Origin of the sequence: Yokenella regensburgei ATCC 49455, from assembly GCF_000735455.1 — a bacterium.
Classification (GTDB): domain Bacteria; phylum Pseudomonadota; class Gammaproteobacteria; order Enterobacterales; family Enterobacteriaceae; genus Yokenella; species Yokenella regensburgei.
Genome location: NZ_JMPS01000042.1, coordinates 57,672 through 113,673 on the forward strand (window position 1 = coordinate 57,672; position 56,002 = coordinate 113,673).

62 protein-coding genes and 1 pseudogene (1 of these 63 running past the window's edge) are annotated in these 56,002 nt (G+C 53.8%); 39 read left to right on the top strand and 24 right to left on the bottom strand.

What is annotated here, in order from left to right; all coding sequences use genetic code 11:
* Positions 1-716, bottom strand: partial view of a 3-hydroxybutyrate dehydrogenase gene (locus tag GYRE_RS12745; protein ID WP_038255719.1) — the 5' portion only. The gene continues 70 nt to the left of window position 1, outside the view; only the first 716 of its 786 coding nucleotides appear in the window; it begins with the start codon at positions 714-716; its stop codon lies off the left edge, out of view.
* Between the two features lie 177 nt (positions 717-893).
* Positions 894-1,454: a YagK/YfjJ domain-containing protein gene (locus GYRE_RS12750; RefSeq protein WP_038255722.1), complete on the bottom strand. Its 561-nt coding sequence runs from the start codon at positions 1,452-1,454 to the stop codon at positions 894-896.
* Positions 1,455-1,651: 197 nt separating this feature from the next.
* Between GYRE_RS12750 and GYRE_RS12755 the strand changes: the two genes are divergently transcribed.
* A complete protein-coding gene (locus tag GYRE_RS12755) occupies positions 1,652-3,244 on the top strand; it encodes a YfjI family protein (protein WP_038255724.1) in 1,593 nt (530 codons plus the stop codon).
* A gap of 601 nt (positions 3,245-3,845) precedes the next feature.
* On the opposite strand, the gene GYRE_RS12760 is transcribed toward GYRE_RS12755, so the two are convergent.
* A complete protein-coding gene (locus GYRE_RS12760; protein WP_038255726.1) occupies positions 3,846-4,061 on the bottom strand; it encodes a helix-turn-helix transcriptional regulator in 216 nt (71 codons plus the stop codon).
* Between the two features lie 121 nt (positions 4,062-4,182).
* Complete coding sequence (locus GYRE_RS12765; RefSeq protein ID WP_038255728.1) at positions 4,183-4,800, bottom strand: inovirus Gp2 family protein; 618 nt, start codon at positions 4,798-4,800, stop codon at positions 4,183-4,185.
* A gap of 844 nt (positions 4,801-5,644) precedes the next feature.
* On the opposite strand from GYRE_RS12765, the gene GYRE_RS12770 reads away from it, so the two are divergent.
* From GYRE_RS12770 to GYRE_RS25310, 20 genes and pseudogenes are all read left to right on the top strand, one after another.
* Positions 5,645-5,941, top strand: a complete 297-nt coding sequence (locus GYRE_RS12770) for a phage tail tape measure protein (RefSeq protein WP_038255732.1) — start codon at positions 5,645-5,647, stop codon at positions 5,939-5,941.
* 300 nt (positions 5,942-6,241) lie between these two features.
* Positions 6,242-6,967, top strand: a complete 726-nt coding sequence (locus GYRE_RS12775; protein ID WP_038255734.1) for a helix-turn-helix transcriptional regulator — start codon at positions 6,242-6,244, stop codon at positions 6,965-6,967.
* A complete protein-coding gene (locus GYRE_RS25010; protein ID WP_245939504.1) occupies positions 6,964-7,470 on the top strand; it encodes a hypothetical protein in 507 nt (168 codons plus the stop codon). The genes GYRE_RS12775 and GYRE_RS25010 overlap by 4 nt, the downstream gene beginning before the upstream one ends.
* 45 nt (positions 7,471-7,515) lie before the next feature.
* On the top strand, positions 7,516-7,815 hold the full coding sequence (locus tag GYRE_RS12785) for a hypothetical protein (protein WP_051860963.1): 300 nt from the start codon (positions 7,516-7,518) through the stop codon (positions 7,813-7,815).
* 12 nt (positions 7,816-7,827) lie between these two features.
* Complete coding sequence (locus GYRE_RS12790; protein WP_038255736.1) at positions 7,828-8,139, top strand: hypothetical protein; 312 nt, start codon at positions 7,828-7,830, stop codon at positions 8,137-8,139.
* Between the two features lie 46 nt (positions 8,140-8,185).
* Positions 8,186-8,656, top strand: coding sequence for a hypothetical protein (locus tag GYRE_RS12795; protein ID WP_038255738.1), 471 nt, complete (start codon positions 8,186-8,188; stop codon positions 8,654-8,656).
* A 58-nt stretch (positions 8,657-8,714) separates the two neighbouring features.
* A complete protein-coding gene (locus GYRE_RS12800) occupies positions 8,715-9,227 on the top strand; it encodes a DUF4234 domain-containing protein (protein WP_038255740.1) in 513 nt (170 codons plus the stop codon).
* 82 nt (positions 9,228-9,309) lie between these two features.
* Positions 9,310-9,534 (top strand): hypothetical protein, encoded by a 225-nt coding sequence (locus tag GYRE_RS12805; protein ID WP_038255742.1) that lies wholly within the window; start codon positions 9,310-9,312, stop codon positions 9,532-9,534.
* Positions 9,535-9,591: 57 nt separating this feature from the next.
* Positions 9,592-9,825 carry a DUF905 domain-containing protein gene (locus GYRE_RS12810; RefSeq protein WP_025203175.1) on the top strand — a complete coding sequence of 78 codons (234 nt, stop codon included), beginning with the start codon at positions 9,592-9,594 and terminating at the stop codon, positions 9,823-9,825.
* A gap of 91 nt (positions 9,826-9,916) precedes the next feature.
* Entirely contained in the window at positions 9,917-10,735 is an 819-nt protein-coding gene (locus GYRE_RS12815) for a DUF932 domain-containing protein (RefSeq protein WP_038255744.1), read from the top strand.
* Positions 10,735-10,989, top strand: a complete 255-nt coding sequence (locus GYRE_RS23800; RefSeq protein ID WP_072009073.1) for a hypothetical protein — start codon at positions 10,735-10,737, stop codon at positions 10,987-10,989. The genes GYRE_RS12815 and GYRE_RS23800 overlap by 1 nt, the downstream gene beginning before the upstream one ends.
* A 16-nt stretch (positions 10,990-11,005) precedes the next feature.
* The gene (locus GYRE_RS12820) at positions 11,006-11,485 is read left to right on the top strand and encodes an antirestriction protein (RefSeq protein WP_038255747.1); all 480 of its coding nucleotides are present in this window, start codon (positions 11,006-11,008) and stop codon (positions 11,483-11,485) included.
* 11 nt (positions 11,486-11,496) lie between these two features.
* A complete protein-coding gene (radC, locus tag GYRE_RS12825; RefSeq protein WP_038255749.1) occupies positions 11,497-11,976 on the top strand; it encodes a RadC family protein in 480 nt (159 codons plus the stop codon).
* A 20-nt stretch (positions 11,977-11,996) separates the two neighbouring features.
* A complete protein-coding gene (locus GYRE_RS12830; protein WP_038255751.1) occupies positions 11,997-12,218 on the top strand; it encodes a DUF987 domain-containing protein in 222 nt (73 codons plus the stop codon).
* Positions 12,219-12,233: 15 nt separating this feature from the next.
* On the top strand, positions 12,234-12,878 hold the full coding sequence (locus GYRE_RS12835) for a hypothetical protein (RefSeq protein ID WP_038255753.1): 645 nt from the start codon (positions 12,234-12,236) through the stop codon (positions 12,876-12,878).
* 50 nt (positions 12,879-12,928) lie between these two features.
* Positions 12,929-13,285, top strand: a complete 357-nt coding sequence (locus GYRE_RS12840; RefSeq protein WP_038255755.1) for a type IV toxin-antitoxin system YeeU family antitoxin — start codon at positions 12,929-12,931, stop codon at positions 13,283-13,285.
* Between the two features lie 51 nt (positions 13,286-13,336).
* Positions 13,337-13,711, top strand: a complete 375-nt coding sequence (locus GYRE_RS12845) for a TA system toxin CbtA family protein (protein ID WP_038255756.1) — start codon at positions 13,337-13,339, stop codon at positions 13,709-13,711.
* Positions 13,712-13,807: 96 nt separating this feature from the next.
* A complete protein-coding gene (locus GYRE_RS12850; protein ID WP_038255758.1) occupies positions 13,808-14,185 on the top strand; it encodes a TA system toxin CbtA family protein in 378 nt (125 codons plus the stop codon).
* Entirely contained in the window at positions 14,182-14,673 is a 492-nt protein-coding gene (locus tag GYRE_RS12855; RefSeq protein ID WP_038255759.1) for a DUF5983 family protein, read from the top strand. Before GYRE_RS12850 ends, GYRE_RS12855 begins: the two co-directional genes overlap by 4 nt.
* Before the next feature lie 29 nt (positions 14,674-14,702).
* A pseudogene (locus GYRE_RS25310) lies at positions 14,703-14,792 on the top strand (hypothetical protein); the annotation flags it as partial.
* A 176-nt stretch (positions 14,793-14,968) separates the two neighbouring features.
* Here GYRE_RS25310 and GYRE_RS12860 read toward each other — a convergent pair.
* Complete coding sequence (locus GYRE_RS12860; RefSeq protein ID WP_038255760.1) at positions 14,969-15,940, bottom strand: glycosyltransferase; 972 nt, start codon at positions 15,938-15,940, stop codon at positions 14,969-14,971.
* A gap of 468 nt (positions 15,941-16,408) precedes the next feature.
* On the opposite strand from GYRE_RS12860, the gene GYRE_RS12865 reads away from it, so the two are divergent.
* The 3 genes from GYRE_RS12865 (at position 16,409) to GYRE_RS12875 (ending at position 17,912) form a co-directional block, all read left to right on the top strand.
* Positions 16,409-17,239 (top strand): DUF4942 domain-containing protein, encoded by an 831-nt coding sequence (locus GYRE_RS12865; protein WP_112471487.1) that lies wholly within the window; start codon positions 16,409-16,411, stop codon positions 17,237-17,239.
* Between the two features lie 92 nt (positions 17,240-17,331).
* Positions 17,332-17,595 (top strand): type II toxin-antitoxin system ParD family antitoxin, encoded by a 264-nt coding sequence (locus tag GYRE_RS12870; RefSeq protein ID WP_038255763.1) that lies wholly within the window; start codon positions 17,332-17,334, stop codon positions 17,593-17,595.
* Positions 17,592-17,912, top strand: coding sequence for a type II toxin-antitoxin system RelE/ParE family toxin (locus GYRE_RS12875; protein ID WP_038255764.1), 321 nt, complete (start codon positions 17,592-17,594; stop codon positions 17,910-17,912). Before GYRE_RS12870 ends, GYRE_RS12875 begins: the two co-directional genes overlap by 4 nt.
* 282 nt (positions 17,913-18,194) lie before the next feature.
* Here GYRE_RS12875 and aguB read toward each other — a convergent pair whose 3' ends face one another.
* Entirely contained in the window at positions 18,195-19,097 is a 903-nt protein-coding gene (gene aguB, locus GYRE_RS12880; RefSeq protein ID WP_038255766.1) for an N-carbamoylputrescine amidase, read from the bottom strand.
* Entirely contained in the window at positions 19,094-20,509 is a 1,416-nt protein-coding gene (locus GYRE_RS12885) for an APC family permease (RefSeq protein ID WP_038255768.1), read from the bottom strand. The genes aguB and GYRE_RS12885 overlap by 4 nt, the downstream gene beginning before the upstream one ends.
* 200 nt (positions 20,510-20,709) lie before the next feature.
* Between GYRE_RS12885 and GYRE_RS12890 the strand changes: the two genes are divergently transcribed.
* From GYRE_RS12890 to GYRE_RS12915, 6 genes are all read left to right on the top strand, one after another.
* The gene (locus GYRE_RS12890; RefSeq protein WP_038255770.1) at positions 20,710-22,170 is read left to right on the top strand and encodes a sigma-54 interaction domain-containing protein; all 1,461 of its coding nucleotides are present in this window, start codon (positions 20,710-20,712) and stop codon (positions 22,168-22,170) included.
* Positions 22,171-22,299: 129 nt separating this feature from the next.
* Positions 22,300-23,217, top strand: a complete 918-nt coding sequence (locus tag GYRE_RS12895; protein ID WP_051860965.1) for a cation diffusion facilitator family transporter — start codon at positions 22,300-22,302, stop codon at positions 23,215-23,217.
* Between the two features lie 165 nt (positions 23,218-23,382).
* Positions 23,383-24,723 carry an MFS transporter gene (locus GYRE_RS12900; RefSeq protein ID WP_006818303.1) on the top strand — a complete coding sequence of 447 codons (1,341 nt, stop codon included), beginning with the start codon at positions 23,383-23,385 and terminating at the stop codon, positions 24,721-24,723.
* A gap of 250 nt (positions 24,724-24,973) precedes the next feature.
* Complete coding sequence (gene xapA, locus GYRE_RS12905) at positions 24,974-25,807, top strand: xanthosine phosphorylase (protein ID WP_038255772.1); 834 nt, start codon at positions 24,974-24,976, stop codon at positions 25,805-25,807.
* A 46-nt stretch (positions 25,808-25,853) separates the two neighbouring features.
* On the top strand, positions 25,854-27,059 hold the full coding sequence (gene tsgA, locus GYRE_RS12910; RefSeq protein ID WP_038255774.1) for an MFS transporter TsgA: 1,206 nt from the start codon (positions 25,854-25,856) through the stop codon (positions 27,057-27,059).
* Positions 27,060-27,083: 24 nt separating this feature from the next.
* Positions 27,084-28,022: a LysR family transcriptional regulator gene (locus GYRE_RS12915; protein ID WP_050812342.1), complete on the top strand. Its 939-nt coding sequence runs from the start codon at positions 27,084-27,086 to the stop codon at positions 28,020-28,022.
* Positions 28,023-28,041: 19 nt separating this feature from the next.
* Here the strand turns inward: GYRE_RS12915 and gss are convergent, their stop codons facing one another.
* A complete protein-coding gene (gene gss, locus GYRE_RS12920) occupies positions 28,042-29,913 on the bottom strand; it encodes a bifunctional glutathionylspermidine amidase/synthase (protein WP_006818299.1) in 1,872 nt (623 codons plus the stop codon).
* 202 nt (positions 29,914-30,115) lie between these two features.
* Here gss and GYRE_RS12925 point away from each other — a divergent pair, with 202 nt between their 5' ends.
* A complete protein-coding gene (locus GYRE_RS12925) occupies positions 30,116-31,000 on the top strand; it encodes an endonuclease/exonuclease/phosphatase family protein (RefSeq protein ID WP_038255777.1) in 885 nt (294 codons plus the stop codon).
* A gap of 118 nt (positions 31,001-31,118) precedes the next feature.
* Positions 31,119-31,985 carry a glutathione-dependent disulfide-bond oxidoreductase gene (gene yghU, locus GYRE_RS12930; protein WP_006818297.1) on the top strand — a complete coding sequence of 289 codons (867 nt, stop codon included), beginning with the start codon at positions 31,119-31,121 and terminating at the stop codon, positions 31,983-31,985.
* Between the two features lie 28 nt (positions 31,986-32,013).
* On the opposite strand, the gene GYRE_RS12935 is transcribed toward yghU, so the two are convergent.
* On the bottom strand, positions 32,014-32,301 hold the full coding sequence (locus GYRE_RS12935) for a DUF2623 family protein (protein ID WP_038255849.1): 288 nt from the start codon (positions 32,299-32,301) through the stop codon (positions 32,014-32,016).
* Positions 32,302-32,473: 172 nt separating this feature from the next.
* Between GYRE_RS12935 and GYRE_RS12940 the strand changes: the two genes are divergently transcribed.
* A complete protein-coding gene (locus tag GYRE_RS12940) occupies positions 32,474-33,514 on the top strand; it encodes an aldo/keto reductase (protein WP_038255779.1) in 1,041 nt (346 codons plus the stop codon).
* Between the two features lie 40 nt (positions 33,515-33,554).
* Here GYRE_RS12940 and GYRE_RS12945 read toward each other — a convergent pair whose 3' ends face one another.
* From GYRE_RS12945 to GYRE_RS12960, 4 genes are all read right to left on the bottom strand, one after another.
* A complete protein-coding gene (locus tag GYRE_RS12945; protein WP_038255781.1) occupies positions 33,555-34,721 on the bottom strand; it encodes a MalY/PatB family protein in 1,167 nt (388 codons plus the stop codon).
* Between the two features lie 12 nt (positions 34,722-34,733).
* Entirely contained in the window at positions 34,734-36,185 is a 1,452-nt protein-coding gene (nhaC, locus tag GYRE_RS12950; protein ID WP_006818293.1) for a Na+/H+ antiporter NhaC, read from the bottom strand.
* A 116-nt stretch (positions 36,186-36,301) separates the two neighbouring features.
* On the bottom strand, positions 36,302-37,333 hold the full coding sequence (locus tag GYRE_RS12955) for a LacI family DNA-binding transcriptional regulator (protein ID WP_038255783.1): 1,032 nt from the start codon (positions 37,331-37,333) through the stop codon (positions 36,302-36,304).
* Between the two features lie 90 nt (positions 37,334-37,423).
* Entirely contained in the window at positions 37,424-37,927 is a 504-nt protein-coding gene (locus tag GYRE_RS12960; protein ID WP_038255785.1) for an ESA_00282 family adhesion-associated protein, read from the bottom strand.
* Positions 37,928-38,020: 93 nt separating this feature from the next.
* Here GYRE_RS12960 and GYRE_RS12965 point away from each other — a divergent pair, with 93 nt between their 5' ends.
* Both GYRE_RS12965 and GYRE_RS12970 read left to right on the top strand, forming a co-directional pair.
* Positions 38,021-38,425 (top strand): hypothetical protein, encoded by a 405-nt coding sequence (locus GYRE_RS12965; protein ID WP_038255787.1) that lies wholly within the window; start codon positions 38,021-38,023, stop codon positions 38,423-38,425.
* 5 nt (positions 38,426-38,430) lie between these two features.
* Positions 38,431-38,850: a hypothetical protein gene (locus tag GYRE_RS12970; protein ID WP_006818289.1), complete on the top strand. Its 420-nt coding sequence runs from the start codon at positions 38,431-38,433 to the stop codon at positions 38,848-38,850.
* Positions 38,851-38,894: 44 nt separating this feature from the next.
* Here GYRE_RS12970 and exbD read toward each other — a convergent pair whose 3' ends face one another.
* Complete coding sequence (gene exbD, locus GYRE_RS12975) at positions 38,895-39,320, bottom strand: TonB system transport protein ExbD (protein WP_006818288.1); 426 nt, start codon at positions 39,318-39,320, stop codon at positions 38,895-38,897.
* 6 nt (positions 39,321-39,326) lie between these two features.
* Positions 39,327-40,061, bottom strand: coding sequence for a tol-pal system-associated acyl-CoA thioesterase (gene exbB, locus GYRE_RS12980; RefSeq protein WP_038255789.1), 735 nt, complete (start codon positions 40,059-40,061; stop codon positions 39,327-39,329).
* A gap of 249 nt (positions 40,062-40,310) precedes the next feature.
* On the opposite strand from exbB, the gene metC reads away from it, so the two are divergent.
* Both metC and yghB read left to right on the top strand, forming a co-directional pair.
* Positions 40,311-41,498 (top strand): cystathionine beta-lyase, encoded by a 1,188-nt coding sequence (gene metC / locus GYRE_RS12985; RefSeq protein ID WP_038255791.1) that lies wholly within the window; start codon positions 40,311-40,313, stop codon positions 41,496-41,498.
* Positions 41,499-41,642: 144 nt separating this feature from the next.
* The gene (gene yghB / locus GYRE_RS12990; protein ID WP_006818284.1) at positions 41,643-42,302 is read left to right on the top strand and encodes a DedA family general envelope maintenance protein YghB; all 660 of its coding nucleotides are present in this window, start codon (positions 41,643-41,645) and stop codon (positions 42,300-42,302) included.
* 29 nt (positions 42,303-42,331) lie between these two features.
* On the opposite strand, the gene GYRE_RS12995 is transcribed toward yghB, so the two are convergent.
* The gene (locus GYRE_RS12995) at positions 42,332-43,231 is read right to left on the bottom strand and encodes an AraC family transcriptional regulator (RefSeq protein ID WP_006818283.1); all 900 of its coding nucleotides are present in this window, start codon (positions 43,229-43,231) and stop codon (positions 42,332-42,334) included.
* A gap of 195 nt (positions 43,232-43,426) precedes the next feature.
* On the opposite strand from GYRE_RS12995, the gene yqhD reads away from it, so the two are divergent.
* Together yqhD and dkgA are read left to right on the top strand one after the other, a co-directional pair.
* Entirely contained in the window at positions 43,427-44,590 is a 1,164-nt protein-coding gene (gene yqhD / locus GYRE_RS13000) for an alcohol dehydrogenase (protein WP_038255793.1), read from the top strand.
* Positions 44,591-44,693: 103 nt separating this feature from the next.
* Positions 44,694-45,521, top strand: coding sequence for a 2,5-didehydrogluconate reductase DkgA (gene dkgA, locus GYRE_RS13005; protein ID WP_038255795.1), 828 nt, complete (start codon positions 44,694-44,696; stop codon positions 45,519-45,521).
* 54 nt (positions 45,522-45,575) lie between these two features.
* Here dkgA and GYRE_RS13010 read toward each other — a convergent pair whose 3' ends face one another.
* From GYRE_RS13010 to GYRE_RS13045, 8 genes are all read right to left on the bottom strand, one after another.
* Entirely contained in the window at positions 45,576-47,750 is a 2,175-nt protein-coding gene (locus tag GYRE_RS13010) for a YgiQ family radical SAM protein (protein ID WP_006818280.1), read from the bottom strand.
* Positions 47,751-47,909: 159 nt separating this feature from the next.
* Positions 47,910-48,623, bottom strand: a complete 714-nt coding sequence (locus GYRE_RS13015) for a fimbrial protein (protein WP_038255797.1) — start codon at positions 48,621-48,623, stop codon at positions 47,910-47,912.
* A gap of 261 nt (positions 48,624-48,884) precedes the next feature.
* Positions 48,885-49,655 (bottom strand): fimbrial protein, encoded by a 771-nt coding sequence (locus tag GYRE_RS13020; protein WP_038255799.1) that lies wholly within the window; start codon positions 49,653-49,655, stop codon positions 48,885-48,887.
* Between the two features lie 231 nt (positions 49,656-49,886).
* On the bottom strand, positions 49,887-51,299 hold the full coding sequence (gene ftsP, locus GYRE_RS13025; protein ID WP_038255801.1) for a cell division protein FtsP: 1,413 nt from the start codon (positions 51,297-51,299) through the stop codon (positions 49,887-49,889).
* A gap of 52 nt (positions 51,300-51,351) precedes the next feature.
* Entirely contained in the window at positions 51,352-52,089 is a 738-nt protein-coding gene (gene plsC / locus GYRE_RS13030) for a 1-acylglycerol-3-phosphate O-acyltransferase (protein ID WP_006818278.1), read from the bottom strand.
* 76 nt (positions 52,090-52,165) lie between these two features.
* Positions 52,166-54,424, bottom strand: coding sequence for a DNA topoisomerase IV subunit A (gene parC, locus GYRE_RS13035; RefSeq protein ID WP_038255803.1), 2,259 nt, complete (start codon positions 54,422-54,424; stop codon positions 52,166-52,168).
* Positions 54,425-54,567: 143 nt separating this feature from the next.
* A complete protein-coding gene (locus GYRE_RS13040) occupies positions 54,568-55,434 on the bottom strand; it encodes an AraC family transcriptional regulator (RefSeq protein ID WP_038255805.1) in 867 nt (288 codons plus the stop codon).
* Between the two features lie 67 nt (positions 55,435-55,501).
* A complete protein-coding gene (locus GYRE_RS13045; RefSeq protein ID WP_006818275.1) occupies positions 55,502-55,903 on the bottom strand; it encodes a YgiW/YdeI family stress tolerance OB fold protein in 402 nt (133 codons plus the stop codon).
* Positions 55,904-56,002 lie beyond the last annotated feature (99 nt).

The following is a 56,002-nucleotide window of genomic DNA, read 5'->3' on the forward strand; positions in this document are numbered from 1 at the left end:
AGAAAACGTACTGTTTCGGCAATATCCGCCTCCGATGTAAACTGCCCGTCAACGGTTTCCGCCAGCATAATATTTTTGACGACATCCTCTTCGCTGATACCCAGCTCACGGGCCTGCTCAGGGATCTGCTTTTTAACCAGCGGCGTATCAACAAAGCCCGGGCAAACTACATGCGAGCGAACGTGATGAACAGCCCCCTCCTTCGCGACCACCTTAGCCAGCCCCATCAGCCCATGTTTGGCGGTCACATACGCCGCCTTCAGCCGGGAGGCTTCATGGGAATGCACAGAGCCAATATAAATGACCGTCCCCCCTTGCGGGTTTTTGTACATATGTTTCAGTGCTGCCCGGGTGGTCAGAAATGCCCCGTCAAGATGAACAGCCATCATCTTCCGCCAGTCAGCAAACGGGTATTCATCCAGGGGACTGACAATCTGGATCCCGGCATTAGATACCAGAATATCAAGACTGCCATAACGATTCACCAGCGCGTCGGTTCCCGCCTGAGTCTGCTGCTCGTCCGAGACATCCATGCCAACGGCAATCGCTTCACCGCCAGCCAGTTGTATTTCCCGGACCACCTCTTCGGCTGAGGCCAGACTGAGGTCAGCAATACCGACCGATGCCCCTTCGGAAGCCATCAATAACGCAACCTCTCTGCCAAGGCCACTTCCAGCCCCGGTAATCAGTGCTGTTTTACCCGATAAACTTTTCATGCTTTTCCCCGTTAATCGTCTTGTATCACCACGGTGGTGTCATGAACGAATGTATAAACGGCAACGGACATGAGGAAAATGAAAAATGGGCATAGTTCTGATGCACTACAGGCATTAAATATGGGGTAAAAATCGGCAGATATCGCATACGGTGACTAGCGCGCGCACTCAACAACATTAACCCGTGACACCCGTTCTCGCTGTCTCTACAGGTGCCTGCATCGCCAGTACCTGTGCTTTCAACTGGTTAAAGGGCGTCGTGAAGGTTCCCCGGTCAATACGGCTGAGAATAATTGGCGTGATACTCGTTACGCCGTTACGATCTGTGCCAGTAACCGTCAGCCATGCGTCGCTGAGCATTTCGCTTACCGCCTGCTGAACATTCTCAATAAGTTGTACGTCGCGTATAGCCCCCAGCGTATCGTGATTGAGCAGTAGCACCATTTTGCACTGTGCCGCACTGGACGACTCCCACACCCAGCGTAACAGCGTCGGCGGTGTACTCCTGCGCTCCTGTTGGCGCTCCCATGAATATTCGCCAATCCGCTGCCAGACTTCGGTGTGAAAACGCAGAATCAATGACCGGTGATCGGCCATGCTGTCACGGTACGGCAATCCCAGTGTAAAGCTGAACGCCGCCAGTCGCGGGTAATGGTCTACGGCCTGTTGTAAAAACGCGCGTGTATTCGCCTTATCCGAAGCGTTACCGGCGGTTGGCACGGGTGAATAGTAATTCATAATGTATTGTTCTCAACGTTATGCCAGCAAGGGGCAGAGGAGTAATTTACAGAGGTGTGGAAGATTTAAATGACCGGGTATGGCTGGTTAGAAGCGGTCCCGCATCTCAGGACAAATGCTCACTCACTCGCTTTTGGTGGACGATTTGCTTTATCCTGTTGAAGATAAAACCCTGATTAGCCGTGTGAGCGATAATAATGAATAACGTCAATAATTACCCTGTTGAGGCGTTTCCGCCTTTTTTACGCGATGCAATAACCGCGTTTCATGAAGACACACAAATCCCTGTTGAGATGATCGGCAGTACAGTTCTGGCGGCTTTTGCTCTGGCCCTGCAACCTCTGATTGACGTTGCCTCTCCTTTCGGAAATAAAAAGCCGGAACCCTGCTCCCTGTATTTTCTGGTACTGGCAAAATCGGGCGAAGGAAAGAGTCCGGTTCGCGAATGCATCATGGAACCCTTCGAGAGTTTTGCGGCAGAGATGCATGCTGAATATGAAGCCCTGTTTGATATTTATAAAAAAGACTATGCTATCTGGTCTTCAAAAGAAAAAGCACTCAACCGTAGTTTTCAGAAAGCCGCTAAACATGGCGGAGACAGTGACATTGAGGAATTATTGCTTCGCGAACACCAGGCCGCAGAGCCAACAAAACCCAGAGCATTTGAAATGTTCTATGAAGATGCCACACCCGAGGGGATTATTCAGGGGTTAAAAGAATACCCTTACGCCGGGGTATTCGCTGATGAAGCGATTACCTTTTTTACCGGCCACCTGAAAAACAATCTGGGCCTGATTAACAAAATCTGGAAAAATGAACCCCTTTCGCTCTCCCGGAAAAAAGACGGTAATATCCGACTCAATGCATACCTGACCTTTTTACTCATGGTGCAACCTGAGATATTTGACGAGTATTTAGAGAAGCATGGCAGGCGGGCTGTTTCCAGTGGATTTCTGGCCCGGTTTCTTTTTACGCATACGGCGAGCACTATCGGACAACGGAAAATAAACTTACATCAGGAGAAATCGAAAAGTGCTTTTGAGTCCCTTCACAGAGGTTTTAACCGTATCCTTCAGGAGCAAAAGAAACACTTTTATGATAATACAGATACTAAAAAGACGTTAGCACTGTCTGACAATGCTAAAAGGTTATTTGAAGATAAGATAAGTCACTATCAGTCACTCATTGGTGAGAATCAGCCCCTGGAGCATATCGCGGAATTTGTATCTAAAGCAGGCAGTCATGCAATACGCATTGCTGCGTTATTTAGCTTCAGTTCAAAAGAAGGTATCCCTGAAAGTACACTGCAGGATGCCTTTGCTCTTACTGAATGGCATCTTAACCAGGCCGACAGGTATTTTTACGTGCTGAGCGAACAGTATCAGTTACAGCAGGATGTGTATGAGTTATTTGACTGGATAAAAAACAGATTTAATAACCCAAAAGGAAAAATGAAAGGTGTCGTCAATCAGTTTGGTGGCATTCAGGATGTGGACCTTAATCCGTGGCAGCCTTTTTCGAAAAATGAACTGGAGACTCACGGCCCGGCAAGACTGCGAAAAATTGAACGTTTAACGCCGGTACTGAATCAGCTTATCCAGCTTGGGCTGATTGTCACTATATGCTACCCACCACAACGTGCACTTTATATCGCGGTAGCTCAAGAAGGTGCATATAATTATATTTACCCACTTAACCCTTTCTTCACGACCTTTAATCTTGTTGACTACAAAAATAATGCCACACCACCACTGAGTGGTTATGATCCTACCAGACTGCAATGGCAATGATTGTTGCGATTATGTTACATAATGACGTAAGGGTAGTATGCGCGGTCAATCTGGCAGACGCGGCATCACTTACCGTCAGAAGTCAGTCTCAAAAGAGATTAGACTTCTCTCTTATACATGCTAAAGCTGCTAAAATTTACTTTTTTAGCAGCCTTAGCTGCATGGCAAGAAAAATGACACGATAAAATAGTACGAACTTCACTCAATGGTAAACTGTGATAATTCCAGTCCGCCTTGCCTTCAGTGCTCGTACACTATGTCGAAATGTTAAATAATTGTTAATTTAAATCACAAAAAGATCATTAACTTGCCCAGTATCGTTTCCCAGTGTTATTACACATTTGATTATTTAACTCACATTCATTTCAGGGTTAACATTCATCGTCACTTATTTTCTCTTCCAGTTTATTCCATTCAAAATAGTACGAGTGAGAGGCCTATGTAGTACATATAAAATCGCCACACAGGCTCTCATTATAAACTAAATCACCAGAATTATTAATGTATGCGTTTCTGCTTAACTTTAATGGCGAGGATAACAGACAGGGTTATTTAAAGATTTAAACACCGCGGGGGAACTTACAGGAGGCTTAATAACGTACTATGCGCGGGATTCAGCAATACGTTTCTGTACCCAAGCTTCCACCTCACTCTGTAACCAGCGGGAGCTACGCCCCAGTTTAATCGGTTTAGGAAACTCACCCAGTGAAATCAGTTTATAAAACCATTTATCACTCAGCCCGGTGAATTCAGTGATGAAGACCATATCGACCATTTTATCACTCAGCAGGCCTGTAGTATTATTCAGCATTGTCATGACGTATCTCTCTGTCTTAAGGGAATGGAAGACAGAGGCGCCGGGATATACTGATTTATCCTTATCCAGGCACTCTGTCATAACATATCCCCTGACAGTAAAAAAATACTGACCGGGTTAATCAGTACTGACTACACCCGAAACTACGCTGACCGTCTGAATAGTCTTTGCTGTATTCCTTAGCCAGATAATTAATACGGGTCGTCACCGCTTCGTACTCTGTGGTAAATGCAGCACTATTTTTACTCAGGTGGTAATAACAGTTAGCAGGAAACTCCACCAGTGAGTAGTACTGCTCATCGTTTAGCCCCAGCGTACGTACCCAGGCCTCCATAATCATCAGTGCCAGATTATGCGAATACTCCCCATTCACTGACCGGTAATTTCCCGGATACGGATAAGCCTCACGATTGAGGAATAACACCACGTGGTAATGTTTCTTACCTGTACGGCTGAATTCACGAGCCCAGATATGACGAACCCGACAGGGATGGATACGTTTGCCGGCATTCTTTCTTTTCAGTAAATCAGCTTCGATCTGTGCTTTCAGGGAGACAATGAATCGGGTGATTAATGATGAGTCTGAATTATACGAGTCTGTATCGAATTCAGGTAAGCGTAAATCCACTCGTAACACCAACACCCTCGAGTATTCATTAAGCGTTTTATTCAGTGTATCCTGAATACGTTTAACATAGTTTCGATTCAGTGGGTAATGGCTGTGTGTATTGAAACTCATGGGTAATGTCCTTACGTTAGTTGTTCAATAAGATACAAGGCTGGAGTAATAAATTACTTTCATGAAGTACCGGGTATAGGAAAGATGTACGGGGTAATTGATTTACAGATATGATTTCTGTAGTCACTTTACTCACACAGAGTGTGTATAACGATGGGAGCTACCCTGAATTGCATTCTCTCATGATTGCAATGCCATTCCAGTTACATGTTTCTAATTCTGTGTAGCGATACTATTTCAATAACATTCATTTAATGCGTTTTATTGATACTCATCTGATACACTTTATAGATACTCTTCTAATACATTTTATATATACCCTTCTATATAGTTATATTACCAAACCGACATCAGAAATCCTCTTTAACTACTAAAATACAATAAAAGAAGAAAACCATAAAAACATCAACTAGTTCATTAAATAACTATTGATTTTTACTCTCAAGTTAGTGTTAAATTTACATATAAATAAACACACCAAAACAACCTAAAAATAATGTTTTAGTTCTGTTTTATCTGCATCCTTCAGCCAGCATTGAAAATTTACATTCAAAAAAATTTCAGACCTATATTACCGATGTGAGAACGGCAGCAGAAATGCTGCCGTGTTGTTATTTCACTCACGGAGGTTAATGTGTCAGATAAGAGCTGTCGGGGTGCGGATACCCTGACGTTACCATTATTCCCTCTCCCCGATGAACCCTCCTGCAGAATACCTGCGTATATGCCTCTCCTGCTCCAGTTCCACCCTGTTTCCTGCTCTAGTATCAGGTTCATATTCATACACGGCCCGCCTGTTCATTCAGGCAGCTATTTATTGCTACCAGTAACCAGGAGAGAAAAAATGCATTGTCCGAATTGTGGATCGCCCGACATCCGGCTGCGCGGTGTGGGTAAAAAGACAGGTGGGGTGATTGGTGCCACTGCCGGGGGACTGGCCGGTCTTGAAGGGGCCTCAGCCGGTGCGCTGACTGGCTCTGCCGTCCCCGTAGTTGGTACGCTGGCCGGAGGACTCATTGGTTTTCTGTCCGGCGCCTGTGCTGGCGCAGTGGCGGGGTCTGTTGCCGGTGAAAAGCTGGACGGGACGATATTTGACGAATATGGCTGCATACACTGCGAACATACCTTCAATGTGCCTTAACGCTCAGCGGTATCAACCTTAAGCATCACCGGGCGCTGTGGCCCGGTGTTTTCTGAACCCGCACGGCATCATTTCTCCTTCCACCGCAACCTGCAAAGACGACAGGATGTGTCGTTAAAACATCGTATTCCTTGTCTTAATATCCTCATATTCCTTTTCTTACAGCCACTTAACAAAAGCGTGTTGCTGTCATGATTTTTATCCGACCTGCAAGAAAGCGACGACATAACGTGGCAAACCGGTACGGCATAATTTTCCACAACGTACAGGAGCATGCGGAGAGCCTGAGGTAATTTCACCATGAAAGAACAACACGATCGCTATGATCGGCTGGCCGTCAGGCTGTCGATCATCATCAGTCGGCTACTGGCAGGCCATGCCATGGAACTGAAAACGCTGGCTGATGAATTTGGTGTCTCAGAACGCACGCTGCAACGGGATTTCCAGCAGCGCCTGATCCACCTGGGTATTGAGTATGCCGGCGGGACTTACCGCCTTGCCCGGCGACCTCTCCGTCCGCATTCTCCGGATACATTCACCTTCATCCACAATACGGGGATTTCAGGGATTATACCCACCCAGAACAGAAAGCTCATTCGGCTGCTCACCAGCACGTCGGGGATATCGCCCTGTCTTATCGGGCATGGCGGCTTACCGTCGGCAGTCACACAGTCAGCGTCATTTTTACTGCTGGCAGAAGCCATTCGCGATCACCACACCGTCACGCTGCAGGTTAACGGACGCACTCATGAAACCGTAGCACCACACCGTCTGATCTTCCAGAGCAAAAACTGGTTTCTGGTCACCACTCGTACCAGAACACTCCAGGTTTTCAGGATGGAAGAAATTAATGCCGTCACGGTCCTGGAAACCTCCTTTCGCAACAAGCCTGAGCTTGATGCCCTGACGGCCAGCGAAGAGTTTATCTCCGCGCTGCCTCACTTTCGCTTCATCAGTAACGTTATCCATTCCTTCCGGGGAGTGTTCCCGGAAGCCACCTCCGGACTAAAAGGAGCCCGGCTATGAAACACCCCACAGCCCTGCTGTTATTAAGCGTCGGACTGACGCTGGCATCGCTGCCGAACGCGAATGCCGGTACGCCCGATGCCTTTCGCGACGCGCATTATCAGCGCTGCGCAAAGCCCGTCTTTTATGCACAGGCCCTGAATCACAAAAAGGAGGTCGAAATCTGCATCGTTACCCCGTCGGTATCGTATTCATTCGGTAAGACTGGCGCTGAGCATAAGGAGATGGATATTACCGTTCCGGCTCAGGCGACGGGCTACGCGTACCAGAGCAACCAGGTTATCAGCCTGCAGGAATTTAGCGTCCGCAACGGGGATACCACCTACGAGGTCTCTGCCGGTTCGGATGATGACGGCAAACCTTTTGCCGCGCTCGATGTGTATCGGGGCAACCCCGATACCGGAAAGCATCTGGCGACCATTTCGCTTGACCCGGATACCGTGGTTAACGACATCAGCCACGGATTGCAGGATGAAGGCATCCCCCAACAGGATGGCCTTTAACCCGTTTTATCAAACTCAACCCTCTGTTTATTCAAGGATATAGCAATGAACATCTCCCTTGCTGGCGGTTCACTCCGTTCGGCACGTTATTTTTCCGCGATCTGCCTGGTGTTATCGACAGTGGTACTCAGTGGCTGCGGTGATGCGAAATCCAAAGCCGAAAGCGAGTTTATCCGGGGCTGTAAATCCGGTGGTGGTACTACCGCCGTCTGCGGATGTATCTGGGATGACCTCAAAACGAAATACACGCACGGGGAGCTGGAGAAAATGAACCAGCAGTACGGTTATGTCCCCCCGCGCTTCATGGACAACATGCTGAGTGCCGCTCAGCAGTGCAGAAAATAAGGAAATCTGAACATGGCGCTTGTCATTAAATATTTCGCGATTGCCTTCGCCATCGCGCTTGTGGTCGTGCTGTTTAACGTGTTCGGGAGTACCGGCGAGATACGCAGTTTTGGTCAGGGAATGGGGTATCTGTTCTGGATGACCCTGGGGCCCGGAGCCGGTATGACTGCAGGCGCGGCGTTGCATCTGTGGCTGATGCCGGATGCGATATACACCCGCGAAGGAATGACCGGATTACTCAAGGCCCGTCTGTTCTGGCTTGTGGGTCCCCAGTGTATCGGCTGGCTGGCAGGGCTTATCGCCGTGGGCAAACAACTCATGTAACACGGCTGACCCTAAACAACATTTTTGACTCAGAAGGAAAAACACCATGCGATTCATGCACGCCATCCTGCCAGCAGGATTACTGACCTTTGCCATCACGGCACACGCGGTCCCCAATATGTGGAGCAGTGGCTTCGGTATGGGCGTCACCGAGTACATTATCACCAGCCCGGAAAACGTCATGCTGAATCTCAACTGCACCGGCAACCCTGACGACCAGAACATCCTGCAGCATCACGTCATGCTCACCCTGCCTGACGGCAGCGGTGCCGATTCGCAGGATGAGAAAACCGCCATCACCGTCGTCACCGATGACCAGCCATTCCCGCTGCCGTCATCTCTGGGCTGGCGTAACGGCGACAACGCCTGGCTCTCATTCATTGATGCCATCAGAAAGGCAACCTCGTTTGAGATTTACGTCAACGACAAAAAGGTGGGGCATTTTTCCCCTTCTGCCGGAAATGTCCACAAGGTTCTGGCTGATATGCCCGAATGCACGACACTCACCGCCGGGTAACTCCCCTTCAGCATGATTTCCCCCTGTTTACAGCAAAATCAATCAAGGACAATACGATATGACCGACATCTCGACACTCAGCCAGCGACTGGCAACACCAACGCTCACTTTTGTGCTGCTCACCATCGCCACCTGCGGCATCTGGCCGTTACTGTGGCTGTATAAAAAACAGGACATTATCAGCGACACCACCGGGTATCCGGTGAGCAGCGATATCTTCGTTATCTGGCTGGCCGTCTGTTTTGGTCTCAGTCGACAGTTTGGGGTAATGGCCTCACCGGACCTGGCGGGTTACGACACGGGTAGTGACACGCTGCTGGTACTGAGCGCCATACTGTCGTTCGCCACCGGCGTGATGTATATCGTCTGGGCCTTTAAGGCCAGAGCCGCACTGCGCCACTATGCGCTGAACACCTTCCGCTTCGACCTCAGAATGAATGCGTTCTACACCGTCGCCTTTAACGTCTTCTACATTACGTACTGTATCAACGACATGCCGCAGGCGCTGGCGAAACACCGGATTATTCACGGTCAGGCCCCCGTGCCGCCAGAATCACCGTCACCGCAGTAACACCGCTCCTCGCTTATTTACCCGGCTGGGGCATCCCTGAATGCCCCTCATCCGTCCGGCTTCCCCCATGAGATTTAACCCAATGACATTACTGAAAATGGTGCTCAACGCCCTGCGTCAGGTGCTGACGTGGTGCGCCAGCAGCCGGGCACAGCAGTTTGTCGAAGACCACTTCCGCAAAGAAGGTTACGACGAAGACAGCATCTATATTGCCAGACAGACGGCAGCCCTGCTGGCAGGTGCCTTAATCGCAGCGCTGATGGAGCAGATACTGCAGCTTATCGCCACACCTGGAGCCTCCCGTTGATGCCCTGCTCACTGAGCGGGGCGTTTGTTTTTGTGCCAGATATCAGAGGAGTTCACCATACAGGACACTGACAATACGCCGTTACCACCCGGTCCGTTCACCCGAGAGCAGGCAACAGCCGTCGCCACGCTGTACACCAACGTAGCCATTGAAGACGACCAGGGTACGCACTTTCGGCTGGTCATTCGCGACAGCGGAGGGCAGTTGTTCTGGCGGGCGTGGAATTTTGAAGCAAATGCAGGAGAGTGGCTGAACCGCTATCTGCTCAGCCACGGTATACCCAAAAATTGACTCATCACCAGCAACCACACCAGCAGGCCATGCTCCCGCAGGAGCATGGCTTTTTTGTTTATGCCGTTAAAGCAACCATAAGGAATTAACAATGCGATTAGCCAGCCGCTTCGGGCGGACAAATCAGATACGCCGTGACCGTCCCTTAACCCGTGAAGAACTCATGCAGCATGTCCCCAGCGTCTTCAGTGAAGACAAACACGACTCCCGCTCTGACCGATACAGCTATATCCCTACCATTACCCTGCTAGAGAACCTGCAGCGTGAAGGCTTTGAACCCTTCTTCGCCTGCCAGTCACGCGTACGCGACCCTGACCGCCGGGAACACACCAAACACCTTCTGCGTCTTCGTCGGGCGGGCCAGATAAACGGTCAGCATGTACCTGAAATTATTATTCTTAATTCGCATGGAGGCGAGTCCAGCTTTCAGCTTTTGCCGGGATACTTCCGAAGCGTCTGTACCAATTCGCTCGTCTGTGGACAATCCTTTGGTGAAATCAGGGTTCCTCACCGGGGCAATGTGGCGGAGAAGGTCATTGAAGGCGCTTACGAGGTGTTGGGCGTCTTTGACCGGGTGGAAGAGAAGCGCGATGCGATGGAGTCGCTGCGGTTACCCCCACCAGCACAACACGCCCTGGCGAACGCTGCACTGACGTACCGCTTTGGCGAAGAACACCAGCCTGTAACCGCCACGCAGATACTGACACCCCGACGCTATGAAGACCGCAAGGACGATCTGTGGTCGGTCTTCAATCGTTGCCAGGAAAACCTGCTGAAAGGTGGTCTGCCCGGACGTACCGCGAAGGGCAAACGCAGCCACACCCGTGCGGTTAACGGGATTGATGGCGACGTTAAGCTCAACAGGGCGCTCTGGGTGATGGCCGAAGAGCTGCACCAGGCCCTGATCTGATGCAGCATGTTACAGACGATGCCCGTCAGGCGGACGTTTATCCGCTTTCCCTGAATGAGGCTCCGGGCTGCCGCTCCCTCTCTGATGACGACCTGTGCGCCTGGTGCACACATCTTCTCTACCGACCCGGAGAACTCAGCCTCTGCCAGTTAAGCCTCGCCGACACTATATGGCCCGCCTGTTGTGATGAGAACGGCGATGCGCAGTCCTGCCCGTCGCTCCTGCTAAACCTGTATCCCCCACCCGAGAAATAAACAAGGAAAAACGACTATGACCGACATTATCAACCTTAACGACACCCTCCCGTTACAACCCCAACCTGCCGGTGCCGGTTCTGCACCCGCACTGACCGCCAGCCTCGTACCCGACGAGCAGCGCATCGGCTTCTGGCCGCAGCACTTCGGCTGCATACCGCAGTGGATAATCCTCGAACCGACCGTGTTCGCCTGGATGGACCGCTTCTGTGAGGACTACAGCGGCGGCATCTGGCAGTTTTACACGCTGAGCAACGGCGGCGCCTTTATGGCACCAGAAGCGGATAACGATGAACAATGGTCGTTGTTCAACACCCTGAACGGTAACGGTGGTGAACTCAGCGCTGAAGCCGCAGGGATTGCCGTCTGTCTGATGACTTACAGCCACCACGCCATGCGCACCGAATGCGACGCCATGACGGAGCACTATTACCGCCTGCGGGACTACGCACTCAGTCACCCCGAATGCAGCGCCATCATGCACATCATCGACTGAGGTAAGCCGCTATGGAACAACAGTTACCGCTGTTTGCCCGTGAACTGGCCCCTGCCGACCAGCAGACGGTCAGAGAAGCATTAACCCTGCTGGAATGCCAGTTACGCGAGCCCGGCGCGTCATTTACGTCCAGCAATGCCGTCCGGGACTGGCTGCGCCTGCAGCTTGCCGCACAGGAGCGCGAAGAATTTACCGCACTCTTCCTTGATAACCAGCATCGCCTGATAGCTCACGAAACGCTCTTCACCGGCACGATTAACCATACGCAGGTCCATCCGCGTGAGGTGGTGAAATCCGGTCTGAAACATAATTGTGCCGCTGTCATTGTGGCCCATTGCCACCCGTCAGGGCTTGCCGAACCCAGCCAGGCCGATCGTCAGGTTACCACGCGTATTCAGCAGGCGCTGGACCTGGTGGATATTCGTCTGCTGGATCACCTGGTGGTGGGCGGTATGGAGATCACCTCGTTTGCTGAAAAAGGCTGGCTGTAGCACAACAGGAAAATAACCCGATGAAAATTATCAGTAAGCGCCAGGCGATGGCGATATATCGCCAGCATCCGCAGTCCCGGTTGTTTCGCTTCTGCACGGGTAAATACAAATGGTCCGGCAGCGTCTGCCACTACGCTGGTCGTGAGGTCCAGGATATCAGCGGTGTACTCGCGGTCTTCGCAGAACGCCGTCAGGACCGCAGCGGGCCGTATGTCGTATTGCGCAGCGTCACGCTGAACTGAGTAAGGAAAATACCCGTGAGCAGAATTATCTCCACTACCGTATATACGCTGGATGAACTCTCCGACGCGGCCCGTGAAAACGCCCGCAACTGGTATCGCGAACATGCGCTGAATGATGACTGGTATCAGAACGTGTTTGACGAGTTCACCGGCATCTGCAATATCCTGGGCGTGGATATTAAGCTGTACAGGATCCCTCTGCTGTCTGGCGGCAGCCGTCAGCACCACTGCATCTGGTTCAGCGGTTTTTGCCATCAGGGCAGCGGCGCGGCTTTCGAGGGTGATTATGCTTACCAACCGCAGGCCGTATACCGGATCAGGGAACATTATCCTGAAGACGCTGACCTTCACCATATCGCCGATTTACTGCAGACCATCCAGTTGCACAACAGCGGCGAGCTTCGCGCCACGATCCGTCATCACGGCCAGCATATCCATGAATCCTGTATGACCGTCACGGTCGAACGCCACAGCCCCTCCGGGCAGGACATGACCACAGACAGTGAAGCCGCGATAACCGAAGCCATCCGGGTGCTGGCCCGCTGGTTATACGACTGGCTGGAAAGCGAATACGGCTGGCAGACATCCCCCGCCATTGTTGACAACGACATCATCGACGGTGAATACACCTTTACCGGATCAGGCCAGCGCTTCGGCTGACCCCATCCGGTTGAAACATTTCTTCATCCACTTTTTAGTGAGGCTTAACCATGCCAGATATCCCTGCCACAAATGACAATATGGACGCGCCGCGCTGGGGTCTTCAGCGCAATATCACGCCCTGCTTTGGCGCTCGCCTGGTGCAGGAGGGGAACCGGCTGCACTATCTCGCCGATCGCGCCAGTATCACCGGGCAGTTCAGCGATGCGGATTTACGCCATCTCGACCAGGCGTTTCCGCTGCTGTTGAAACAGCTGGAACTGATGCTGGTTTCCGGTGAACTCAATCCCCGTCATCAACACAGCGTTACGCTTTACGCAAAAGGGCTGACCTGCGAGGCCGACAGCCTCGCTTCGCACGGGTACGTCTATATCGCAATTTATCCGACACCAGCCACAACCGCATAAACCTTCTTACTACTTACCCTCGTTCTTACCCATCAACAAAGAGATCCAACAATGAGAATTTATCCTGTTTCCGCAAAACGGGCCGCTGAGATTGAGCGGTTATCGCATGTATCACCGATTGCCGTGTGGCAGCGCCTCCTGACATATCTGCTGGAACGTCACTACGGTCTGACACTTAACGATACGCCGTTTGGCGATGACAGCGCAATTCAGGAATGCATTGACGCCGGTGATTCGCTGGTTGACGCCCTGAATGAGATGGCTGAAGACTGCGACCTGGAACGCACTGATAATCGGGGAAAATCACTTCTGTTCAGCTCGTCGCTGCTCACACCCACAGATATCCTGAGCGCCCAGAACGCGGTGGGTCTGGCCGGTAACAGCGCCACCCTCATTATCAGCGGTCAGTCGTCATTCGGCAGCTAACGCCCCCCGTCACACCGCCGTCTTATAGAGGCGATCCGCCGCGCCAGTATCCGTTGTCGTAACGGCTGGCGTTTCTCTGTTTACGGAGTAAAACCAATGCAAACCCAACCACAATCTCAAACGCGGGAGGCACCGACACGCCCGTCTCCCGTGGATGTCTGGCAGCGTCTCCTGAGCCACCTGCTGGATCGTCACTACGGTCTGGCGCTCAACGACACACCTTTCGGCAACGATGGCGTGATCCAGGAGCATATCGACGCCGGTATTTCACTGTGCGACGCAGTGAATTTTATTGTGGAGAAATACGACCTGGTACGCACCGATCGTTGCGGTTTCAGCGCAGAAACACAGACGCCGTTTCTCACCAGTATCGATATTCTCCGCGCCCGCAAAGCCACCGGGCTGATGACCCGCAACGGCTACAGGGCCGTTACCGATATCACCACAGGCAAATACCGCGAGGTGCAGCAATGAAGTTATCCCTGACGGTAGAAGCCGACGCCATCAACGTTCTGGCCCTGAATACGGGCCGGATCGCCGTCGATATTGACGGCATTGAACTGTCTGCGCTGATCGATGTGGTCTGTGACAACGGGTATTCACTTCGCGTTGCTGACGAGCCAGGCAAGCTGGTAGTGGAAGATCCACTGCCGCCCGTCGCCCACGTAAACTGCATCCAGTGTAGCACCGCGCATATCACCGAAGCCGACAACACCCTGCTGTATACCCTTTCACACCAGAACGAAGACTTTGGCGACAGCGAGTGGATTAGTTATACCGGCTCGGGTTATCTGCTCCGCCTGGGCGCGTGGTCGTTTCCGGTCTTACGGCTCAAACGTCTCGGCCTGTCGAAAGCCTGCCGTCGGTTAGTGGTGACGCTTATGCGTCGCTACGCCGCTGGCATTGTTCATCTGGATGCCTTTGGCGAAGTGCTGCCGGACTTCGCTACGTTTGACTGGTAGCTCAACCTCAATTGCCACAAGGAGAACACATGTCGGAATTAACCACTGAAACTGCATTGCAGATCCTGAGCGACTGGCTGCAAAACAACATCGACTGCGGCACGATGATCATCTGCGACTTCGGCAACAAACCAGAACGGATTAGCCACCGAACGGTACTCGTCACTCGCGTATGAGTGCCAGCCCTCACCGGCTGGCGTTTTTTAGCGATGTCGCGCAACAGCGTCAGTGGGTGCCCGGTATGGCGATTAGGGTGCGTCGTCTGCTGCGGTGCAGAATTCGCGAGATCCACCGGTTAACCTTGCGCCTTCGACACAACGGCGGAGAAGTAAATTTTACGAACCAGCTTCAGCAGGAAGAAAACATCGCTCAGGCTGCTTATACCGGGCAGTAGCTGGCGAAAGGCTATCCGTGTGCAAAAGCTGATACGCAGCGCTGGCTGGTGACTGACTTTGCGACGGTACAATCCGAGAAAATGGCGGCACTCCACCAGGGCATGCCTGACCAGTGCGCGTCGGGTCTCGTAGTGTTGCTGTTGTTTGCTCAGGGCGAGAATATCGGTAATCACGTCAATATAGCTGGCCGCACGGATATCGTAATAATCCGGGCGGTGGGTAATGGACGCAGGATTGCTGATGTAGGTGTAGTCCTGGCGGTCGGAGAAATAAAACCGACCGTTTCCGGCGGCAAGATGGAGGGTCCAGAGAATGTCTTTGTGGCTTTTCCCTTCCTGGAACCGCAGGTTATGCTCGCGGATATACGCCGAACGGGTGAGCTGCAGCCACAGGTAATGCTGCCATTCCTGCTGCTTCACACAGTGGCGAATCCACTGCTTGCCGGTGAGAGACTGGTCGTAAGGCTGTTTGTGGTGCACCGGGGCACATTGATGACCGGTACTGTCGGCCCGCCAGCCATTGAACACGGCAACATCGGCCTGTGCTTCACGGGCAGCCTGTAGACGTTTTTGCAGAAATCCGTCGGCTATCTGGTCATCGGCATCCAGGAACACCACCCACTCGCCGCCGTGCACCGCCAGCGCGGCGTTACGTGCGGCATATACCCCCTGATTTTCCTGATGAATAAGCATCAGCCGCTCATCGGTGATGGCGCTGAGTATGGTCCACGTTTCGTCGGTGGAGCCATCATCCACGACTATCACCTCCATGCTGAGCATCTGTTCGCTAAGGAGCTTGTGCAGCAGGTGGCTGATGGTGGCCTGCGCATTGAAGGCCGGGATAATGACGCTGACATCAATTTCAGGCTTCATACCGGGCTACGCTTTCCCCTGGCTGTCATCTTTCTGATACCTGACGGGGAGAATGTGTTTTTCCCTGATTTCCTGCTCGGTATCAAATAAGCACTCGTCACAAAATTCTGTATCGAGTCCGAAAATCCGGTCCAGAACACACCTTTTCTTATTACAGCGTGCGCATCTTTTCATCACATCATCCGTTACGTTATTTCACTGCCGTGTTTTCAGGGCAAAAGGCAGTCGCCCCTCGTAAAGACAGGAAATGAATTGATAAACAATCAGTTAAATTCGTTTTCGGGATTGTGGCACAGGGATAACCAGGCTGAATAATTCATTTTGCAGATCAATTTTCGAAAATCGATCGGTTTCATCGATCTGTGGTTCCCTGTCCGTTTCACCCGCCACTCAGGGATTATCTGAACCCACCAACGCACCACACCCGGCCCGCATGTGTTGCGGGCTTTTTTATTTATGGAGATTCAAATGCAGACTGAAGCCGAAGTAGTAACCAACCATACCGACGTGATTTGCTCCACCAGTATTGAACGTATCGTCACGGGACGTAACGCCGCGCTTGCGCAAATTGAAGCGCTTATTCAGCAACTGGACGATATCTCGACGCTGACCCGCAACATCGGTGGCGGCAAAGCCAGTGAATGGGGAGTACGGCAATACCGTTACGATTGCTGGCTGATGGAGAAAACAGACGTGGCGATGAAGGCCATTACACGCAATATCGATCGAGGTATATGGCGGGATTTGATGAAGAAATCGGGGATGCTCAGCCTGATGGATGCTGCTGCTCGTGAGCAGTGGTACAACAGTCTGGAAAAGGAGGATATTCCGGCAGTCAGCGAAGAGAATATCCTGAGCACCTTTGAGCAACTGCATCTGAACAAGGGCGAGGTGTTTGAGCGTGGGGTCATTAACGTCTTCAAAGGCTTAAGCTGGAATTTTAAGAGTAATTCGCCCTGCAAATTTGGCGCGAAAATTATTGTTACTGGGCTGGTCAAATATGACCGATGGGGATTTGGGCTTAACTGGGGCTGGCAGCGCGATCGGTTAGCTGATCTTGAACGCATGCTGATGATTCTGGATGGAAAGCCGGCTCCCGACAACCGTGCTGATGTCACCCGTCGTCTTGCAGACCATATCCATGCTAATCGGCACTGCAACCGTTACGAGGATGAGATGTTTACGATCAAGTACTTTCAGAAGGGAACAGCCCATATCAACTTCAAACAACCTGAGCTGGTCGATAAGCTGAATGACATCATCGCCCGACACTATCCCGGAGCTCTGGCAGCGAGGTAATAGTTACTGAATCAAGTCACAATTGCTGTTCTTGAATAACCCAGAGATAATAACTATTATTACCTGATAGTAATTAAACAGGAGAGATCATCATGCCGACCAGTGTCGCCCTTACCCCTCACTTTGAAGCATTTATTCGTGAGCAGATAGAAAGCGGGCGTTATAACAACACCAGTGAAGTTATCCGGGCAGGACTTCGTGCCCTGGAAGATCAAGAGCAGAAAATGAAGCTAGAATCACTCCAGGAAGCAATCATTGCAGGCATCAACAGCGGTGAAAGTAAAAGCGCTGAAGAAGTATTTGGTCGCCTGACGAGCAAATACAAAACCATGGTCGAAGGTACCCAGACAAAATGAAGCTGGGTATATCACCACTGGCAGAGCTTGATCTTGAAGCCATCGGTGACTGGATTGCGCAGGATAATCCTGTACGCGCACTCAGTTTCACCGAAGAACTGTATCAACAATGTCTGCTGATAGCAGAATCACCAGCACTTTACAGAGAAAGGCCTGAGTTGGGGAGTGGGATCAGGGGATCTGCTTATGGCCGTTACCTGCTTCTGTTCAGAGTATTGGATACGGAAGTTCGTATTGAGCGCATCGTGCATGGATCCCGTGATATCAACAGGGTGCTTGCAGAACCAGGTGACTATCAGTCGTTGGATGACCTTTGATTTTGCTCTTCTCAGAGGTATCATCCACAGGTGGATCGGGAATCGAATGAAGGAATCGAATCAACGGTTTCAGATAGCCTCAAATCAGTAACCTTTCTCTTCTGAAACTCCCGCCAACAACAAGCAAAACCATTTCGAGGTACCAATGGAGGTATAAACTTTACCAAACCAAACAATAACAAATAAAAACAACCAGATAGATTAAAAGGTCGATTCCGAGTCCGGGCACCACTTATTCCAGAAAAACCAGCCTACGGGCTGGTTTTTTGCTTTCTGCGCTCTCTAAAACCTCACCGCATGATGAATCGTCTCGCCGTCCGAGGTCAGGATCGCAGTATACATTTCCGGGCGGCGATCGCGGAACACCACCCACTGGTCGCGGATGTGGTTAATCGCTTCCAGATCGAAGGTGTGGGTGATAATACATTCCGACGTTTTATCCGCCTGCGCCACCAGCTCACCAAACTGATCGGTAATAAACGAGGAACCGTAGAAGGTCATCTCGTAGTCCGGAATATACTTACTCTTCTCGGTGCCAATGCGGTTGGAAGCAATCACCGGCATGATGTTGGCGGCCGCATGCCCGCGCTGGGTCATGGTCCAGTGCGGCTGGCTGTCCTGCTGGCGGAAGTCAGGCTCACTGCCAATTGCGGTGGGATAGAGCAGAATTTCCGCCCCCATCAGCGCCATGCAGCGCGCGGCCTCCGGGAACCACTGATCCCAGCAGATCCCAAGCCCTATCTTCGCGTACTTCGTTTTCCAGACCTTAAACCCGGTATCGCCGGGGGTGAAGAAATGCTTCTCCTGGTACGCCGGGCCGTTCGGGATATGCGTTTTACGGTAAACCCCCAGCACTTCGCCCCCGGCATCGACCATCGCCATGCTGTTATAAAAGGCATTATTGTGGCGCTCGAAAAAGCTGCACGGCAGCACCACATCCAGCTCACGCGCCAGCGCCTGAAAGCGCTTAATTAACTCACACTCTTCCAGCGTTTCTGCCAGCGCCCGGTGATCCGGATGCTGATCGATGCAAAAGTACGGCGCTTTAAACAGTTCCTGAATCAGGATTATCTGCGCACCTTCGCTCGCCGCCCGGCGGATCAGGGCTTCGGCTTTCTCCAGATTGGCGGATAAATCCCAGCTACAGGCAAACTGGGTCGCGGCAATTGTTACGTTACGAGTCATGATGAACTCCTGTTGAGATAGCATCGTAGGGAATGGGCGGCGAACTGGCGCTCGCCGTAGCGAATAACGAGTTCCCCGGAAATCAGGATAAACAGCACGCCGGTGAGGATGGGCCCACTGTCTGCCCAGTTAATCATCCCCTTGAGCAGCTCGGGGAAGATGAACAGCACCGCGCACATGAAGACGAACCCCATGCACAGTAGCGTACAGAGCACCGCCATCGGCATGCCGCCAGGCACCCGGAAAGGCCGCTCGGTTATCGGGTCGGATATTCGCAGTTTGAGGAAAGAAGCGAAGAAAATCAGATAGCTGATGATGACGCAGGCGCTGGAGAAAGAGAAAACGGACCAGAACATGCTGACGTTATCCCCATGAGCAAACCCGGCGTAAATCAGGGTGATAATGGTCGAGACCAGGCCAAGGATGATATTGGCCCAGTAAGGCGTCTGGTTTTTCGGGTGCCAGCGGCCGATGATGGCCGGAAGCTCCCCTTCGCGCGCAGCCTCTGCCGCCGCGCGTGACGGGGCCATCGCCCAGGTCACCTTATTACCGATGATAGAAAGCATAAAGAAAACGCTCACCAGCACCACCAGCGGACTTCCCTCCCCCAGCAGCAGCTCCAGCGCATCGACAATGCCGGAAACCAGATTTAACTGGTTAAGCGGAATAGCCATCAGAATGCCCATCGAACCGAACACGTAGAGAAACGCAATGGCAAGCGATGCCAGCAGAATAGCCTTCGGCATATCCCGCACCGGGTTGCGCAGCTCTTTTCCCATGCAGGCGACCAGCTCCAGGCCCACGAGGTTGTAGACAATCACTGCCAGAAAACCAATTCCGGAAGACGCCGAAGGAAGCAGCGCGTGAAGCGAGAAATCGTTGGCTGGGCCATTCTCCAGCATGTGGTAGAAGCCCGCCACCCCGAGGATCATGATAACAGTGATTTTAAACACCGCCCCGGCAACGGTGAGCCAGATCCCGACGCTGGTTTTATAGTTGATGAACGCAACGGTGAGCCATGTCATCACCAGCACCATCGCCACCTGCCAGGCGAGAGACAGCTCCGGCATAAACACCCGGGCAAACATGCCAGCAAACAGGATATAGCCCGCGGGCATCCAGAGCCCACCCGCCAGCCAGTACAGATATACCGCCCGTGTAGACATTCGAGGACCAAAAGCACGGCGGATCCAGTCATAGATCCCCCCTTCCGCCGGATATGCCGTTCCAAGTTCGGAAGTTATCAGGGCATAGGGAACGATGAAAAACACCAGCGTCACCGCCCACCAGAACAACCCACTGGGGCCGATAGCGGCGGATGCAGTCAGTGTTTCCAGTACGATGACCGCGCACATACAGAACAACGCGATTTGTGAAACGCCCATTTTGCCTTTGCTGCCGGGTATACCCATGCTGACTCCCGATCGTCGAGTAAACGACATGGCGCATCTGCCAATGCCACGCTATGTTTTATTGTCAGCAAGGTTTATGCCAGAAAGAATATTTCTTAATTAATAATATTTATCAAATAGTTACTATAATTACGGACATGATTAAAACCCTACATAGTGCTTAATTTTAAGCACCATGAAGAAAAATAATCGGAGGTAGCATGACCGCAAGCCCCATGGAAACAGACCAGGAATTGCGCACCGCCCTGAAGGTGTTTGGTCACTTTTTCGATGTACTGGGGCAGCCCCTGTCAGTCATCAATCACACGGGGGAGCATCTCTATTACAACCAGGAGAATGCAGCGCTTGATGAGTGCCAACAGCACGAAGTTTTAGGCAAACCGATGCAGACGCTGTTTCCTGCGATCCGCGAAGAAGATAATGAAATGCTGAGCGCGCTACGCCGCGGCGAGGAGTTCATTAATCACCAGAAAAGCTACTACACGCCGGGTGGCAGGCTGATTGACTACCAGCACACCACCGTGCCGTTATACAACAGCGCAGGCGAGATAATGGGAGTGATTGAGTCCGGGCAGGATCTCTCCCGCTATCGCACGCTACAGCGGCAGGTTTCCGCCCTGAACGAAAAGCTCTTCAGCCGCCAGAAAAAAACCAAACACCGCATTATCCATTCATCCGCCAGAATGCGTGAAGTGCTCAGTAAGGCAGAACGGCTGGCCATCAGCGATGTTCCGGTCGTGATAACCGGTGAAACCGGCACGGGGAAAGAGCTGCTGGCCGATTTTATTCATCGCCAGAGCTCACGGCAAAATAAACCCTTTATTGCCCTGAACTGCAGCGCCCTGCCCGTCTCGCTGATTGAAAGTACCTTATTTGGGTCAGTAAAAGGCGCGTTTACCGGTGCCGAAAATAGCAGTGGCTATTTTGAGCTTGCCCACGGTGGGACGCTATTTCTTGATGAGCTGAACACCATGCCGGTTGAAATTCAGGGAAAGATATTACGTTTCCTGCAAACAAAAACCTTCTGGAAAGTGGGGGGAAATAAAGAGCAGAACGTCGATATCCGTATTATTTCGGCAATGAATGAATCCCCGTTTGAAATGATCCGTCAGAAGCGTCTGCGCGAAGATCTCTTTTATCGCCTCGAGGTCGGAATGGTAGACCTGCCACCCCTGCGGGAAAGAAAAGAGGAGATCGTCGAGCTTGCTACCTGGTTTATGACCCGCTATCAGCAGCAGGCGGGAATGAAGGTGTACCCACTGTCAAAAGCTATCCAGCAGCAGCTTATCAGTTACCCCTGGCCGGGGAATATCCGCATGCTGGAGAACGTGATAATCAGGAGCCTTATCCTGCAAAAAGAGCCCGGGCCGCTATCGGAGCTGGTATTCAATGATGAGACCGGGGCCTCTGGCACAACGGCGCACAGCACCGCCTCTGTGCCACCCGCAAACCACCATAGCGATACCGCACCGTTGGCATCCCTCGCCGATAAGGTCGAAGCCTACGAGCGCCAGCTGGTGGTGGAGGCGCTAAAGCACACCGGCAACTGCGTGGCTGAGGCCGCGCGCATGCTGGGGATTTCACGCGGGGCGCTGCAATATAAGGTGAAAAAATATGGTATTACTTTTCATCTGGTTGAGAGGCCGACAAGTGAAGCGTGACAATAAGGGTTAAAATTACCCTTTGCTATATTTTAAACCCCTATTAAATAACCGATGAAATACTTTTACGGATGCGAAAATAATTTGTTATAACGGCAGCCAGAAAATCATCGCATCGGATATTCCCTTATGCATCACACTATTAGCAATGAGAACGACTCTCACAGGCGTTCACAGGCTGCGAAAAAAAGCACGCTGGTTAGCGCGGTATTAAATATCTTTTTATCCAGCTTTCAGATTATCACCGGAATATTTTCTGGCTCGCAGGGGCTTATTGCCGATGGGGTACATTCATTTTCTGATTTAGTCGCCGATGGCGTGGTGCTGACGGCAAATAAAAAAAGCAGCAAACCTTCCGATGACGATCACCATTATGGTCATCTGCGCTACGAAACCGGGGCATCGCTCATCATAGGCGCCATCTTGTTTGCCGTGGGCGCGGGGATGATCTGGTCTGCGGGTAACAAGCTGTGGCACCCGGACACCATCGCCAGTGTACATATCTCCGCGCTGTGGATGGCGCTCTTCGCGCTGGTGGTGAAGGAGCTGCTGTTCCGCTATATGCTGCGCGTGGCCAAACGTATCCAGTCCTCCATGTTGATTGCCAACGCCTGGCACGCCCGTTCGGATGCTGCGTCGTCACTGGTCGTCTCGATAGGCATCTTCGGTAACCTGCTCGGTTTTCCGTGGCTCGATCCGGTAGCCGCGCTGGTGGTGGGCGTGCTGATCGCCCGGATGGGCTACCAGTTTGCGGCAGACGCCTTACACGATCTGATGGATCGCTGCGCGGATGCCGATACCGAAGCGCAGATCCGCGAACTTATCCTCACCACTCCCGGCGTGCAGGGGTTACACAACATGAAAACCCGCAAGATGGGCGACAGGATCCTGGTGGATGTACATATTGAGGTGGACGGCAGTTTGTCGGTTCAGGAAGGCCATGCCATCGCCGTGGCGGTGCGTGATACGGTGGTACGCCAAGGGAACGCGCTGAACGTGATGACCCATATCGACCCCTGTACCCCGGCCAAAGTGGTTAACCGTTAACCGGCTAATAATTGCAGGATAGCTCGCAAAATTAAACAATAGATTAACATTCAGACAAACAGAATTTGACATATCTCGTGCCATCGCAGATGTATATACAGGCAAATACAAACATAACAACACGCCACCCTCTGCAACCACCCTAATCGGCAGGAGTATATCTGTATGGCCCTATCCGGCGAGATGAATATTCAGCAAGCCATTGATGACAGTCGCTTTTCTATCTTCCACTGGACGCTCATTATTCTGGGTTTTCTGGTGCTGGCTATCGATGGTTTTGATACCGCCGCCATGGGCTACATTGCCCCGGCGCTCTCCAGCGACTGGGGAATTAAGAAGCAGGATCTCGGGCCGGTACTGAGCGCCGCGCTGCTCGGGCTGTCGCTGGGTGCGCTGATTGCCGGACCGGTTTCGGATCGCATTGGTCGTAAGCGGGTGCTGGTCTTCTCCTGCCTGTTTTTTGGCCTGGCAAGCCTCGGCACCGCCTACGCACAGTCGATTAACACCCTGACGACGTGGCGTTTTCTGACCGGCCTGGGGCTGGGTGCTGCCATGCCTAACGCTATTACGCTTATCTCTGAATACGCCCCGCAGCGCTGCCGCTCCATGACTATCAACACCATGTACTGCGGGTTTCCGCTGGGCGCGGCGGGCGGTGGATTTATTTCATCGTGGCTTATCCCGGCACACGGCTGGCACAGCGTGCTGCTGCTCGGTGCGATAGCCCCGCTGGTGCTGACGGTGCTGCTTTTCTTCCTGCTGCCGGAGTCGGTAAAGTATCTGGTTAACCGCGGTGGCAACGTCGAGCAAATCAAACGCATCGTGCGCCGCTTTGCCGCGCAGAGCATCGACAACGTACAGCGTTTTTATCTTCATGAAGAGCAGAAAACGCAGAGCAAAGGCAGCGTTTCTCAGCTCTTTTCAGCCGCCTACTTACCCGGCACGCTGATGCTGTGGATGAGCTACTTTATGGGGCTGGTGATTTACTACGTACTGCTGAGCTGGATGCCGATTCTGATGCAGGGCATGGGGTATGAAATGGGGCAATCGGCGATGCTGACCTCGCTGTTCACCTTCGGCGGAACCGCCGGGATCCTCGTTGCAGGCTGGCTGATGGACCGCTGGGAAGCCCACAAGGTGGTCGCCGTTGGCTTCATCGTCACCACCCTGTTTATCATCCTGATGGCCCAGGAAAACAGTCATATCTGGCTCTTTGGGGCGCTGATTTTCCTGATGGGTATCACCATGAACGGCGCGCAGTCCGGGATGCAGACGCTGGCCGCCACCTTCTATCCGACCCAGTGCCGTGCTACCGGCATTGCCTGGATGCAGGGCGTGGGTCGCTTCGGCGGCGTGGCGGGCACCATGATGAGTGCGCAGCTGCTCTCTATGCAGTGGCAGGCCGACAGCATTCTGATGTTCCTGGGTCTGCCGGCGCTGATTGCCGCCTTTGCCACTATCTACAAAAAGTGGCGCTGCCAGCCGCTGGCACAGGCCGCGCTGTAGCGCTTAGCAACACCGGGCAGCCCGTCTGCCCGGTGACAGTGAAGCCCATCACAAATCCCCGTCATCAAATCTGCCCGGCTGTCAGCTTTTCCCCCCACCTTAAATCTTAACCCATTGATAATTAAAATTTCCGTGAACATCTCAGATCAATTGATTCGAAAAATAGTATCAATAAGCATAACTATCGTATTGGATTGCCAATCACCGGAAACCCAGAATGAGCCTATCGCAACTGATTCCGGAGTTCCCAATGTCACAGCCTGTTCTTAACAATACCCCGTATGAAGCCGTTGAAGTGCTGCGTGCCGCCCGGCCTGATTTTCATCCCCGCATTGCTTTGATCCTCGGCTCCGGCCTTGGCGTGCTGGCCGACCGTATGGAGAACAAAACCACGGTGTCATACCAGCAGCTGCCGGGCTTCCCGGTGAGTACGGTAATTGGCCATGCCGGTGAAGTGGTGATGGGGACGCTGCACGGCGTGAGTCTTATCTGCATGAAGGGGCGCGGCCATTTCTACGAGGGCGTCGGCATGGGCATCATGACCCACGCGGTGCGCACTTTTAAACTGCTCGGCTGTGAATTCCTCTTCTGCACCAACGCTGCAGGATCGCTGAACCCGGCCATTCCGGCAGGCAGCCTGGTGGCGCTTAACGATCACATCAATACCATGCCCTCCACGCCGCTGGTTGGCCCGAATGACGATCGCTTCGGCCCACGCTTCTTCAGCCTGGCCAACGCCTATGACCAGGAGCTGCGCCACCAGCTGCACGCTGCCGCCGGCGAGCTCAGCCTGCCGCTGCACGAAGGGGTGTTTGTCTCCTACCCGGGCCCGAACTTCGAGACCGCGGCAGAAATCCGCATGATGCAGAACATGGGGGGCGACGTGGTAGGCATGTCGGTGGTGCCGGAAGTTATCGTGGCGCGCCACTGTGGCCTGAAGGTGCTGGCGGTCTCCGCGATCACCAACATGGCGGAAGGGCTGAGTGACGTGGAGCTTTCCCACGAGCAAACCCTGAAATGTGCGGCCATGGTCACCGACGACTTTGTGCGCCTGATTAGCCAGTTCGTCCAGAACTACGCCTGAATCCTTTCCACAGGCGGGCTGTCCCGGCCTGCCAGGAGACACCATCATGCCTGAACAACCCTTTTCCCGCGCCAATATCAATGCGGTTTCGTACCTGAGCTATTACTTCGTCGGTGCGCTGGTCTCAACGCTTGGCATCGTGCTCGGCCCGCTGTGCGTCGCCTTCCAGAAAGACCCCAGCTTCATCGGTCAGGTCTTTACTCTGATGAACATCGGTATGTTTATTCCGATCATGCTCGGTGGTGTTCTGATGCGAAAATGGGGCTTACAGAAGCCGCTGGTGGCAGCATCTGCCCTCACCGTATTAATTAGCCTGATCCTGTTCTTCACCCCCACGCTCACCATGTTCAGCCTGGCGGTCGCGGGGATTGGCGCCTGCGGCGGAATTTTCATGACCATCGGCAGCTACCTGGTGGTGCGCATCAACCCGGATGAAAAACGCCGCTCCGCGAGCCTGATTTTCACCGATTTCTTCTTTAGCCTGGCGGGCGCGACGCTCTCTTTACTGCTGGCATGGCTGTTTAAACTGGGCGCCAGCTGGATAGCGATGTACGGCATTATGGGCGCGCTTGGCGCGTTGATGCTGGCGATGACGCTGCGCTGCCGTTTCCCCTCAACCGAATCTCCATCATCGGTCAACGAGGAGAGCCCTGCGGCGGCGGAGCCGTGGGGGGCCTCGGTCTATCTTATCTGCTTTGCGCTGTTTGCTTTCCTGCTGGCCGAGCCGATTTTCACCATGTGGACACCGGGGTATCTGCAGGCTCGTTTCACCATGACGCCTGAAGCCGCAGCGCTTTACACCACCGTTTACTGGGTAGCAAAAGCCATTGGCCTGTTCCTTAATCAGTTCACCGTTCGCTGGATGAAGCTGCGCACTTTCCTGCTGGTCTGTACGCTGATTGGCCTCGCCGCGATAATGACTATCGGCAACAGCACCAACACCACGCTGATTCTGGTGGCCTGCGCCGTGTTTGGCTTCTTCAACTCCGGGCTGTTCTCGGGGCTGATGAGCTACGGCTCGCTGCAGGTCAGCCGCAGTTCACCAACGCTGATTTCCGCCCTGCTGACCTGCGGCACCGTCGGAACGCTGCTGTTTACCAGCGTCTCGTCGCTGGTGAATAGCCACCTCGGCCTGCACGGGGCGTTGAATACCTCAACGGTATCCTACGCGGTGCTGCTGGTGGTGCTGGTGATCTCAGTGCTGTTCAGCCGCGCCGAGCGTTTGCACCAGCCTGCGCCAGCGGCGGTTTGACAGGTACGGGAAGGGAGCGGCATCATGCGCTATCCCTTCCCTTGTACGCAGAGCGCCATGATCGATCCTCAGGCTAACAGCCGTATCCGCATCCGGATGCTGCGCTATTTTCAGGTTCTTGCCGATGAGCTGCACTTTGGTCGTGCGGCGGCCAGGCTGAACATCTCCCAGCCACCGCTCAGTATGCAGATTAAAGAGCTGGAAGAGATCCTCGAGGTAGCACTCTTTGAACGAACCAGCCGTAAGGTGGCGCTGACCCGCGCCGGAAAAGTGCTGAAAACGGAGGTGGACCGCATCCTCAGCGCCACCGACCAGTCGCTGAACTACGTGCGTCAGATTGGCCGCAGTGAGCATCAGCACATCACCATCGGCATTGTCGGCAGTGCGCTGTGGGGGACGCTGCTGACGCGTCTGAAAGCCTGCCGGGAGACTATTCCCGGTATGGAGTGGAGCCTGCTGGAGCTTTCTCAGCATCAACAAATCGAGGCGCTGCGCGCGCGAACCATCGACGTAGCGATTAACCGCAACGTCATCCCGGCTCCCGAAGCCAATATTCGCTGCCAGCTTATCTCCCGTGAATCGATGCTGGTGGCGGTGCCTGAAGGTGACGCGCTGTGCCACGAGCCGCGCATTACGCTTGCGATGCTCGCCGCACGGCCATTTATTTCGCTGTCGTTCAGCCAGAGTGATTTTGCCCAACAGCTTTACGACCGCTGCGTTGAGGCCGGGTTTTACCCGCTCATTGCCCACCAGGTGTTTGAGCCGCAAACGGCGCTGGCGCTGGTGAGCGCGGGAATGGGGATTTCGCTATTGCCGGAGACCAGCGCGCTGATCCACTGGCCGGGCGTGGTGTTCCTGCCGCTTGCCCAAATCATTCCTGCCGATCTGTACGCGTTATGGATGGATGAACCGCTCTCTGCGCTGATGGAAAACTTCCTGGCCGCGCTTCACGGCAGTATTTAACCGCAAGGCGCAGACCCGATTAGAGGAAGTCTTTATCCTTCACCACGATGAGGGGTTCGATATCGCTCTCTTTTTTCACCACCAACGAATCGTCGCCGCGCAGGCAGGTCCCGCCATAGCTGCCGCCCACCGTGAAGGTACACACCTGAATGTACTTACCGTCGACCTTCGGCAGACACCACAGCTGCTGGTAGATGCTCTTGCGATCGGCGAAGTTACCCGAGCTCTGGTCCAGCAGTTGCTCGTCGTGGCTGACCAGATCGATATTACTGCCGCAGCGCCCAGAAATGGGCTTCACGGCGTAACCGGTTTTGGCGAGCTCTTCGTTAACCACAAAATCAGTATCCAGCAGATAGCGATGCCCCGGGAACAGCGACCACAGCACCGGCAGAATGGCTTTGTTGCCGGGAATAACCGTCCACAGCGGCTCAAACACCAGCACTTCAGGACGCAGCAGCACGTCTATCAGGCGTACGTCCTGGTACGGATGTCCGGTGCGGATCGGGACGGCGGCATACTCCGTTTCGCTCACTTCGCGTACCTGCTCAATGGCAGTTTCCCACGCCCAGGTCTTCCATACACAGTTCACTAACCTGCCGTCGCCGTCGATAAGCTGCCCGGCATCGTCCCAGCGCAGTTCAGCCAGCCCGCAGAGAATTTTGCTCTCAAACCCGGCCTGGGTAAGGGAGCGCTGAATAAACTGCGCGTGATAGCTCTCTTCGAGATCGTTATCCTGCATGATGTGCACGAATGGCCGCGCCCGGCTGTGCTGCCACGCCCCGGCCAGCTCATCCAGCAGATCTTCCGCCGGATTATGCCCTTTACCGCTATAGCCCTGCTCGGCCCACTGCTCAAGGATAAGACCACCCTCCGTATGGCAGGAGGCAGAGTCGGCGTTGTATTCGTACACCTTCAGCCCGCGTTCATCCATACAGAAATCCATACGACCGGTGATCATATGGTGGCGACGACGCTGCCAGGAAAGGCGCAGACGCGGCCAGAGGATCTTCGGAATATCGAACAGCGCCAGCAGGTTATCGTCTTTCATCACCTTATCTGTCGCGTGCAGATACATCAGATGCAGCTCGTTGGTGGCCTTGATGAGTTCCTGCTCGGCGGTCTCTGAAATTGTGAAATACTGGTACGGATCTTTGTTGATCACATGGCCGTTGGCACGCACGTAGGCCATCTGCAGCGGATCCCGCTCGTTAAGCCATTTGCCGTCAAACTGACCTTTATCTGCCAGCCGCGCGCCATGGATCGCCAGCAGTTCGCCGGGAACCTCCGGCTGCGGTTCGCTGTACTGCGCATCATCGGTCTGGATCATCCAGCCCAGAATATGGGTGTCGTCGAAGGTATCATGGATAGTGTAGTGGCCGTCCTGCACCGTCAGCGTCAGCTCACGGGTCCACTGCTGGCCCGGCGGCAGCGGGTGGTGCAGCACGTTCTGCTCGGCAACCCGCACTTTATTACCCAAAAGCTGGGTGACTACCGCGACGTGACCCGTCTCGTGGAATTCCCCCCCCTTCTGCCAGATAAGCAGCGAACCGGCGACAGGAGGCCGGCGGCAGCCGTTGGCAAACGCTTTCAGCGGCAGGAGGTTATCGTTGACCACTTCGCGCAGGAAGCGCAGCGAGAAAATTTCATAGGCCATGCCAACATCGGTAAAGACAAAGCCGTAGGTCAGAAACAGGAAGCGGCGCGCAAACTCAACGCACTGCCACTTGTGACCCATATATTCATTACCGATATAACTACGAAACGACGGATCGTCGTGGGAGAAATCGGAACCTAAACTGCTGTAATTCGAAGAGTAAATCGCTACGCCACCTGGCGCGTACCCCAACAGCGTTCCGAATGGGGCATCACTGCTCTTTGTACCTTTGCTCATGCGCAAACCTTAGAAAAAGACCGCCCGAGCAGAATGGTTGGATAAATCCTTCTAGATATGCTGCTGCAGGCATGATGAACCGGTCAGAGGTGCCTTATGATAGCACTGCCGGAGCGCGGAGGTGAGTAAGTGTGAACCCGTAGCCATTTTTTTCTCCGTAAATTAAGTATTATTCATCATAGTTATGAATGGAGAGATAATTATGAATAAAACACTCACTCTTGCCCTCTTTGCCACGCTGTTTTGCGCTGGCGCCCAGGCCGATTCCAAAGTGCTGACCCCGGAGAAAGGGGGTACCCCGAATAAAGTCTTCAGCAAAGCGGAAGCTCCGCAGTTGAAGGTCGTCACCTACAACATGGCGGCAGCGCGCGTGGGTGAACTGAGTGAAGTAGCAAAGGCAATCAAGAGCCTGAACGCAGATCTTATTTCGCTCAACGAAGTTGACGTCAATACCGAACGCAGCGGCAAAGTGGACCAGGTGAATGAACTGGCAAAACTGACCGGCATGCACGGTGCCTTCGGCAAAGCGATTGATTTTGAAGGTGGCCAGTACGGCGTCGCGATCCTGTCTAAGTATCCGGTGGAAAAGCAGCAGGTCTTCAAACTGCCGTCCGGCGACGGTGAGCAGCGCGTGCTGTTGATGGTGCAGGTGCGTAAACCTGGCCTCGCCGAGCCGGTGCTGTTCATGACCACCCACCTCGACTGGCAGGAAAATCCTGCGCTTCGCCAGCAGCAGATCCGTGAGATCAACAGCATCAGCATCGGCAGCACCGATTCCGACGTCAGCGAAATCGCCTCGCGCATTAAGATCCTCGCCGGGGATTTCAACGATGTGGAAGGCAGCGTCGTGCTGAATGAGCTGCAGCGTTACTGGAACCCAGTGCTGGTGCAAGGCAAAGATATGCGCACCTGGCCTGCCGCTAACCCGGCGCTCGATCTCGATCACCTCTTCACCTTCAAGGGCCAGCGCTGGGCAGTAGAGTCACTGACCGTCCCGAACCAGAGCCCTGAGTGGAACAACATTAACTGGCCTGCCACCAGCGACCACGTCCCGGTCGTGGCCGAGCTTAAGTTAACCGAGCAGTAAACCATTGGGGGGAGACGGCCGCCTCACCGGCTCCCTCCAATAACCCCTCAGTTCGTTAAACCCTTCCTCTTGCACCTGCTACACTGGCTCAACACCCCATGTAAAAAGGCAGGTCAACATGACAGACAATACCTGGCAACCCCCGAAGGTATGGGAATGGAAGAAAAACAACGGCGGTGCTTTCGCCAATATTAACCGTCCGGTTTCTGGCCCGACCCATGAAAAAGTGCTGCCGGTTGGCAAGCACCCGCTTCAGCTTTACTCGCTTGGCACCCCGAACGGTCAGAAGGTCACCATCATGCTCGAAGAGCTGCTGGCGCTTGGCGTCACGGGCGCCGAATATGACGCCTGGCTCATCCGCATTGGCGAGGGCGATCAATTCTCCAGCGGTTTTGTAGACGTGAATCCGAACTCAAAAATCCCGGCACTGAGCGACCACTCCACGACCCCACCGACCCGGGTGTTCGAATCCGGTAATATCCTGCTGTATCTGGCAGAGAAGTTCGGTCATCTGCTGCCCAAAGATCCGGCAGGACGCACCGAAACCCTGAACTGGCTCTTCTGGCTGCAGGGCGCGGCCCCGTTCCTCGGCGGCGGCTTTGGCCACTTCTTTAACTATGCGCCGGTAAAAATCGAGTACGCGATCGATCGCTTTACGATGGAAGCGAAACGTCAGTTCGACGTGCTGGATAAACAGCTGGGGCGCGGGCGCTATGTAGCGGGCGAAGAGTACACCATTGCCGATATCGCTATCTGGCCGTGGTATGGCAACGTGCTGCTTGGCAACGTCTATAACGCCGCTGAGTTCCTCGATGCGCAGAGCTATAAGAATGTGCTGCGCTGGGCGAACGACATTGCGCACCGCCCGGCGGTGAAACGCGGGCGCATCGTCAACAAAACCAACGGCCCGCTGGAAGAGCAGCTCCACGAACGCCACGACGCCAGCGACTTCGATACGCAAACCGAAGACAAGCGTCAGGGATAATTCGCTATAACCGGGCCTCGTGCCCGGTTTATCCTTCCAGCCGATACCCCGCCATAAAATAGCGGATCGCCGTGGCGGATTCGTTTTCGCGGAAGAAATCCATCACCATGTCGCGCTCCAGCCCATAGCGACGGGTGAGGATCCCCGCCTCCCAGGCGCTGAGCTGCCGATCTCCCGTTTTTTCATACATTCGCTGCGAGTATCCGAGCACAAACCCGCGCTTGTAGTCAGCACAGAACTGCGCCACGTTGACCGCGCTGTCGGCTTTTGGCGCATTCAGCCCGGCAATCAGCCCTTTACCAAAATGGTTGTCCATCATGTCAATCCCCTCAATCGTTATATATTAAATTATATAGCGATTTTTTAACCTCAGGCCAGATCTAAATGCAGGACACAGACAGGTTGTTTTCCAGTCAACGGGTGGTGTAGGGTAAACGCGTTAAGATAGAAACAGTGTTTCGAAAATAACAACCATTGAAGGAGATATTATGTCCTGGCTTGCGGATCCTGCTCGCTATGAGCAGATGCAGTATCGCTACTGTGGTAACAGCGGCCTGCAGTTGCCCGCTTTATCGCTCGGCCTGTGGCACAGTTTTGGCCACGTACAGTCGCTGGATTCCCAGCGTGCGCTGCTGCGAAAAGCGTTCGATCTCGGTATTACTCATTTTGACCTCGCCAATAACTATGGCCCACCGCCGGGCAGCGCCGAGGAGAATTTTGGCCGCCTGCTGCGCGAAGATTTCCCCGCTTATCGCGATGAGCTGATTATCTCTACCAAGGCCGGATACGACATGTGGCCAGGTCCGTACGGCTCCGGCGGGTCACGTAAATATCTGCTCGCAAGCCTCGACCAGAGCCTGCAGCGCATGGGGCTCGACTACGTCGATATTTTCTATTCTCACCGCGTTGATGAGAAAACCCCGATGGAAGAGACCGCCGCCGCGCTGGCGCAGGCGGTACAGAGCGGTAAAGCGCTGTACGTGGGTATCTCTTCATACTCGCCCGACCGCACGCAAAAAATGGTGGAACTGCTGCGCGACTGGAAAATCCCGTTGCTCATCCACCAGCCCTCCTACAACCTGCTGAACCGCTGGGTCGACAGCAGTGGGTTGCTGGACACGCTGGAAGAAAACGGTGTGGGCTGCATCGCCTTCACGCCTTTAGCGCAGGGCCTGCTGACCGGGAAATACCTCAACGGCATTCCGGACGGTTCGCGTATGCAGACCGAAGGGAAAAAAGCCCGCGGGCTGACGGAAAATATGCTGAGCGAAGCCAATCTCAACAGCCTGCGTTTGCTGCACGACATGGCGCAACGTCGCGGGCAGTCTATGGCGCAGATGGCGCTGAGCTGGCTGCTGAAGGACAACCGCGTTACGTCGGTGCTGATTGGAGCCAGTCGGCCAGAGCAGCTGGAAGAGAACGTCCAGGCGCTGAACAATCTGCAGTTTACGCCAGAAGAGCTGGCGCAGATTGACCGCCACGTGGCGGACGGTGAGCTGAACCTGTGGCAGGCGTCATCCGATAAGTAGTCAGGAAAAGGGAGGCATAAAGCCTCCCTTTTGTTAGCGCTTAAATCCGCTTTAACCCTTCCAGTGCCTTTTCCAGATAGGTACGCGGGCAACCCAGGTTCAGGCGAATAAAGCCGCTGCCACCGGGGCCAAAGCCGCAGCCCATCGACGGTGCTATACCGGCGATATCGGCCATCACCCATTTGAGCTGTTCATCGTCGAGGTTCAGCTGGCGACAATCAATCCACAGCAGATAGGTGCCCTGCGCCGGGGTGATCCTCGCCCACGGAAGATGCGCTGCTGCCTGCTCCTCAAACCAGCGGCGATTTTCAGCCAGATAGGCCAGCAGTTCATCCAGCCACGGTCCGCCCTCCTCCCAGGCTGCGGTGGCCGCCTGTACCGACAGCGCGTTGAATACATCAAGCCCGTGCGCATCCAGGCGACGCATGAAAGCATCGCGTAATGCCGGGTCGGGGATGAGGAAGTTGGAGATCCGCAGCGACGACAGGCCAAAGGTTTTGCTGGCAGACGTTGCTGCAATCACCCGGTTATGCCAGCGTTCGTGCAGATGCAGCACCGAGGTGAACGTCTCGCCCGGCAGCAGCAGGTCAGCCCAGATTTCATCAGAGATAACAATAACATCGTGCTTTTCACACAGCGCCAGCAGCTGCTGCAGCTCTTCTTTAGACCAGCAGCGCCCGGTCGGGTTGTGCGGATTGCAGAGGATCATCAGCGGCGGCCGCTCGGCGCGGAACAGCGCCTCCAGCTGCTCCAGATCCATCCTGTATCCGGCGTCACCTTCTTCGCGCAGCGGATTTTCCAGCAGTCGCCTGCCGTTCAGATTGATAACTTTGGCAAAGGAGCCGTAGTACGGCCCCTGAACCACGATCCCATCACCGGGATGGCTCAACATCTGTACCAGCAGAGAAAGCCCTGGCACGACGCCTTCTACGCTGCACACCCACTCCTGCTTTACAGTGAGCTGATGGCGGGCGGCGGACCAGGCAATCAGCGCATCAAAGTACGCCTGCGGTCGTTCGCTATAGCCAAAAATACCGTGATCAACGCGCTGATGCAGCGCCTGCTGCACCACCGGTGGACAGGTGAAATCAAAATCGGAAACCCACATCGGCAGCAGCTTTGCAGCGCCATCGCCGAAGTGGCGCTCAATGAAATCCCATTTCACTGAACCGGTATCATGCCTGTCGATAATCTGATTAAAATCCATCTTGTTCCCTTCTTATTCCGTTACGGCACTCTTCTGCGCCTGCTCTGTGGGAGCCGCAGTGCGTGCAATACCGATCCCGGTAAAACCATAAAATAATGCGAAGAAAATAGCCGCGTAGCACTGAACCGCCCACGGCAGCAGGTCGAGGGTGCTCACGCCAAGCGTTGTCGCCATATAGACCCCGGCCGAAGTCCACGGCAGCAGTGGTTCGATAACGGTGCCGGCATCCTCGATGGTGCGCGACAGGTTCTTGTTATCCAGCCCCATGCGGCGATAGGCGTCTTTGAACAGCTCTGCGGGAACCAGCAGCGCCAGCTTGCCGTCGCTGGTAGCGCCGGTGACCAGAATAGTGGTGGCCACGGTCGCCGCAATCAGTTGTCCGACGCTTTTGATAACCGTCAGCAGGCGGTTGATGATGATGGTCAGCGCACCGGTAAGCGTGAGCGCACCGGCGAACGAGAAGGCGCAGAACACCAGCAGGATGGTACTCATCATCGAGAACATGCCGCCGCGGTTCAGCAGGCGAGGAACATCGGCAATCACCCCTTCAGTCCCCTGCGGGAACATCGAGAGATTGAAGCCATCGATGAAAGCATCCAACCCTTGCTTCACGCTCAGCCCCTGCATCACCACGCCGAGAATCAGCGCCAGCACGCAGGCGCTCAGCATCAACGGGATAACCGGTTTTTTACGGATGGCGCCCCACAGTACGATGACCGGCGGCAGAATAAGAATGATGTTGAAGTGATACAGCGATTCCAGCGAGTTGACGATATCGGTCACGCGCTGTGGGGTTGCCACGTCGCCAATCATACTGCTGTGACCTGCTACCAGATACACCACCGCGGCAAGAATAAAGGTCGGGATGGTGGTCCACATCAGGTGCTGAATATGCTCAAACAACGTGGTGTCGGCAACGATGGCCGCGAAGTTAGTAGAATCGGACAGCGGCGAAATTTTGTCGCCGAAGTAAGCACCAGAAACAACCGCCCCCGCCGCTGCGGCAAGAGAGACATCCAGACCCGATGCCACGCCCATCAGCGCCACACCCACCGTCCCGGCAGAACCCCAGGAGGTCCCGGTACAGACGGAGACGACGCTCGTCAGGAAGAATGCCGCAATCAGGATATATTCCGGGCTAATCAGTTTCAGCCCCCAGTACACCATGTAGGGGATGGTGCCGCTGAACATCCAGGTGCCAATCAGGCCGCCGACGCAGATTAAAATCATGATAACCGGCATCGCCTTCGCGAGCTTATCCACCACGGAGTTGATAATGTCTTCCCAGCAGTATCCCTGCCACCAGGCAAGGGCCGCTGCCACCGCCGCAGAACACAGCAGCAGCGGTTCAATGCGTAAACCCATGACGCCGTAGCCAACGATCAACAACAGCAGCATGGCGATAATGGGGATCAGGGCCAGGCCAAATGACAGCGTTTTTTTCTTGTTCTCTGATGCACTCATAATGGAGCTCCAGTCGGTAAGGTAGCTCAAGGGTAGGTTGATAGCCTGATAGCAACTGTGATCGACAATGTGCCGCCATGTAAGCGATTACATGGGATTTACGAATCTGAAGCAGATCACAGTTTTGACGCTTGACGGTGGATGGACGCAGAGACAGGGGCAACCGAGTCGCGGATAACCAGCTCCGCCGTAAAGCTGTTGGCGCTCGGTGGAATGGTCGCTCCCTCCTGGAGCTGGATCGCCAGCTGTGCCGCACAGCGTGCCATTTGCTCCACCGGATAATGCATGGTGGTCAGCGCCGGATGCAGGTAGCGCGCCAGCACCACATCATCAAACCCGACAATCGACAACTGCTGCGGCAGGCCAATGCCCTGCTGGTGCAGCACGCGCATGATCCCGGCGGCCATCACGTCGTTGAAGGTCACGGCGGCGGTATAGGGAATGCCGCTATTAAGCAGCAGGTGTGCCGCACGCTCTCCCCCCTCTTCATTAAAGGGAACGCTAATCACCCAGCGTTTATCCGGCGTGATGCCATATTCCGCCATCGCCTGGCGGTAGCCTTCAAGACGCTCCTGACGGTCGATGATAGGGAGATCGGAGGTCACGCAGGCGATGCAGCGGTGCCCCTGTGCGAGCAGATGAAGGGTGGCTTCCCGCGCGGCGCTGCGGTTTTCCAGCCAGATACAGCGGTTCGCCATCCCGGCGATGTAGCGATTCACCATCACCATCGCCGGAAAATGGGCACCATAGCGCAGGAGTTCTTTTTCTGACAGTCGGCTGGCGTGAACCACAATGGCCTCGCAGCCCTGGTTTACCAGAAAATCGAGACCGGCTTTTTCCATCGCCTCGTCGTGCCCGCCGCTGCACACCATCAGGCGATACTGCTGCTTGCGGGCAACGCTCTCCACGCCGCGCGCCAGATGCGCGAAGAAAGGGTCAGCCAGATTACCGGTCAACAGGCCAAGCATATCCCCGCTGCGTTTTGCCAGCGCAATAGCCGCAGCGTTACGCCGGTAGTTGAGGTCACGCATCGCTTTCTCGACGCGCTCGCGGGTGACCGGCTCCACCCACGCCGTCTGGTTCATGACGCGAGAAACCGTGGCGGTGGATACCCCCGCCAGCATTGCCACATCCTTGATAGTCGCCATCCACTCCCCCTTCTCTACTGTCTGTTCATCAGAGAGCATACCACCGCAGGCGGGCGCTTAGCGTCGTGGATGTGCAGAGTTGAGAGGGGGCTACACTTCCTGCGGATCGATATAGGGCCGACGATACTGCGGCCAGACCAGCGCCACCAGCGCAGGCCACGCATCAAGGCTGAACTCACGGAAGCATTGCTGCAGGTTGAGCACATCGAGATCGGTATGCGGGACCTTTTCGCCGTTCAGGCAGCGCTTCTTAATATTGTCGTAGTATTTATACACGGCAGAGTTGAGATCGCTGCAGCGACGCTGCGCTTCAAATAACCCCGGCGTGGTGTTTATTTCCGCCATGTTCATGCGTTTGACGGTGGCGTGGAGAAAATCGATATACTCATGATTGACGCGCCAGTACCACACCGGCGTGATCGCATTCATCAGGAGCGAGAAATGATCTTCCCCTTCGTCTTTAGTCAGCGGATTTAGTGGTTCTTCGGGAAAACCCTCCACCATTGTTTGTTTTTTATTGCTGCCCGACATCAATAAAAGAATGATGCCCGTGACCAATAAAATTGCTATCACGAAATAAATAACGTTGTTCATGGTTCACTCCATTTTTTTTGATTTTAAAATTGCCTCATGATATTGTCAACGCGCCTCCTTCCTGCACGAATTAAATCCGTAAGGACTATCTCAATGATACCTGAGACGCTGACTCCGGAACGGTTCCATCTTGCTGCAACGGCAAAGGAATCCGGAGAAGCAGATAAAAATGCTAGCCAAACTCAAAATAAAAGAACGCTTGCCGGCTATGAGAACGATATTCTGGCAACGGTGGCTCACAACGGGCAGTCGCGCAATATGCTGCTGGAAGAACGCGATCGCCATATAAAAGAGCGACTGTTCCGCGTCATTAAAATTGAAGCCTTTGCCCGGGCCATGAATGATTTACAGGCGCAGGGTGTACTCGACGCTCAGGAATTAAGTCAAATTATTAGCGAAAAAACAGAGTTTATTAATGAGGCAGGTAATAAAATTTGGCTTAATTTAATTACCCGTGAAAAAACAACGCCTATCTTTTATCACATCGCAGATGAGTAATAAACATGAAGGATGTTGAAGATAATAACGTCTATTTGACTTTAGACGACATAAATCGCGATGAGATCCTGTTGCAGAAGAACCTGACGGCGTTGATTAATGAAAAGAACGCAGCCATTGAACGCACCGCCCAGGCGCTGGTGTCTATTCCTGCGGCACTGGTGCAGATGAAATGGCAGCACCGCCGTGAAATCTACGGCTGGCAGGTGAAAGAAGAGATCTATGGCGCGACGATCAACGAAATCATCAGCCGCAAACCAGAGCTGAAAGATAAAATCTGGGCGCAAATCGAGGCCAGCTACCAGAAGATAGTGGCACGAGAGGCCGCAACCCTGCGTCTGTCACGCAAGCTCGCCGATGGCGAACTGCGAACCGCTAACGTCAACATCGTGGCGCTTACTGAAAAGCCGAGCTCAGGTAAATAAAAAAGGCTGGCACCCGGCCAGCCTTTCATAATGTGAGTGAGAGCTTACTTCGCCTTCACGGTCTCTTCACCGACCAGACCAATCTTCAGATAGCCCGCCTGGTGAAGCGTATCCATCACCTTCATCATCGTTTCATAGTCGACGGTTTTATCCGCACGGAAGAAGATAGTGGTGTCTTTCTTACCTTCCGTCACCACGTTCAGCGCGTTAATCATGTCAGCATCCGTGACCTGATCGTTGCCGAGGAACATCGATTTATCAGCCTTCACCGACAGATAAACCGGTTTTTCCGGACGCGGCTGCGGCTGGCTGGATGACGCCGGCAGATTCACTTTCACGTCTACGGTGGCAAGCGGAGCGGCCACCATGAAGATAATCAGCAGCACCAGCATGACGTCGATAAACGGCGTCACGTTGATTTCATGCATTTCACCGTTATCGTCCAGATTTTCATTAAGACGCATGGCCATAACGCGTTAACCTACCCGTAATTTCTGAGCCGTGCGAACCGGACGAGCAGCACCGCTGGCGTTCAAATCCAGGTCACGGCTTTGCAGCAGCAGGACCTGAGCCGCCACATCACCGAGCGTTGCTTTATAGCTGCCGATCATGCGGGCGAAGATGTTATAGATAACCACCGCCGGGATGGCGGCAAACAGGCCGATGGCGGTTGCCAGCAGCGCTTCGGCGATACCCGGAGCCACCACCGCGAGGTTGGTGGTCTGCGTCTGGGCGATACCGATGAAGCTGTTCATGATGCCCCAGACGGTACCGAACAGACCGACAAACGGGGAAATCGCACCGATGGTGGCGAGGTAGCCGTTGCCACGACCCATATGGCGACCGACGGCGGCGACGCGGCGCTCGAGGCGGAAACCGGTACGTTCTTTAATGCCTTCGTTATCTTCCGAACCTGCGGAGAGCTCCAGCTCGTTCTGGGCTTCGTTCAGCAACTGTGAACTCAGGCTCTGATTATGGAAGGAGGCGGCCACTTCACTCGCCTGATCGAGAGAACGGGCTTCGCTCAGCTGCTGCTGTTCGCGCTTGAGGCGGCGCTTGTGGGACAACAGTTCAATGCTTTTACTGAAGAAGATAGCCCAGGTGACGACCGAGGCCAGTAACAGACCGATCATGACGACCTTAACCACGATGTCGGCATGTTGATACATACCCCAAACGGAGAGATCCGCCTGCATCAAATTATTACCCACTCTTTATCTCCAGGATTTAAATCATCAAAACTTTGCGCTAATCATATCAAACTAACGTCGAATTGATAGTGGTTCTCATTAGTATTTACATACTGACGCAAATCCCACCGCAATTCTTTGCGCTTACGCAGTAAAAAGTGCCACGCGGGATTTTTGACAAAATTTTCTGCTTTATCCACCCGCAGCAGGTACAGTGACGAACAAACATGTTAGTTTAGACGTCCAGACGTATAAAGACAGGAATTCCTCATGGCTGACAAACACCTTGATACCGCACTGGTCAACGCCGGGCGCAGTAAAAAATACACCCATGGCGCGGTAAACAGTGTGATCCAGCGCGCTTCATCACTGGTGTTTGACACGGTAGCTGCTAAAAAACAGGCGACCCGCAATCGCGCGAAAGGTGAACTGTTTTACGGTCGTCGCGGTACGCTCACCCACTTTTCATTACAGGACGCGATGTGCGAGCTGGAAGGCGGCGCCGGTTGCGCCCTCTTCCCCTGCGGAGCAGCAGCGGTTGCCAATACGATTCTGGCATTTGTCGAACAGGGTGATGAGGTGTTGATGACCAACACAGCCTACGAGCCAAGCCAGGACTTCTGCAGCAAAATTCTGGCAAAACTCGGTGTCACCACCCGGTGGTTCGACCCGATGATTGGCGACGGTATTGCCGCGCTGATTCAACCCAACACCAAAGTGGTGTTTCTTGAATCTCCAGGCTCCATCACCATGGAAGTGCACGACGTTCCGGCTATCGTGCAGGCGGTTCGCCGCGTCGCTCCTGAAGCCATTATCATGATCGACAATACCTGGGCCGCGGGCGTGCTGTTCAAAGCGCTGGAGTTCGACATCGATATCTCCATTCAGGCGGCGACCAAGTACCTGATTGGTCACTCCGATGGCATGATTGGCACCGCCGTGGCCAACGCCCGCTGTTGGGATCAACTGCGCGAAAATGCCTATCTGATGGGACAAATGGTGGACGCCGATACCGCCTACATGACCAGCCGCGGGCTGCGCACCCTGGGCGTCCGCCTTCGTCAGCATCATGAAAGCAGCGTCAAAATTGCCGAATGGCTCTCCACTCATCCCCAGGTGGAGCGGGTCAATCATCCTGCCCTTGCAGGCAGTAAAGGACATGAATTCTGGAAACGCGATTTCACCGGTAGCAGCGGCTTGTTCTCGTTCGTTCTCAAAAAGCAGCTGACTGACGAGGAGCTGTCCGCCTATCTAGACCACTTCGAACTTTTTAGCATGGCCTACTCCTGGGGCGGCTATGAGTCACTGATTCTGGCCAATCAGCCCGCGCATATCGCCGAGATCCGCCCCGATGGTGAGGTAGATTTCAGCGGCACCCTGATCCGACTTCACATCGGTTTAGAGAACGTTGACGATCTTTTGGCCGATTTAGCGGCAGGGTTTGCCCGCATCGTGTAAAGTTTCGCTAAGGTTCCGCCTGGTCTGGACAGATTTACAGACACTACTGTACGAAAATTCTGTCGGCGGTGCGCCCGGGATCAAGGTGTTCCGGGCATTTCAGGAGTACAATATTCCGAAAAGCGTAGTTCCTTAGGAAAACCCATGGTAGTCATTCAAGAGATTGTCGCCGCTCTCTGGCAGCACGACTTTGCTGCATTAGCGAATCCTCACGTCGTTGGTATTGTTTATCTGGTTATGTTTGCGACGCTGTTCCTTGAGAACGGCCTGCTTCCGGCTTCCTTTCTGCCGGGCGACAGCCTGCTGCTGCTGGCGGGGGCTCTGATTGCCAAAGGGGTGATGGGTTTTGTCCCGACGCTGATTATTCTGACGACCGCCGCCAGCCTCGGCTGCTGGCTGAGCTATATCCAGGGCCGCTGGCTCGGGAACACCAAAACCGTTAAAGGCTGGCTGGCGCAGCTGCCGACGAAATACCATCAACGCGCCACCTGCATGTTCGACCGCCACGGTCTGCTGGCCCTGCTGGTCGGTCGCTTTCTGGCATTTGTTCGCACCCTACTGCCTACCATGGCCGGGATTTCAGGACTGTCGAATCGCCGCTTCCAGTTCTTTAACTGGCTGAGCGCCCTGCTGTGGGTCGGTGTGGTCACCAGCCTCGGCTACGCGCTCAGTATGATCCCCTTCGTCAAACGCCATGAAGATCAGGTGATGACCTTCCTGATGATCCTGCCGCTGTTCCTGCTGGTTGCCGGGCTGTTTGGCGCCATCGCGGTGGTGCTCAAGAAAAAGTACAGCAACGCCTGAGTTCAGCTCCCTCTCCCGTCGGGAGAGGGCTACAGCCCCTGCATCATCCGAATGCGGGCCGCATCTTCCCCCGGTGTAATGCCAAAGTAACGCTTAAACTCGCGGCTAAACTGCGAAGCACTTTCATAGCCCACGCGCATCGCCGCCGCGCTGGCTTTCATTCCGTCGTGCACCATCATCATCCTGGCCTTATGCAGGCGGTAGGTTTTCAGGTACTGCAACGGTGAAGTACTGGTCACTGACTTGAAGTTATGATGAAACGCCGAGACACTCATGTTGGCCTCTGCCGCCAGTTGATCGACGCTCAGGTTTTCCGTGTACTGACTTTCAATGCGTTTTAGCACCCGGCTAATCAGGCTGAAATGAGTCTGCCGGCTCACGAGCGCCAGCAGCGCACCGCCACACGGCCCGGTGAGCACGTGGTAGAGAATTTCGCGGATTATCTGCTTACCGAGAATACGGGCATCCAGCGGGCGGTCCATCACGTCAAGCAAACGCTCGGCGGCGCAGAGAATATCCTCATTCAACACGGCGGAATTAATGCCGCTTGCCGCCACCGCAGGGCGAAAATGCTCATCCTCGCCAATATCCATCAGCAGCTCCTGTAACTGCAGGATATCGACATTCAGGCGTAGCCCGGCCAGCGGGACTTCCGGCGTGGCAAAGGTTTCACATTCGAACGGCAGCGGTACGGTCAGCAGCAGATATTCGTTGGTGTCGTAGCGAAAAGAACGCTCGTTGATGTAACCGACTTTGTGGCCAGAAAAGAGAAACACGATGCCCGGTTGGTACATCACCGGCGTGCGGGTACCCGGCTGAGTGCCGTACAACAGGCGCACGTCAGGCAGCAGCTCGCTCAGGCGCTGTTGATTGTTTATCAGTGACTTAATCTGTTCTGTTAGCTGCAGACAGATGGCTTCACGATTCATGAAAGGGTTCTCCGCTCGCGGTTTTCGACAATCTTATTGTGCGCAGAATAGTGCTATTTCTCCAGCTCGTTGTAGAAATGGGCAAGACAACGGCAGGAATGTGCATTGAGAGCTCCGGGCCAGAAGACCACAATGTGCCACATCAGGCAGGCCACCCGCCGCCATTTTTATTCACCCTCCATAAGGGCACGAGCAATGAACAATTTTAATCTCCACACCCCAACCCGTATTCTGTTTGGTAAAGGCGCCATCGCCCTACTGCGCGACCAGATCCCGGCTGATGCTCGCGTGATGGTCACCTACGGCGGCGGCAGCGTGAAAAAAACCGGCGTTCTTGATCAGGTATTGAATACCCTGAAAGGCCTGAACGTGGTCGAGTTTGGCGGTATCGAACCGAATCCATCGTACGAAACGCTGATGAACGCGGTGGCGCTTGCCCGTCGTGAAAACATCACCTTCCTGCTCGCCGTCGGCGGCGGCTCCGTGCTGGATGGCACCAAATTTATCGCTGCAGCCGCACACTATGCAGAAAACATCGACCCGTGGCATATCCTGGAGACCGGCGGTCGCGACATCAAAAGCGCCATTCCGATGGGCTCGGTGCTGACCCTGCCTGCTACCGGTTCTGAATCCAATAAAGGTGCGGTTATCTCGCGTAAAACCACCGGCGATAAGCAGGCGTTTATGAATGACCACGTCCAGCCGGTGTTCGCCATTCTTGACCCGGTGTACACCTACACTCTGCCGCCGCGCCAGGTAGCCAACGGCGTGGTTGATGCATTTGTTCACACCGTTGAGCAGTATGTTACCTGGCCGGTTAACGGCAAAATTCAGGATCGTTTTGCCGAGGGTATTCTGCTGACCCTGGTGGAAGAAGGCCCGAAAGCGCTGGCCGAACCGGAGAACTACGACGTGCGTGCTAACGTGATGTGGGCTGCTACTCAGGCGCTGAACGGCCTGATCGGCGCGGGTGTTCCTCAGGACTGGGCAACGCACATGCTGGGCCATGAACTGACCGCCATGCATGGCCTGGATCATGCCCAGACCCTGGCTATCGTCCTGCCGGCGCTGTGGAATGAAAAACGCGATACCAAACGCGCCAAACTGCTGCAGTACGGCGAACGTGTCTGGAACATTACTGAAGGCTCCGACGATGCGCGTATCGACGCCGCCATCGCCGCGACTCGCCACTTCTTCGAACAGATGGGTGTACCGACTCGCCTTTCTGACTATGGCCTCGATGGCAGCAGCATCCCGGCTCTGGTGGCGAAACTGGAAGCTCACGGAATGACTCAACTCGGTGAAAAACAAGACATTACCCTCGATGTCAGCCGCCGCATCTATGAGGCAGCTCGTTAAGGATTTGCGGTTTTCCCCTTTCGTTTTGGCATATTTCGACCAGGCTTAATACTGGAGTCTCGTCGGGTTTCGACCCGGCGAGCTTAAAAATATGGAGGAACGCATGACACATCCAACCTTAATCAAGCTGCATGACGGCAACGTAATGCCGCAACTGGGTCTCGGCGTGTGGAAGGCAGGTAACGAGGAGGTCGTGACTGCGATCCACAAAGCGCTGGAGGTGGGTTACCGCTCAATTGATACTGCAGCGGCGTACAAGAACGAAAGCGGCGTCGGTAAAGCGTTAAAGAGCGCCGGGATCCCTCGTGATGAACTGTTCATCACCACCAAGCTCTGGAATGACGATCAGAAGCGTCCTCGCGAAGCCCTGGAAGAGAGCCTCGAAAAGCTCCAGCTCGACTATATCGATTTATACCTGATGCACTGGCCTGTTCCCGCGATTGACCACTATGTCGATGCCTGGAAGGGAATGATTGAGCTGCAAAAAGCCGGGCTGATTAAAAGCATTGGGGTATGTAACTTCCAGATCCCTCATCTGCAGCGTCTGATCGATGAAACAGGTGTTGCCCCGGTGATTAATCAGGTTGAGCTGCACCCGCTGATGCAACAGCGCCCCCTCCATGCCTGGAACGCCACGCACAAAATTCAGACCGAATCCTGGAGCCCGCTGGCACAGGGTGGCGCAGGGGTGTTCGATCAGAAAATCATTCGTGAACTGGCGGATAAGCACGGCAAGACCCCGGCTCAGGTGGTGCTTCGCTGGCATCTCGACAGTGGATTAGTGGTGATCCCGAAATCGGTAACCCCCGCAAGAATTGCCGAGAACTTTGATGTCTGGGATTTCCGTCTGGATAAAGACGACGTCAGTGAGATAGCGAAACTGGATCAGGGCAAACGCTTAGGCCCCGATCCGGATCAGTTTAGCGGGTAGTTCACCCCTCACCCTGGCCCTCCCACAGAGAGAGGGCCGGATGAGGGCACAGCGTTAGCCAGTCTTACGCTTCACGCTTTTTTTCGCAGTAGCCCCACCGTTCGAACGCTGGTGCACAATTGGCGTGTGCTTGGTCAGTGCCGGACGGGTATTGCGGTTCTGGCGGCGTGCTTCGCGCATCTCTTCGATGGTTGGAGCCGGAACCAGACAGTCGCGGCGTGAGCCAATCAGATGCTTTTTACCCATCGCTTCCAGCGCCTGACGAATCAGCGGCCAGTTGGCCGGATCGTGGTAACGCAGCAGCGCTTTGTGCAGACGGCGCTGTTTATCCCCTTTCGGCACCACCACTTCTTCACTCTTATAACCAATCTTACTCAGCGGGTTTTTGCCGGTGTAATACATGGTTGTCGAGTTCGCCAGCGGTGACGGATAGAAGTTCTGTACCTGATCCAGACGGAAGCGACGCTGCTTCAGCCACAGCGCCAGGTTTACCATGTCTTCATCACGGGTGCCCGGGTGTGCCGAGATAAAGTACGGGATCAGATACTGCTCTTTACCCGCCTGCTTAGAGAAGGTGTCGAACAGTTCTTTGAAACGATCGTAGCTGCCCATCCCCGGCTTCATCATTTTCGACAGCGGGCCTTCCTCGGTATGCTCCGGAGCAATCTTCAGATAGCCACCCACGTGATGCGTCGCCAGCTCCTTGATGTAGCGAGGATCTTCTACCGCGATGTCATAACGCACACCGGATGCAATCAGGATCTTCTTGACGCCTTTCAGGTCACGCGCACGACGATAAAGGTTGATTGTCGGCTCATGGTTAGTGTCCATGTGCTGGCAAATATCCGGATAGACGCAGGACAGGCGGCGGCAGGTTTGCTCTGCGCGCGGCGACTTACAGCGCAGCATATACATGTTGGCCGTCGGGCCACCGAGATCGGAAATAATACCGGTAAAACCCGGCACAGTGTCACGGATCGCTTCGATCTCGTTGATGATCGAGTCTTCAGAACGGCTCTGAATGATGCGACCTTCGTGTTCCGTAATCGAGCAGAATGAGCAACCGCCGAAGCAGCCACGCATGATGTTGATTGAGAAACGGATCATCTCATACGCCGGAATACGGCTCTTACCGTACGCCGGGTGCGGTACACGCTTGTACGGCAGAGCAAACACGCTGTCCATCTCTTCGGTAGAAAGCGGGATAGCCGGCGGGTTGATCCAGATATAGCGCTCGCCGTGCTTTTGCATCAGGGCACGCGCACAGCCCGGGTTGGTTTCGTGGTGCAGAATTCGTGAGGCATGCGCATAGAGCACCTTGTCGCTTTTCACCTTCTCAAAGGACGGCAGCAGCACATAGGTTTTCTCCCACGGTTTTGGACGCGGCGGCTGCACGACAATGGCTTTTGCTTCCTGCTTTTTCGGCTCAACCGGCTTGTTATCCGCACACGGCAGATCTTCACCGTATGGATGCGGGATCGGGTCAATTTTGCCCGGCATATCGATGATGCGGGAATCCACCCCGCTCCAGCCCGGGAGCGCCTCTTTCACCATAATCGCGGTGTTGCGCACATCGCGGATTTCACCGACCTTCTCGCCCTGCGACAGGCGGTGAGCCACCTCTACCAGCGGACGTTCGCCGTTGCCGAAAATCAGCATATCGGCTTTAGAATCTACCAGTACCGAACGACGCACGGTATCTGACCAATAGTCGTAATGAGCGGTACGGCGCAGGCTTGCCTCGATGCCGCCGAGGATCACCGGCACATCTTTCCATGCTTCTTTACAGCGCTGGGTATAAACCAGAGTCGCACGGTCAGGACGTTTCCCGGCCACGTTGTCCGGCGTATAGGCATCGTCATGACGCAGCTTACGGTCGGCAGTGTAGCGGTTAATCATCGAGTCCATGTTGCCAGCGGTCACGCCGAAAAACAGGTTCGGTTTGCCAAGACGCATGAAGTCTTCTTTGCTGTTCCAGTCCGGCTGGGCAATTATCCCTACGCGGAAGCCCTGAGCCTCCAGCATACGGCCACAGATTGCCATCCCGAAGCTTGGGTGATCGACATAGGCGTCGCCGGTGACGAGGATGATGTCGCAGCTGTCCCAGCCGAGTAAATCCATCTCTTCACGTGACATCGGCAGGAACGGGGCTGGGCCAAAGCAGGCCGCCCAGTACTGGGGCCACGAGAAAAGGTCGCGATCCGGTTGGATCAGGGAAATTGCGCTCATAATGCTTCCGGGGATTGGTTAAAAAGACTTCAAAAGGCGGGGATTATACGCTGGAACGAGTGGGGAAAGAAGGGGGATTTGGCGTTATTGGCGGTTAAAAAAGCACCAGCTTCCGGGCGACGGCTGGTGCTTTTTTGCCACTAGTCTCGGGCTCAAGGCTCAGGGCTGAATGATTGGTAATGAAAAGTCACCCATGGTGATGGAAACATTATCATTACCATCCGAGTTGTTACCAAAAACAAAATAGCCTAAGCGGGTATTGGTCTGTAATGGTTTAATATATTTTTCAGTAGTACCTTTGAAGGTTTTATCCTGATAAAAGTTAATAAACACATTGTGTTGACGACCACTATCAAGGAAGCCTACCGATCCGGAATGCAGTGGGAATTTAAATCCACTTTCGTAAGGCAATGAACCTGCTGGAATATCAGTTGTCCACGGTACGAATTGTTCAAGTGAGCTAATATTGCCAGGATTTGCGCGCATTTTTACAGAGTAATAAATACCCGGAATATTTGTAGCAAAGAGTGCAATATTATGGGCTTGAGTATTGTACTCAACCGTTGAAACTTTAGACGCCGCCGGGGCTTCGCGCCAGGCACCCAGGCCGATCCCATCCGGACCAACATTGCACTTAGTCGTCAGGGTTGGCGTATTAGTCAATACGTCATAATCCAAAATAAAACCCTCGGTTCCAGGTTTGAATATATGTAATCCACCTTCATTACCAATCGGTTTGAGGGAATTAATTGTTACCGAACGCGTCCCGTAGAAGAAACACTCTTTTGCTGCAAAAGCCAGGTTTGGCACAACTGCAGAAACTGCCAGTACGGTTGTGAGAATTGCAATTGCAGTTTTGTTTTTCATAGCCATAATGATTACCTTTCTGTTAATTAAGAAACTCACACTAAATTTGAGCATCATCGTTTACCACTTCACCTCGAAAGAGGCTGGTATGGAGAGGTAATACTGACTGGCTGCAATTATAATTTCCAGTCACAAAATATCATTATGATGAAATCAAGATGTTCTTTTATATTTAGAGAGGCGACTACTAAAGGAATTGACTTACGCTGATGGGTTATACAGCCGGAAACAACTCGCTTCCGGCTTTTTTTATTAAAATATAAGCAATTATTTTGACAATGTAGCCCCACCAAGGCCAGGGGTGGGCTGTACGACGAGTCCTGCCGCAACAGGCTGGATAACGGGCACAGAGAAATCGCCCATGGTGACAGAAACATTATCATCACCATCAGAGTTGTTACCGAAAACAAAGTAACCCAGCAGCGTATTTTTTTGCTTCGGCTTTATATATTTCTCCGTTGTTCCTTTAAACGATTTATCCTGATAGAAGTTAATGAATATATTATGTTGACGGCCACCATCAAGGAACGATTTTGTACCTGAGTGGAGCGGATACTTAAACCCACTCTCGTAAGGTAAAGACCCGCCAGGAATATCCGTATACCATGGTACAAATTGATTGAGCACCTGAATATTATCTGGTTTGGCTCGCACCTTCACCGAGTAGTAAATACCTGGTACATTTGTCGCAAACAGTGCAATGTTATGCGCCTGCGTATTATATTCAATTGTTGATACCTTTGACGCAGCGGGAGCAACACGCCAGGCCCCGAGATTCATTCCATCCGGGCCAACATTACACTTTGTTTTCAGATTAGCAGCATCAGTCAGTACATCATAATCCAGGATAAAACCTTCAGTACCTGCTTTATAAATATGCAATCCTTTCAGGTCATTATTGACGGTGGCAGCGTTGATTTTGACAGAGCGAGTTCCATAAAAAAAACACTCCTTTGCCGCATGTGCAAACTGTGGAGCTAGCATTGCCATTGTCAATACTGATGACAATAACATAATAGAACGTTTATTTTTCTTCATAGATTTCTCAAGGTGTGATTATTAATTAGAGAGATTGCATATATCTTCCATACATCAAGCACCTGACTCTAACAATTCACACAGAATCTAACAATTTAGAATAACTGAATCTATTAATAAGTAGATATGGTTTTATCATCACCTTCAATGAATAGAAGGCTATCATAATAGGAAGTAATAAATATTAAGAAAGGTTGGCAGGTTTTTATTCATCACCTGCCAGTGTATTTTTTACGATGCCGGGTTCACCAGAATCTGACCGATGGAGCCGCGATCGGCGAGCTCAAGGGTTCCGCTGCTGTACTGGAACGGGAAGTGCGGCCACGACGGCTGAACATAGTTGACCAGTAGTTCAACCTGGCCATCCACCCATACCGTATCCTTCCAGCCGCGATCTTCCGGGAACGGCATTGCACCGTTCACGTTACGCACCTGGAACATCACACCTTCAATATGGAACGACTGCGGGCGGTCAGCACGCACCGTCCAGCGCTCCCAGGTTCCCTGCTGCGCGGTGATATCAATGCGTTTCGGATCCCACAGCTGACCGTTAATACCCGGGTCATCACCAAGCGAGATGTCGCGGCTACGAATCGGCGTGCCAGACATAATTTCTGCTGGCAGAAGGCGCATCGGCAGGCTGTCAGTCACCAGCGGCAGCAGCCCGGTCGGGCGCAGCGTCAGTACCAGCGTAGAAATGAGAATGCTGGAAGGCTCAAAGAATCCACGGATGCGGTCCATGATGCCCGCCGCCTCACCGCAGGTGATCGATACTTCGTCACCGTTGGTCATATCCACCAAAATTTCACGCCGCTCACCCGGCGCCAGCGACAGCTGTTTCACCGAAATCGGCGTGGGTAAAAAGCCCTGATCGCCGGAAATAACGTGCAGCGGTCGGCCATCGCTCATTTGCAGCTGATAGCGACGAGAGTTAGAAGCATTAAGCAGACGCAGGCGCACCCAACCACGAGAGACTTCAACGTATGGGCTCTGCACACCATTCACCAGCAGCGTGTCGCCAACAAAGCCACCGCTACCAGGTTCGCTGTACTCCGGCGTGCCGAAGTTATCCAGTCGCTTGTCCTGGATAATAACCGGGAAGTCGTCGACGCCGTAGTGATTGGGAATAGGTAAGGACTTACTTACTTCATCTTCGACCAGCCACATCCCGGCAACGCCGTTATAGACCTGCTGCGCCATGCGATTGGGAGTATTCGCCTGATACCAGAGTGTTGCCGCGCTCTGGCGGATAGGCAGTACCGGCGCCCAGTCGGCACCCGGTGACATCATACGCGCCGCGCCGCCAATAAGCGGCCCCGGCACCTGCAGGCCACGTACGGTCATCGCGACGTTTTCTGCGAGTCGATTGCTGTAAATCAGTTTAACGTCGTCACCGTTCCAGACACGGATAGTCGGGCCAAGGTAGCGGCCGTTAATCCCTGACACCGGCGCACGAGTACCCGGCGTAAACGACCAGTGGCTACGTTGCAGCGTCATGAACAGCGGCTGACCGCGACGGGATTCGAGCAGTGGAGGGACCGGCAGCACCTGCTGCTGCCCGGCCGCATTTGCCCTCAGCGGCACCGCACTTGCACACAGTGCAAGCCCTGATGTCTGAATAAACTGACGCCGACTGAGTGACATATAAACTCCATGCAAAACTGACAAAAAGAGGCGGAAATTCGTTTCCCGCTTATTAGATTTTTCCGGCCGCTTCTCGCTGTGCGACTTCCTGATTTAACTCATCAATCTTCGCTGCCATCAGCTCGCGGCAGTGGGTCGCCAGTTCACGGATCTGATCTTTGTTCCAGTTGCTGGTATCCACCGGAGGCAACATTTCCACGATCACCAGGCCGTTGTTCAGGCGATTCAAATTAATCTTATTCGATGTATTGGAAACACACACAGGAATAATCGGGACGCCTGCCGCAATTGCCGCGTGAAATGCCCCGGTTTTAAACGGCAGCAGGCCACGCCCACGGCTGCGGGTACCTTCCGGGAACATCCAGAACGAAATCCGGCGCGTTTTAAAGTTATTCACCACTTCGGTAATGGTGTTGTGCGCTTTCGCACGGTTATTACGGTCAATCAGCAGGTTGCCGGTCAGCCAGTACAGCTGGCCAAAGAACGGGATCCATATCAGGCTCTTTTTCCCGACGGTCACCGTAGGCGGCTGAACAATGTTAGAGGCGGTCACCATATCGTAATTGTTCTGGTGATTACCGATGTAAATCGCATTGCCGTAGGTATCTGCATCTGCGGGTTTACGCAGTTCTACTTTCAAACCGAACAGCGGCGCCATTCTGCCAAACATATGGCCGAAAGTAGCAACGTGTTTTGGATTACGCGGGCTGAACAGGCAGTAGATGCAGCCAACTATACACACCAGAATACAGTAGATAACAGCGATAATAAGTCGAAAAATGAATAACATAACACCCTCTGAAACCCTAACCCTTGGGTTTTGCAGCAAATTTTAACACGCCCCTCTGCTTCAGGGGCGTTTGTTTTTACTCTTCGCTATCGCCTGCGGCGGGGCGCATCGGTGAATCGATATCAATCCTGTCGATTTTCTGCAGGCCGCGCATCAGGGTACCGCGACGCCCGCGCTCGCCGGTTACTTTCTGCAGTTCTTCCGGACGCAGTTTAATTTTGCGCTTGCCGACATGGATAGTCAGCGTGCTTTGCGGTGGCAGGATATACAGATGCGCCAGGCCATCAACCCCTTTCGCGGCATCCGCCGAAGCGATATTGATAATCTTGTTACCCTTACCTTTCGACAGCTGCGGCAGGTCGCTGACCGGGAACATCAGCATCCGGCCCGCGGTGGTGATCGCGAGGAGCATGTCAGATTCGTCTTCGATAACGACCGGCGGCATCACCTGCGCGTTATCCGGAAGCGTGATAACCGCTTTACCGGCACGGTTGCGCGCTACCAGATCGTTAAAGGTGCAGACAAAGCCGTAACCGGCGTCGGATGCCATCAGCAGTTTCTGCTCGTCGCCTTCCATCAGCATATGCTCAACGGTCGCGCCCGGCGGTAACGTCAGTTTACCGGTCAGCGGCTCGCCCTGGCCACGCGCCGACGGCAGCGTGATAGGGTCAATCGCGTAGCTCCGCCCGGTGGTATCAATAAACACCACCGGCTGGTTGCTCTTACCTTTCGCTGAGGACTTCCAGCTGTCACCGGATTTATAGCTCAGCCCCTGGGCGTCGATGTCATGGCCTTTGGCACTGCGAACCCAGCCCATCTGCGACAGCACAATGGTCACCGGCTCAGACGGCAGCATATCGTGCTCGTTCATCGCCTTCGCTTCTTCGCGCTCGCGCAGCGGGGAACGACGGTCATCGCCATAGGCATCGGCATCGGCCTGCAGCTCTTTCTTCAGCAGGGTATTCATTTTGCGCTCAGAGGCGAGGATCGCCTGCAGCTGATCGCGCTCTTTCTCAAGATCGTTCTGCTCGCCGCGGATCTTCATCTCTTCCAGTTTGGCGAGGTGGCGCAGTTTAAGCTCGAGGATCGATTCGGCCTGCGTTTCGCTGATACCAAAGCGCGACATCAGCACCGGCTTCGGCTCATCTTCACTGCGGATGATGTGGATGACTTCGTCGATATTGAGAAACGCAATCAGCAAACCTTCGAGGATATGCAGGCGCTTCAGCACTTTTTCCAGACGATAGTTCAGTCGACGCGTCACCGTGTCGCGACGGAAGGCAAGCCATTCGGTCAGGATCTCAAGCAGGTTTTTCACCGCCGGGCGACCGTCCAGACCAATCATGTTCAGGTTGATACGGTAGCTTTTTTCCAGATCGGTGGTAGCAAACAGGTGGTTCATCACCTGCTCCATATCGACGCGGTTTGAGCGCGGCACAATCACCAGACGAGTCGGGTTTTCGTGGTCTGACTCATCGCGCAGATCGTCCACCATCGGCAGCTTTTTATTGCGCATCTGGCTGGCGATTTGCTCCAGCACCTTCGCGCCGGACACCTGGTGCGGCAGCGCGGTAATAACCACCGCCCCGTCTTCTTTATTCCACACCGCGCGCATGCGCACGGAGCCGCGACCGTTCTGGTAGATTTTGCGAATTTCCGCACGCGGGGTGATGATTTCCGCTTCGGTCGGGTAATCCGGCCCCTGAACGATATCCAGCAGCTCATCGAGCGTGGTCTTCGGTTTTTCAATCAGGGTGATAGCGGCGTTCGCCACTTCGCGCAGGTTGTGCGGGGGAATGTCGGTCGCCATGCCCACCGCGATCCCGGTGGTACCGTTCAGCAGGATGTTTGGCAGACGCGCAGGCAGCATCTTCGGCTCCTGCATCGTACCGTCGAAGTTCGGCACCCAGTCCGCGGTCCCCTGCCCGAGCTCGCCCAGCAGCAATTCGGCATATTTGGACAGACGAGACTCGGTGTAACGCATCGCCGCGAAGGATTTCGGATCGTCCGGTGCCCCCCAGTTCCCCTGGCCATCGACCAGCGGATAACGATAGGAGAACGGCTGTGCCATCAGTACCATCGCTTCATAACAGGCGCTGTCGCCGTGCGGATGGTATTTACCCAGCACGTCACCGACGGTACGGGCAGATTTTTTAAATTTTGCGCTGGCGCTCAGCCCCAGCTCAGACATCGCGTACACGATGCGGCGTTGAACCGGCTTCAGGCCATCGCCAATAAACGGTAGCGCCCTGTCCATGATGACGTACATGGAGTAGTTCAGATACGCATTTTCCGTGAATTCATGTAGCGCAAGGCGCTCTGCCATATCGCTCATTAACTGTGATTCCTTTATTGATGCGCCGGTCTGGTGCAGGCGGCAAAACTACCCGCGATAATACCCTATCTGGCGCGCTGAGTCACAGGGGCGTCTGGCGACAATTTGGCAGGACTCCGGGCCAGGTTTCGCCCGGAGTGGATTTACTTCAGCGGTAAATAAATATCGGTCTGCAGCTCGTGCTCCGCCACGTCATGCACGAAATTCAGGTACTGGAAAAAGACCGGAAAATCGCGGGCCGTTTCACCGCTTTGCGGCAGCCAGTCGCGGAATAAATACCAGACGCTTTGTGAAACCGTATCCAGCGAACCGCTGTGGCGCACTACCGCGCAGCGCCCGGCGGGGATTTCATCATTTACCACCCCAAAGCGATTCTCCGGCACCGGGGCACTTACACTACCGCAAATATCAAAGCGAAACGCTTCGGGCGGCGTGGTTTCCGGATCATCCCAGGCAATGCCGTAGGTCTGGCTTGATGGCACCGGCGATAGTCCGGTGCTTTTACGCCACTGAATAAATATCGCCGCGCTGTCGTTCACCCGCTCGGCGCTGCCGCGATGCGCTATCTTCGCCACCAGCGTACGCGGGAAGTCGATAACCTTAACGTTCATCGAAATTTGCTCCTGAAAAGTATTTTTAGGTACGCGCAGGTGCCACTGCGTCCAGTCCGGCTCAGTGCGGAACTGACGCGGGCTTTTCCCCAGCGCGACTTTGAAGGCGCGGGTGAACGACTCCGGGTTCTGAAACCCGGTATCCAGGGCGATGTCGATGATTTTATCCTGTGGTTTAAACGCCAGCCGCCATGAGGCATGCCGCAGACGCAACCACTGAATGTAGCGGTACAACGGCTGGCCGCTGTACGCCGTAAACTGTCGATGAAAGTGGTATGGCGAGCAGCAGGCGATGCGGCTCAGTTGTTCCAGCGACAGGGGTTCATCAAGGTGGCGGGCAATATAGTCGCAAACATCGCGAAATCGCGCCGCGTACACCGCTTTCAGACTGTCATTCATTACGTCCTCCTGCGGTGTACTTTGTCAGGATCGCGGGGGGCGATCCTGACCGATCTTGCGCAATGTGTTATTTCACTTTGCTAATCTGTTTAACGTCAATCTCAACAGAGTTCCAGTCTTTATCAACTTCACCCTGGATCTCAACCACATCCTGCGGGGTGATGGTCTGACCGTTCCAGCGTTTGTGGTCGATATCTATATTCACCGTGCCGGACGCATCTTTAAAGGTGTATTTATCATCAGAGATGCGCTCCACGATGTTACCACGCAGAGTGACCCAGGTATCGTCGCGCAGACCTTTAGCATTCGCAACCGTGGTGACGCTTCCGCTCGGCCCCTGGAATCCTCCGGCCTGAGTTTGTGTCGTGGTGGTGGTACCAGGTCCGGTAAAACCGCCCTGAGTGTTGGCAGCAAATACCGGTGCAGACATCAGTACCAGAACGGCGGTCAAAGCAGCTACTTTTTTCATTTATCTTCTCCATTGGTATCTCAATGACATCCAGTAAACAGGATAAAACTTAACAACTTCTTAAGGGAGAAAAATATTTAAAAATGCTGTACAGCAGCC

Bases quoted from the DNA above. Each gene is read 5' to 3' on its own strand.
- GYRE_RS12750 (WP_038255722.1), bottom strand. From the start codon at position 1,454: ATGAATTACTATTCACCCGTGCCAACCGCCGGTAACGCTTCGGATAAG.
- GYRE_RS12755 (WP_038255724.1), top strand. From the start codon at position 1,652: ATGAATAACGTCAATAATTACCCTGTTGAGGCGTTTCCGCCTTTTTTA.
- GYRE_RS12760 (WP_038255726.1), bottom strand. From the start codon at position 4,061: ATGACAATGCTGAATAATACTACAGGCCTGCTGAGTGATAAAATGGTC.
- GYRE_RS12765 (WP_038255728.1), bottom strand. From the start codon at position 4,800: ATGAGTTTCAATACACACAGCCATTACCCACTGAATCGAAACTATGTT.
- GYRE_RS12770 (WP_038255732.1), top strand. From the start codon at position 5,645: ATGCATTGTCCGAATTGTGGATCGCCCGACATCCGGCTGCGCGGTGTG.
- GYRE_RS12775 (WP_038255734.1), top strand. From the start codon at position 6,242: ATGAAAGAACAACACGATCGCTATGATCGGCTGGCCGTCAGGCTGTCG.
- GYRE_RS25010 (WP_245939504.1), top strand. From the start codon at position 6,964: ATGAAACACCCCACAGCCCTGCTGTTATTAAGCGTCGGACTGACGCTG.
- GYRE_RS12785 (WP_051860963.1), top strand. From the start codon at position 7,516: ATGAACATCTCCCTTGCTGGCGGTTCACTCCGTTCGGCACGTTATTTT.
- GYRE_RS12790 (WP_038255736.1), top strand. From the start codon at position 7,828: ATGGCGCTTGTCATTAAATATTTCGCGATTGCCTTCGCCATCGCGCTT.
- GYRE_RS12795 (WP_038255738.1), top strand. From the start codon at position 8,186: ATGCGATTCATGCACGCCATCCTGCCAGCAGGATTACTGACCTTTGCC.
- GYRE_RS12800 (WP_038255740.1), top strand. From the start codon at position 8,715: ATGACCGACATCTCGACACTCAGCCAGCGACTGGCAACACCAACGCTC.
- GYRE_RS12805 (WP_038255742.1), top strand. From the start codon at position 9,310: ATGACATTACTGAAAATGGTGCTCAACGCCCTGCGTCAGGTGCTGACG.
- GYRE_RS12815 (WP_038255744.1), top strand. From the start codon at position 9,917: ATGCGATTAGCCAGCCGCTTCGGGCGGACAAATCAGATACGCCGTGAC.
- GYRE_RS23800 (WP_072009073.1), top strand. From the start codon at position 10,735: ATGCAGCATGTTACAGACGATGCCCGTCAGGCGGACGTTTATCCGCTT.
- GYRE_RS12820 (WP_038255747.1), top strand. From the start codon at position 11,006: ATGACCGACATTATCAACCTTAACGACACCCTCCCGTTACAACCCCAA.
- radC (WP_038255749.1), top strand. From the start codon at position 11,497: ATGGAACAACAGTTACCGCTGTTTGCCCGTGAACTGGCCCCTGCCGAC.
- GYRE_RS12830 (WP_038255751.1), top strand. From the start codon at position 11,997: ATGAAAATTATCAGTAAGCGCCAGGCGATGGCGATATATCGCCAGCAT.
- GYRE_RS12840 (WP_038255755.1), top strand. From the start codon at position 12,929: ATGCCAGATATCCCTGCCACAAATGACAATATGGACGCGCCGCGCTGG.
- GYRE_RS12845 (WP_038255756.1), top strand. From the start codon at position 13,337: ATGAGAATTTATCCTGTTTCCGCAAAACGGGCCGCTGAGATTGAGCGG.
- GYRE_RS12850 (WP_038255758.1), top strand. From the start codon at position 13,808: ATGCAAACCCAACCACAATCTCAAACGCGGGAGGCACCGACACGCCCG.
- GYRE_RS12855 (WP_038255759.1), top strand. From the start codon at position 14,182: ATGAAGTTATCCCTGACGGTAGAAGCCGACGCCATCAACGTTCTGGCC.
- GYRE_RS12860 (WP_038255760.1), bottom strand. From the start codon at position 15,940: ATGAAGCCTGAAATTGATGTCAGCGTCATTATCCCGGCCTTCAATGCG.
- GYRE_RS12865 (WP_112471487.1), top strand. From the start codon at position 16,409: ATGCAGACTGAAGCCGAAGTAGTAACCAACCATACCGACGTGATTTGC.
- GYRE_RS12870 (WP_038255763.1), top strand. From the start codon at position 17,332: ATGCCGACCAGTGTCGCCCTTACCCCTCACTTTGAAGCATTTATTCGT.
- GYRE_RS12875 (WP_038255764.1), top strand. From the start codon at position 17,592: ATGAAGCTGGGTATATCACCACTGGCAGAGCTTGATCTTGAAGCCATC.
- aguB (WP_038255766.1), bottom strand. From the start codon at position 19,097: ATGACTCGTAACGTAACAATTGCCGCGACCCAGTTTGCCTGTAGCTGG.
- GYRE_RS12885 (WP_038255768.1), bottom strand. From the start codon at position 20,509: ATGGGTATACCCGGCAGCAAAGGCAAAATGGGCGTTTCACAAATCGCG.
- GYRE_RS12890 (WP_038255770.1), top strand. From the start codon at position 20,710: ATGACCGCAAGCCCCATGGAAACAGACCAGGAATTGCGCACCGCCCTG.
- GYRE_RS12895 (WP_051860965.1), top strand. From the start codon at position 22,300: ATGCATCACACTATTAGCAATGAGAACGACTCTCACAGGCGTTCACAG.
- GYRE_RS12900 (WP_006818303.1), top strand. From the start codon at position 23,383: ATGGCCCTATCCGGCGAGATGAATATTCAGCAAGCCATTGATGACAGT.
- xapA (WP_038255772.1), top strand. From the start codon at position 24,974: ATGTCACAGCCTGTTCTTAACAATACCCCGTATGAAGCCGTTGAAGTG.
- tsgA (WP_038255774.1), top strand. From the start codon at position 25,854: ATGCCTGAACAACCCTTTTCCCGCGCCAATATCAATGCGGTTTCGTAC.
- GYRE_RS12915 (WP_050812342.1), top strand. From the start codon at position 27,084: ATGCGCTATCCCTTCCCTTGTACGCAGAGCGCCATGATCGATCCTCAG.
- gss (WP_006818299.1), bottom strand. From the start codon at position 29,913: ATGAGCAAAGGTACAAAGAGCAGTGATGCCCCATTCGGAACGCTGTTG.
- GYRE_RS12925 (WP_038255777.1), top strand. From the start codon at position 30,116: ATGAATAAAACACTCACTCTTGCCCTCTTTGCCACGCTGTTTTGCGCT.
- yghU (WP_006818297.1), top strand. From the start codon at position 31,119: ATGACAGACAATACCTGGCAACCCCCGAAGGTATGGGAATGGAAGAAA.
- GYRE_RS12935 (WP_038255849.1), bottom strand. From the start codon at position 32,301: ATGGACAACCATTTTGGTAAAGGGCTGATTGCCGGGCTGAATGCGCCA.
- GYRE_RS12940 (WP_038255779.1), top strand. From the start codon at position 32,474: ATGTCCTGGCTTGCGGATCCTGCTCGCTATGAGCAGATGCAGTATCGC.
- GYRE_RS12945 (WP_038255781.1), bottom strand. From the start codon at position 34,721: ATGGATTTTAATCAGATTATCGACAGGCATGATACCGGTTCAGTGAAA.
- nhaC (WP_006818293.1), bottom strand. From the start codon at position 36,185: ATGAGTGCATCAGAGAACAAGAAAAAAACGCTGTCATTTGGCCTGGCC.
- GYRE_RS12955 (WP_038255783.1), bottom strand. From the start codon at position 37,333: ATGGCGACTATCAAGGATGTGGCAATGCTGGCGGGGGTATCCACCGCC.
- GYRE_RS12960 (WP_038255785.1), bottom strand. From the start codon at position 37,927: ATGAACAACGTTATTTATTTCGTGATAGCAATTTTATTGGTCACGGGC.
- GYRE_RS12965 (WP_038255787.1), top strand. From the start codon at position 38,021: ATGATACCTGAGACGCTGACTCCGGAACGGTTCCATCTTGCTGCAACG.
- GYRE_RS12970 (WP_006818289.1), top strand. From the start codon at position 38,431: ATGAAGGATGTTGAAGATAATAACGTCTATTTGACTTTAGACGACATA.
- exbD (WP_006818288.1), bottom strand. From the start codon at position 39,320: ATGGCCATGCGTCTTAATGAAAATCTGGACGATAACGGTGAAATGCAT.
- metC (WP_038255791.1), top strand. From the start codon at position 40,311: ATGGCTGACAAACACCTTGATACCGCACTGGTCAACGCCGGGCGCAGT.
- yghB (WP_006818284.1), top strand. From the start codon at position 41,643: ATGGTAGTCATTCAAGAGATTGTCGCCGCTCTCTGGCAGCACGACTTT.
- GYRE_RS12995 (WP_006818283.1), bottom strand. From the start codon at position 43,231: ATGAATCGTGAAGCCATCTGTCTGCAGCTAACAGAACAGATTAAGTCA.
- yqhD (WP_038255793.1), top strand. From the start codon at position 43,427: ATGAACAATTTTAATCTCCACACCCCAACCCGTATTCTGTTTGGTAAA.
- dkgA (WP_038255795.1), top strand. From the start codon at position 44,694: ATGACACATCCAACCTTAATCAAGCTGCATGACGGCAACGTAATGCCG.
- GYRE_RS13010 (WP_006818280.1), bottom strand. From the start codon at position 47,750: ATGAGCGCAATTTCCCTGATCCAACCGGATCGCGACCTTTTCTCGTGG.
- GYRE_RS13015 (WP_038255797.1), bottom strand. From the start codon at position 48,623: ATGGCTATGAAAAACAAAACTGCAATTGCAATTCTCACAACCGTACTG.
- GYRE_RS13020 (WP_038255799.1), bottom strand. From the start codon at position 49,655: ATGAAGAAAAATAAACGTTCTATTATGTTATTGTCATCAGTATTGACA.
- ftsP (WP_038255801.1), bottom strand. From the start codon at position 51,299: ATGTCACTCAGTCGGCGTCAGTTTATTCAGACATCAGGGCTTGCACTG.
- plsC (WP_006818278.1), bottom strand. From the start codon at position 52,089: ATGTTATTCATTTTTCGACTTATTATCGCTGTTATCTACTGTATTCTG.
- parC (WP_038255803.1), bottom strand. From the start codon at position 54,424: ATGAGCGATATGGCAGAGCGCCTTGCGCTACATGAATTCACGGAAAAT.
- GYRE_RS13040 (WP_038255805.1), bottom strand. From the start codon at position 55,434: ATGAATGACAGTCTGAAAGCGGTGTACGCGGCGCGATTTCGCGATGTT.
- GYRE_RS13045 (WP_006818275.1), bottom strand. From the start codon at position 55,903: ATGAAAAAAGTAGCTGCTTTGACCGCCGTTCTGGTACTGATGTCTGCA.